This is a genomic window from Halomonas bluephagenesis, from assembly GCF_054790765.1.
Genome location: NZ_CP133631.1, coordinates 1,037,323 through 1,094,644 on the forward strand (window position 1 = coordinate 1,037,323; position 57,322 = coordinate 1,094,644).

Consider the following 57,322-nt stretch of genomic DNA (forward strand, 5'->3'; position numbering starts at 1 on the left):
TCGAAACCTTCGATCTCCCAACGATAACCAAGGTTCACTACGTGACCGGCGGGATGACGATAACGTGCATCAACGCTAGAGCGCTCGGTCTGTTCACGCTGGTCGTCGTATAACCATTCATAGCCTGCGCTCCACCGATCATTAATCTGCCAATCGAGCCTTGTAACCAACGGAGAACGGTCGCGGGTAGCCTGGTAGCGGCTTAGAGGGTTCACGTTAGGATCATCTTCTGGATGAGCAGGTAGCGTATCTGGATCGCCCTCGCTATCGATGCGACGTTCGGAAAAATAAACACTTTGCCCAACCCCTAGGGTCAACCGATCCCGTCCAGAGGCGTCTTCAATAAAGCGAGATTGTACGCCCAGCGACACGCGATTAAGGTCACCTAAGCGATCTGCGCCTGAGAAGCGATGAGGAGACCATAGCTGATCCCACGAGAATGCTCGCTCGCGGCTGTCAAAATCAGGCAGTTGCGTTTGATTAGTGCGCGGGACGTACGCATAGTTCAAACGTGGTTCAAGGGTCTGGCGATAGTCTTGACCACGCAGCTCAAGCTCACGTTCAAACACAAGGCCACTATCAATTGATGTGACCGCTGCGCTGCGGGTGGGAGACGTTCCCCGGTCAGTGACGCGATCGCCATAATCCAGCTCATAGGCGGTATGCCAAAGCTCGGTACGCGGCTCGATATAGCCCCAGGGCTGTTCAAAACGCCAACCGATTACCGGCGTGAGGTGCAGGCGCGTGCCGGTGGCAGCTTCGCGTTCTGGCACCTGTCGCTCGTCTACGTCACGCCAAAAATAAGTCGCGTTAGAGCGCCATTGTGTATAGAGACCGTTGCTCAACTGCCAGTCAGAGTTGGCTGTCAAACTTGGCAGACGGTAAAAGGGTTTGTCGGAATCACTTAACGGGTCTTCCAACCTCTGAAAGCCTTGGGCACGGGCATCTAACCGCCAACGCTCGCCGCGGTAATCTACCTGAGCTAACCGCTCCATACTAACGCGTTCATTATTGCCAAACTCACCACCAAAATCATCAAAATAGCGCCCATCACTGGCGGCACCATAACGTAATTGGTAATCACTGCGAGGCGTCAGTGTCCCTGCATGTTTAGCATCGATATACCAGCGGTCATTACCTTCAAAGCGATTATCACCATTGTTACTGCCGTCATCGCTCCTGATATATCCACCGTCTACCGTTCCTCGACTCTCTTCAAGCAAGTAGCGGTACTCACCATTGAGCAGCAGACCACGATCCGACATCCAGCGCGGCGTAATAGTGGCATCATGATTGGGCGCTATATTCCAGTAAAAGGGCTGAGCATAGTCAAACCCCTCATTGGAAAAGCTAACAGAAGGTGACAGCAACCCTGTATGGCGACGGTCATCAATGGGAAAACGCAGCCAGGGCCAATAGAAAATTGGCACGTCTTTAACTTCTAAACGTGCATGTCGCGCGGTGCCAAATCCTTCAGCTTGGTTCAGCTTTATATCGCTACTAACGAGTTGCCAGCTATTCGTGCCTGGATCACACGTCGTAAATGAAGCATTTCGCAGACGATATTGCTCTTCACCGGTTTGCTCTAACTGGCTGGCCTGGCCCCGTAAATGCTGTTGGTAAAGCACATAGTGGCTGTTGCGTAACGAGGCCCGATCATCGTTCAGCATTAGTGTAGCTTGCTCGCCACGCACCAACGCTTGGCCATCACGTATGGCTAGATTACCCTCTGCATCTACTCGCTGGCGGTCTGCAGGTAAGTACATCTGCGCCGCTTGCAGCTCCGTGTTTCCGCGACGTAGTACAACATCGCCGCGCAACAGCGCTTCACCATCTGCGGCGTAATCGACTTCCTGAGTCTCAACCGACAACGTTTCAGGGTTATCTTCCGCTGGCAAGCGGTAGCCAGGCATCACATAACGCCCTCGACACAGCTGGTGCGGTGCTTCATCTTGGCTCCAGGCCTGCCAGTCCAGCGCCTCAGCAGGCAGCGACTGGCCTTGTGCCAACGCTGAAAATGAGGCGCCAGCGAGCAAACTGCCCAACAGCGTGTGCGCAACCGGTACGGTACGCGAGATTCGCTTGCCCATGTTCGTTATCCTTGGCATCCAGAATCGGTATTATACAGCCCGCATGATGCCCGACCAGCAAGGAGCTTGCATGTCCTCTTCTAGGATTGACGCCCTCACCCAGTGGGCGGCTGAACAAAATGGCCTAAATAGCGCCGCTATTCGACTCTCTCCAGCCGGTGGTGACGCCAGTTTCCGGCGCTATTTCCGGCTAACACTGCCTCATGGCGGCACTCAAATAGTAATGGATGCGCCCCCCGCCCAGGAAGACTCAACGCCTTTCGTCGCTATCGGAAAACGCTGGTACGCGGCAAAACTGCCCGTTCCGAATATTTACGCCGCCGACCTCGACGCGGGTTTTTTGCTGCTTGATGACCTTGGGGATACCCCTTTACAGGCGCTATTCACTGATGAGGCGCGTATTCAACAAACCCATTTGGATGCGCTGACCTTGCTTGCCAAGTTACAAAACCACGCTAATCCCGCCACGCTACCGCCATACGATGCGGCGCTGCTGGGTCGAGAGCTAGACCTCTTTCCTGAGTGGTGTTTAGGTAGTTGGCTGTCGCTACCAACGCCTAGCAGTTGGGATGCACTGCGTGGATACCTCATTGAACAGGCACTTGAGCAACCCGTTGTCAGCGTACATCGCGATTATGATGCGATGAATATCATGGTGCACGATCAGCAGCTATACATGATTGACTTTCAAGACGCAGTTGCTGGGCCAATCAGTTACGACGTTATTTCCTTACTACGCGGACGTTACTGCCGTTTTTCTCAGGCGCAGTTTATGCAGTTCGTCGACTCCTTTTATCGCCAAGCGCGACAAGATGGGCGTCTCTCTCGCCATGTCAGTAACGATGAATTTCTGACCCAATGCCAAGCGATGGCCGCTCAACGCTGTCTAAAAGTACTTGGTATTTTTTGCCGCTTAACGCTTCGCGATGCAAAACAAGGCTATTTATCACGCCTGCCGCATTTTTTGGCGCATTTAGAAGATAGCCTAACTGCGCTTCCCCAGCACAGCGAGTTTGCTGAATGGGTAAGTGACACACTGCGTCCCGCCATTGCCCTACGTTTAGCGGAAAGCACGTTATGAAGGCGATGATTTTAGCCGCGGGCCTAGGCAAACGGATGCGGCCACTTACCGACCACTGCCCAAAACCACTGTTACCGGTAGGCGATAAGCCACTTATTGTGCACCATCTCGAACGGCTCAAGCGTGCTGGCATTGATGAAGTGGTCATCAACGTGAGCTATCGCGCAGAGCAGATCATGGCAGCGCTAGGTGATGGAAGCGACTATCAGTTACGGATTCTTTGGAGTCATGAAGAGACCCCCTTAGAAACCGGTGGTGGTATTCAAAAGGCACTGCCCCTTCTTGGCGATGCTCCGTTTCTTCTGGTCAATGGGGACGTCTGGTGCGATTACACTCCCTCAGAATCGTTGCTACGGGGAAGTGACCTAGCCCATCTTGTGCTAGTAGATAACCCTTCTCACCACCCCAGCGGCGATTTTTCCCTTATCGACGGGCGCGTTGAAGTGGAAGGCCGCCAGCGCCTCACCTTTGCAGGTATTAGCCTGCTACACCCTGAGCTACTTTCTGATCAGCCGCCAGGGGTGTTCGCCCTGGCACCGCTGCTTAAGCAGGCGATGGCTGGCAACCGCGTCAGTGGTGAACATTTTTCAGGCCACTGGGTCGATGTGGGAACCCCAGAGCGACTAGAGGTTCTTGAACGCCATCTTCTGGCGTAAACGGGCAGTAGCGACGAAGAAGTGCGTCTACCGCTAGAAATGTTATGCTTCGCGACCTACCTATAGGTGCCTAGATGAGGAGAGCGACGTGAAAGCACGGGTAAAATGGATAGATGGTCGCCAATTTGTAGCAGAGTCCGGCAGTGGGCACAGTGTCGTTATCGACGGCCCTCCTGACCACGGAGGCCGCAACACCGGCCCCCGCCCAATGGAAATGCTGTTGATGGGCATGGGCAGTTGTACCGCCTTTGATATCTTGAATATTCTTGATAAAGCCCGTGCCGATGTCACCGACTGTGTTGCGGAGCTTGACGCTGAGCGTGCCGATGAAGTGCCCGCTGTGTTTACCAAGATCCACGTGCACTTTGTGGTGACTGGCCGCAACTTAAAAGAAAAGCAGGTACAGCGGGCAGTTGAACTATCTGCAGAGAAGTACTGCAGCGCGTCTATCATGCTGGTACAAGGCGGCGTTGAGATAACCCACTCTTTTGAGATTGTCGACGCTTGAGCTACTCGGAGCGCCATCTTCCCTGTTTATTAAAAAAAATAGCGCGCCTGGATGCATACCATGCGCTTGGCGGGCATAATACGCTCGCTTGTTTTTACCCCTACTGCGTAGCAAACGGCCGCTTTGCAGAAAGCGACCACAGCATCACGGTGACAAGTTTTTATCGGTTCCGGCGCTGGCTCGTCGGGGTGTCTTCATCTGCCATAGGGAGGTTCGGACGTGTCAGATAATCTCCGACTCCACGGGTTTAATAACCTGACTAGCTCGTTGAGCTTTAACATTTACGACATCTGTTACGCCAAGACCGAAGAGCAGCGTGCGGCTTACATCGACTATATCGATGAGCTTTACAACGCCGAACGTTTGACGCAGATTCTAAAAGACGTCACCAATATTATCGGCGCTCATGTGCTCAATATTGCTCGTCAAGACTATGAGCCCCATGGGGCCAGCGTTACGATCCTGATCGCTGAGCACGAACTGGATGAATCCAATCCAGAGCAAACCGAACCAGGTCCTGGGCCGCTACCTGAAACAGTCGTGGCACATCTTGATAAAAGCCACGTGACGGTGCACAGCTACCCTGAGTCGCACCCTGATAACGGCATCAGCACCTTTCGATTAGACATTGACGTGTCTACCTGTGGCCACATCAGCCCGCTGAAGGCGCTGAACTACCTAATCCACAGTTTCGACTCTGACATTGTCACCATGGATTATCGGGTTCGCGGTTTTACCCGTGATGTCGATGGTAAAAAGCTGTTTATTGATCACGACATTACCTCGATTCAGGATTACTTGGCAGAAGATACCAAGCACGCCTACCAAATGATCGACGTGAACGTCTATCAAGAAAACATGTTCCACACCAAAATGCTGCTGAAAGACTTCGAACTTGATAACTATCTGTTCGGCACATCGCGTCGCGACATTACATTCGAAGAAGCACGGGACATTGAAAGCCGGCTGCGCAAAGAGATGCTAGAAATTTTCTACTCTCGAAATCTGGACTAACGCCTGCTTTCAACGTTAACGAAAAGCCGTTCTGCCACCCTAGCAGAACGGCTTTTTTTGTTTATCACTTCGCTAACGAATGCTACTAGTAAACGCCTGCCTCCCCTTCCGGGCGAGTTTTAAAGCGCCGATGAAGCCATAGGTACTGCTCAGGATGCTTGCGAATAGCCTGCTCGATAAATTCGTTGACCCTTGTTGCATCGGCCACTTCATCACCGCTTGGAAAGTTATCAAGCGCGGGCAAGCAAGTGATGGTATAGGTCTGGTTATCTGGGTTTCGGTGATACATCAGCGGCACTACCGGCGCGCCCGTTAAACGGGCAATTTTAGCCGTAAGGCGAATGGTCGCCGCTTGCTGACCAAATAATGGTGCAAATACGCTAACGTCGCGACCATAGTCCTGATCAGGGGAGTACCATACGGTTCGCCCAGCTTTGATGCGCCGCACCATGCCACGCAAATCATGCCGATCAATCGCTTGGCCGAAAACTTGCGAGCGAGCACGTGTCATAAATCGCTCAAACAAGGGATTATTATGCGGGCGATAAACCGCATCCGCGGAGAAAAACAGCGAATGCAGCGCACCGCCTAGATCCAACGTTGAGAAGTGCACCCCCACAATGAGCACACCTTTTCCCTGAGCTTGAGCGCGCGCTAAGTTTTCCTGACCATGGTAGGCCACACGGTGACGCAGACTCTCGGCATTACGGCACCAACCCGTAGCGGTCTCTACCAGCCCCATCCCATTGGCAATAAAAATCTCTTTTCCCAGCCGGTGCTGCTCATCGGCACTTTTTTCAGGGAAACAGAGTGCAATATTTGTCTCAGTGATATGCCGCCGACGCTTTATGAAACGCCATGCTAACAAACCAATTACTTTCCCAACCCATAGTTTAAGCCGCCAGGGAAGCCAGGCAACAACATGCATTGCGCCTATCGCAAGCCAGGTTGGCCAGTAGCGAGGGTGTGCAAATGACCGCGGATAAGAGGTTTTAGACATACTGATAACCGTTTAAGCGAAGGCCCCATGATAGCGACGCGGCGCTCTTGGCAGCACTCCCGTTAATAAGGTATAGCTGATGGTATCGCAGTAGCGTGCTACCTCATCAATTGGCAACACAGCACCGTCGCTGGCGGCTCCCCACAGCACGACTTCGCTACCGATGGCAGCTCCCAGCACGTCGGTGACATCGACGGTTAGCATATCCATTGAAACCTTGCCAGCAATCGCACAGCGCTGACCATTCACCAACACAGGGGTACCGTCGATGGCGTGGCGATCATAGCCATCGCCATAACCTGCCGCGACGACGGCAATGATAGAGCGCCGCGATGCACGCCAACGGCCACCGTAACCAACGGGTTCGCCTACCTCGAGTTCACGAAGGGCAATAATTTCGGAGCGTAAACTCATCACTGGGCGCAACTGACGGGTGATCTCGTTGGCTTCTTCCAGCGGGTCACTGCCATACAGCATGACACCTGGGCGATTCCAGTCACCGTGGGCGTCCGGCCATGCCAATGTTGCTGGAGAGTTTGCTAAGCAAAGAGGCGCATCAAGCGCTTCCGCCAATGTCGTTAAAGCGGCCATTTGCTGATTAAAGTAGCTTCCCTCACGTGCATCTGCTGTCGCAAAGTGGCTCATCAAATGCAGCGCTGTCACCTGTGGTGCGTTAACCAACCGCTGCCAAACGTCAGGCGCTTCGTCTAGGGAAAAGCCTAAGCGATGCATACCTGAATCAACTTTCATCCACACAGGGATAGGCTGACGGGGTGAAAAAGCTAATAAGGCAGCCCCCTGCCACTCACTGTGAACACTGATCCAGAAATTGTACTGGTCAACCAGCGCCAGCTCGTCAGCGGTAAAAATACCTTCAAGCAATACAATGGGTTTTTTAACCCCCCCTTCACGCAGGCTAATCGCTTCTTCTATACACGCGACAGCAAATGCGGGCACATCGGCTTCCAGGGCGCGCGCGCATTCAAGCGCACCATGACCATAAGCATCCGCTTTAATAACGGCTACCGAGCGACTTTGGGGCGCGCAGCGGCACGCTAGCTGATAGTTATGACGCAGCGCGTCTAAATCAATATGGGCCACTAAGGGGCGCATCACGTTTCTCACTTACACAGTCAATAGTTAACGGTTGATCAACCAAAGGGCGTCAGTTCTAAAAGCGTATTCCTAAAAGCACATTCTAAAAACGTACTACAAAAACGCATTATAAAAACAACGCACCGAGCGATTAACTCGGTGCGTTATGGTCTGCGTGACGCAATTGTTTACTGCGATTAACTCTCGAAAATAGCGTTGAGAGAAAGGCCCTGCTTTTCCAAAGAGCGGCGCAGTTTCTTGAGTGCTTCCACCTGAATTTGCCGAACACGCTCGCGGGTTAGACCAATTTCAGCGCCAACTTCCTCTAACGTGGCTGCTTCATGGCCTCGCAAACCAAAGCGGCGCACAACTACCTCACGCTGCTTATCGCTAAGCTCATCCAACCAGTGGTCTACATGTTCGCGCACATCGCCATCAACCAGACATGCTTCCGGCCCTAGCACTTCGTCATCAGTTAACGTGTCGATTAACGGCTTATCGCTTTCGCCCCCCATGGGGTAATCTACTGAAGAGACGCGTTCGTTGAGCCCAAGCATCTTCTTAACCGTTTCTACTGGTTTGTCGAGATGATCGGCGATCTCTTCTGCTGTGGCCTCATGGTCAAGCTTTTGGGTCAGCTCACGCGCTGCACGCAGGTAAATATTTAGCTCTTTAACCACGTGAATCGGCAAACGAATGGTGCGCGTTTGATTCATCAACGCACGCTCAATAGTTTGTCGAATCCACCAAGTGGCATAGGTAGAAAAGCGGAACCCCCGTTCAGGATCAAACTTTTCTACAGCCCGGATTAGCCCAAGGTTCCCCTCTTCAATCAAATCGAGCAGCGTTAGCCCGCGATTAAGATAGCGCCTGGCAATTTTAACAACCAGACGGAGGTTAGACTCGATCATCCTTGACCGTCCAAGCGGGTCGCCTTTACGCGCTAAACGGCCATAGTAGACTTCTTCTTCCGGCGTTAATAACGGCGAGAAACCAATTTCATTGAGATAGATTTGCGTCGCATCCAAGCTTTGAGTCGATTGACGCTCATCGCGGCCCAACGCTTTTTCAAAGGCGTCTTCCTCCGCGGTGACATCATCGGCACTATCCAGCGCTTCTTCAACAGCGTCCAGGTCAACCTCCTGTAAATCCTTCTCCAGCATACTCATGGTAGTATCCCCCGTTATTTCGCCTAACCGCCATTTAGAAAAGTAAAGGGTGGTCGCACTCCCTGTGCACTTGCACCATTATTGTTATATGACGCCCTACTCCAGCTATTCGGGTACCCCAAGCACATCAACTGAAAGGTTCGCTTGGCAATGGTTAACGAGACGGCAGATAGTCCAGCGGATTTTGAGGTTGTCCATCACGACGCACCTCAAAGTGCAATTTGACGCTGTCTGCATCGCTGTCACCCATAGAGGCAATAACTTCTCCCGCTTCAACGACATCATTTTCTTTAACGCTTAAGCTATCATTATGCGCGTAAGCACTTAGATACTGATCGTTGTGTTTAAGTAGTATTAAGTTACCGTACCCCCGTACGCCACTGCCTGCGTAGACCACTATTCCTGGCCCTGCCGCTTTAACAGGTTGCCCCTTTTGGCCTGCGATATCAATCCCGGCGGTAATTGAGCCACCCTGACCAAACTCCCCGGTCACCTGACCAGCCGTTGGCCATTGCCAGTTAACATTATCAACAGGCGTAAACGTGCGTGCGGAGCGGTCAACGCGTGCGGTTTGGCTCGGCTGTGCAGACTCAACTGGCGGCGCTTCCACTGCGGGTTCTGGCTCGGGTGCTGGTGGCGTTGGTTCAGGTTCGGGTTTTGGTTCTGGCTCAGGCTTCGGCTCTGGCTCTCTTGTGGGCTCTGGCTGAGCCACCTCAGGCGTTTCTACCTGGGGGGCGTCGACACTACCCGAACTCGCACTATCAGTCACTTGCTGCGCGGCTTCCACCGACGCTTGCTCAGCACGCTCCGCTCGCTCAGCCGTTAAACGCTGGTTACGCTCAATCGCACTTTCATCGGGTAGCAACCAGTCCAATTGCTGATCGTTGCTTGCCACGGAAGTCGCTTGAGGATTTAGCCCCGTTGCGACAGCGCCCGATGCAGGGCGCTCTGGGGCAGAGGAGCCTGCTGACTGATTAGTTGATGCTACCACCCCTTCCCGCAGCGCAATGGTTTGGCCTGGGTAAATTTGATAAGGCGCATCAATATTATTGATTTGCGCCAGTTGGCGGTAATCAAGATTATGCTGCCATGCGATACCATAAAGGGTATCGCCTGCCTTAACCGTATATTGTGGTGAGTCTGCTACCGCGCGGCGCGCCTCACTCAAATCACGCACTTGTGGGGTGTTTTGCTGCTGATTGGCGCAGCCGCTGACAGCCAACGCCAATACTGACATTATGAAAACCTTACGCATGAAAACCCTACTCCTTTTCAACGTCGCGCGCGTTTCCTATTGATCTATGCCCGGCATAGTGCACTGCGCGACGGTTTAATAACACCACCAATAGTGCGCCAACCACCATTAGTGCCACAACGCCTACCGCTTGTGCAGATGCACCAGACAGTACCGCATAGTCACTAGGCAACAGATAACGATGAGCCAACGGGATCATTTGTCCATCAGGGCCAAGCTGATAACGTAATAGCTCTTTCCACGGCCATAACACGGGTAACGAGCCAACAATAAAGCCTAACAAAAGCTGTAACGTAGAATCATGGTGGCGACGCAGGAGCCACGACAGTAGTCGCGAAAATAGCGCTAAACCAACAACACATCCCATGCCAAAGAGCATGATAATACCGATATCGAAGCTTCGAATAGCCCCTAAAATGGTGCCATAAAGTCCCATAGTAAGCAGTAAGAAACTACCAGACACTCCAGGCAACAGCATGGCGCTAATAGCAATACAGCCAGCTACCATAACTACCAGAGCTTCGTTACCGATAAGTAACACCAGCGGCATCATACCTGGCAGCGACTTAGCCAACAGCAGCCCCCCAACCATGGGTATTAGGTACCAAAACTTCCAACCTCGGCCCGCCTTGGCGACAACAAACCCCGATGCGGCCACCAAACCGAAGAAAAATCCCTCAATCAACAGCGGGTGCGCTTCCATTAGCCAAAGCGCTATATGAGCAACACTGAAAAGACTAACTGCGACGCCAAGCAACAGCGGCACTAAAAAGGTTAAATTCAAGTGCTGAGCAAGCGCTAGCCAGCCGCCACGACGCCATGCGGTAAAGGCACTGGGGCCAAACTGTTTGATGGTATTAATGAATTCCTCATAAATACCGGTAATAAATGCGATCGTCCCGCCTGAAACACCGGGCACCGCATCGGCCGCCCCCATTCCTGCGCCTTTTAAAAACAGCTCTACAAATCGACGCTTCAATCCACCACTCCTTGCAATAGGGGTACAAAGCGCACGGGTTCAAGCCGACGCTTTTCAAAGGCACTACCAATGCGTTTTATTTGGGTGAGCCATTGGCTGCCGTCAGGTTCTTCCAACGGAGCAATCAGCACACCGTCATGGCTAAGCTGCTCCAATAGAACTTCTGGCAGCGTTTGAGCACAAGCGGTTAACAGAATCACGTCAAAGGGCGCTGCTTCTTGCCATCCTTCACCACCATCAGCCACTGCCAGCGTCGCAGGCGCATCAAGCCGCCAAAGCCGCTCTGCGGCGCGCTGATGTAATGCATAAATGCGTTCGACCGAGTAAAGCATTGGCACCAGCCGGGACAGTATTAACGTTTGATAACCCGAGCCGGTTCCCACTTCAAGCACGCGCTTTGGATCAGCTCGCAGCACCAGCTCGGTCATACGGGCAACCGTTAGTGGTTGCGATAGTGTCTGACCAAAACCGATGGGCAGCGCGGTGTCTTCATACGCGCGATGAGCCAGCGCTTCATCAACGAACAAGTGCCTTGGCTCACCCGCCATAATATCGAGCACCCGCGCGTCTTGAATACCTTGCTGCTCAAGCCGCTCTACCATGCGATCCCGGGTGCGCTGAGAGGTCATGCCTCGTCCGCGCAGTTCGCTAGGCGAAAGCTCAGGCAAAAGCATCCAACCAGTCCTGCACGTCGCTGCGCGCGGGATGGCGCGTCAAGTCTGTTTGTAGCGGGGTAATTGATACATACCCCGCCTCGATAGCAGAAAAGTCGGTATCTTCACCATCGTCCGCATTGGCCGCAACGGGTGCTATCCAGAAGCGCGTACGACCACGTGGATCTTTTACTGGAACTGGTTTCTCTGCTGGTCCGCGATAGCCTAAGCGGGTCACTCTGACGCCTTTAATCTCTTCCCACGGAACATCTGGCACGTTGACATTCAAGAGTGTGCGAGGTGGCAGCGATAGCTGATCAGCAGCACCGATCAAACTGGCCGCTACTTTGGCTGCCGTCGTGAAATAGCGTTCACCACACAGCGACATTGCAATGGCGGTCATGCCCAAATTGCGCCCTTCCATGGCAGCCGCCACGGTGCCTGAATAGAGCACATCATCACCAAGATTACTGCCGTGATTAATCCCCGAAATCACCAAGTCAGGACGCTCATCCCAAACCCCGTTGACGCCCAAATAGACACAGTCGGCGGGCGCCCCGTCCACACTGTAAAAGCCGTTATCTAACGCGGTTAAAGAGAGCGGACGGGAGAGTGTCAGCGAGTTACTGGCGCCGCTGCGGTCTCGATCAGGAGCAACCACACGTAAATTCGCATGGGCGACTAGCGCATCATGAAGTGCCCGTAAGCCCGGCGCATGGACACCATCGTCATTGGAAAGCAGCAGTCGCCGCATCAGCGTCTCCTTTATAGATGCCTAGTAAAGATAACCGCACGCGGGGCGCATTAAGCAAAATCTGGATGAGCAATTAACTCACTCACCACCGCCGTCGCAAAACTTCCCCGTGGTAAGGAAAATGAGAGTACCACGGCATTAGGTAATGTCTCGATACTAGGCGAAATTAACCTTGCTCGCAGCGCCCGATGAGAGCGTTTCACACCGCTTTTCACCAACCCCTCGCACAGCATTGGATGACACGCCAACAGCCGTTTTTCGTAGTCTGCCACCTGATATTCGGCAAGTTCCCCGACACCCCACAGGGCACCGGTCGGATGGATATCAAGCGCTGCGGCACGACCGATCAAGTCGTCGTCCACTGAGTCAACGGTAAAGACACTGTGTGTGCCATCCAGCATGAGCATATCGCCCGCTAGAGGCTGGCACCACGAGCCATCCGCTAGGCGCTCACTCAACAGCTCGTTAAACAAGAAACTGCGCGCGGTAGAAAGCATCATTCCCTGGCGGTCATCCCGCTTGCGCCAACCTTTAGCTAAAAGGGCTTCTGCACGCTGTAAATTTCGTCCACCAGGCCCAAAACGCTGGGGACCAAAATAGTTAGGAACACCTTGGTGACAAAGCGCCTGCCAACGATCAAAGAAATGATTTTCCTCAAGCGCCTCACCGCTAAGCCGCAAAGTGAAGTGGTTTGTGCGATGGACACCGCGTTTGAGTTTTCGGGGGTGCCTCGCCTGCGCCAATACCGTAATACCCAATGCCGCTAATGAGGCGCTCAAATCACTTGGTGCCTCGCGGCCAGGCAAATGCACGCTTAACCATTGCCGGGTCACTGCAACACGATCCTTCATCCCGGAGTAGCCCACATCCCGAAGTGTTACACCACAAAGACGGCTGACGCTTTTTACCACATCTAACGTGGTTTGATGTCGCTTTTCAAGACGCAACCACAAATGCTCGCCATGATTTTCAGGCGTAAAATCCAGCTGCTCGTCGACAACAAAATCTTCTGGCTGAGCACGATAATGGCCTGGCCTGGGAGCACCGAACTCGGCATCTAAGCAGCGCTGCCAAGCGGGTAAGTTAAGCATTCAGCGCCTCTTGGTGCTCAATCAGCACCACTGCCTCAGCGGCGATACCTTCACCTCGTCCGGTAAATCCAAGCCGTTCGGTCGTCGTGGCCTTAACATTGACCTGCCCGAGGCTAATACCTAAATCTTCAGCGATGACAGCGCGCATTGTATCAATGTGCGGCGCCATTTTAGGCGCCTGTGCCATTAACGTGGCATCTAGATTAACCACAGAGAAACCCTCTGCGTGAACCAGTTGAACCACGTGACGCAATAAATGGCGGCTATCTGCACCAGCCCACGCTGGATCGGTATCGGGGAAGTGCCGCCCAATATCACCGAGCGCACAGGCACCCAGTAGTGCGTCACTGACAGCATGCAGCAACACATCGCCATCCGAGTGGGCAACAAAACCATGTTCGAAAGGCAGCTTTACGCCACCAATCATCAAATGGTCGCCAACGCCAAATCGGTGCACGTCAAATCCGTGTCCAATTCGCATTAACAACTCCTTTCAGATTCAGAGGATTGGGCGACTTGCGACGCCATGATGGCGGCAGCAAGGGCAAGGTCATCAGGATGGGTGATTTTGAGATTGTCGCGACGCCCACTAATCAGTTTGGGGGCTTGCCCAAGTGCTTCAACAGCCGAGGCCTCATCCGTTACCACACAATGGTTAGCGACAGCGTATTCAAGGGCACGGTGCAAAAGCGCATAGCGAAAACTTTGGGGTGTTAACGCATGCCATAGCCGCTCCCGGGGCTCTGTCACGGCACTTAGCTGTTCGGCATTGGCCCGCTTCATAGTGTCGGCAACCGGCATCGCCAAGAGCGCGCCGCTTGGGTGTTGCTGTGCGGCGTGATAAAGCGTTAGCAAATCAGACGATGTAATGCAGGGGCGCGCGACATCATGCACCATCACCATATCGTTTTCTTGCGCGTTAATAGCGTGCAGCGCATTTAAAACGCTATCCATTCGCTCAGCACCACCCGCCACTCGTTGCCACTGGGAAAAGGGTACCCATTCAGGATTGAACCAACGATCATCACTGTCCAGGCATAGCACAAGATGCGCAGCGGGGAAGGCTCTGTGCAGTCGGCTAAGTGTATGGGCAAGGATAGGCTTTTCACCCAGCGACAGGTACTGCTTAGGCTTATCAGCACCCATTCGCTTGCCTTGCCCTGCTGCGGGTACAATTAGCCACAGCGAATGACTCATTCGTTAGTGTCCTCGCTAGGCAAGCCTGGCTGGGTAACTAGCCCCGCATTGATGCCCACGAGCTCTGCTTCAATCGCCACACCAGGCACCCAAAAGAACTGTTCATCGCTACGCACCATGCCCATGTCGCTACGAGCACGTTCTTCAATCGCATCCAGGCCGGTTTTTAGATCGGTGACTTCAGCCGCTAACCGAGCGTTACGCTCTCGCATCGGCACATTGGCAGCCTCTTGAACGGCAACGCGCTCTTCGACCAGCTGTAAATCTTCCCAGCCACCATTACCTAGCCAGAGCTGGTATTGGAAAAACCCCAATACCGCAAGCAGCGCAACCGTTAGCCATTTATGCATCACCGCATTCCTTTGTTTAGGCCTAAACGAGGCGCATTATGCCATTAAGGGCTATTTCCAGCGAGTCACGCCTTACCTAAATGGTGTTTCATTTAAACGGTAATGCGTCGTTCGCCGCCTCACGATAGGCGCTGATATGGGCACCCTCTTCGTGGCAAAACTGGGCGACACCAGCCGCTAAACCAGGGTGAACAAGATAGTGCAACGAACGCACCCGCTCGGGAGCAAAACCGCGCACCAGCTTATGCTCCCCCTGGGTGCCGGGGTCAAACAAAGAGAGCCCTTTTTCCAGACAAAATTCAATGCCTTGGTAGTAGCAGACTTCGAAATGAAGACAGTCAGCAACCACCTCGCTCCCCCAATAACGGCCATACAATGTGTTCTCGCCACGAAAATAGAGGGCGGCGGCGACGGGCTGGTCATTCAACAGCGCCTGAACCAAAACAAGCGCCTCAGGCATCGCATGGCGCAAATGCTCAAAAAACGCGTCATTTAAGTAAGGAGGACGTCCCCGCTCATGATACGTGATCGTGTAACAGCGGAAAAAGTGGGCCATTGCTTCCTGAGAAATGGCCTCGCCCTCTAAACACCGTAACGTAAAGCCTTGCTCGGCGACCAAACGACGCTCACGCTTAATCATTTTGCGGCGTTTTGACGTAAGGCTAGCTAGAAAACCATTAAAATCACCAAATCCGCGATCCCGCCACTGGAACTGAACGCCTTCTCGAGCAATTAGCTCGGGAAACTGGCGCTGCCAAGCATCCACTTCATCATCCTGCGCAAACAGGAGGTGCCAACTCGATAGCGCTTGCTCTTCGCAATGGGCTTGCCATGTCGTTGCTAATAACCCGCGTACATCATCGCCGTTGGCGTCATCGGCGATTAAAGTACGCGTACCTGGAACCGGGGTGAACGGAATGGCACTTAATGCCTTAGGGTAATAATGGCCGCCTGCACGCTCCAGCGCATCGGCCCACCCCCAATCAAACACATACTCACCGTAGGAGTGGTGTTTGCGATACATGGGCAATGCGCCCACTAAGCGGCTATCTTGCCATACGCAGAGGTGGCAAGGCTCCCATCCGGTAGCCTCGCAGACAGAGCCACTGCTCTCTAACGCATGCAAGAACGCATGTCGCAGGAAAGGCTGCTCGTTACTGACTAGTGCGTCCCATTGGGCGGCGTCTACGGCGTCGATAGTGGGTAGCATAATGCATGACAGTGAGCGCGAAAGCATGATGCCTCCCGTGGCATATCGGTAAAATAGTGAATGAGTGACCTTACCACCAACTAGGCTGTCAGTGCCTTTGTTGAAGCTGTCATTTCTGTTCGGAGTGCGGTATTCAAGTAGCAGTGACAACCGTCTATTGTTATTAAGAATTGACCCAGGAGCCGCCATGAAACGTGATTTAACGCGCCTGTTGCACGCTCAGCGTCATGCGGCTGGCCAAGCGCCCTTCCCCTCACTAAGTACACGACGAGAGCGTTTAGCCCGCCTTGCACGAATGACCAAGCATCACCAGCGGGACATTATCCACGCCATTCAAACTGACTTCGGCAAACGCAGCGGGACAGAAATACGCCTAGCGGAAATTAGCGCGGTGCTGCAAGCCACTCGTCATACTCGGCGACACCTCTGGCACTGGATGCGTCCATACGCTGCCAACATGCCGTGGCGCTTGTGGCCCGCCCGCGCCCGCATTGCTCCTCAGCCACTTGGCGTGGTCGGCGTTATGTCGCCTTGGAACTACCCGTGGAGCTTAGCACTGATGCCTGCTATCGATGCTTTCGCAGCGGGCAATAGCGTCATGATTAAGCCAAGTGAATATGCCCCTAATACCAGCGCCCTTCTGGCCAAGCTGGTACCGCAGTACTTTACCGATGAAGAACTGTGCGTTGTGGAAGGCGGCCCCGAGATAGCAAAAGCGTTTAGCGCACTACCCTTTGATCACTTGGTTTTCACCGGCTCCACGCAGGTGGGCCGCCAAGTCGCGCTTGCCGCTGCCGAGCAGTTAACCCCAGTGACGCTTGAACTGGGTGGTAAATCACCCGCCATCGTGGCGAGTGACGCGAACCTAGATCGTGCCGCCGCATCAATTATTTTCGGCAAGGGGATGAACGCTGGTCAGACCTGCATTGCACCAGATTATGTACTGGTGGAAAGCCGCCACCTGGAAGCACTTATCCAGGCACTTAGCCGAGCTATCGAACAGCAGCGCCCAAGTGATAAAGAGTCCACTGGCTTTGTCAGCCCGAACCACCAGCAACGCAGTGAACGGCTGATAGCGCAAGCAAGAGATCACGGCTGTCGAATCATTGATGTCGGGCATCATGCACCAGCACTCGTTATCGATCCAACCCAAAACCTCGAGCTGATGCGTGAGGAAATTTTTGGCCGTGCGTTACCGCTTATCAGCGTTAAAAGCATCGACGACGCGATTGCCTTTGTTAATGCCCGGCCTCACCCATTGGCACTCTATGCCTTCACTGACAATAAATCGCTGCAAACAACCTTGCGTCACGCCACTCGCTCTGGCGCGCTGGTATTTAACGAAACACTGCTCCATCACGCAGTTCCATCGTTGCCCTTTGGTGGCGTTGGGGAAAGCGGTACGGGGGCTTATCACGGTCGCCACGGTTTTGAACGATTCAGTCATTTACGGGGCATTTTTTATCAATCAAAGCGAGCCACAAGTTCACTGATAAGGCCGCCCTATAAACGCTGGCTATTAAAATTACTGAGGATTGGCTAAAGCTTATCAATTAATACCCGATAATTATTACTATTCGCCAATTAATTATCTAGTTGAGCGCACTTTTTTGAACGAACTATTTTTTTGGACGCACAATGCAAGCCGCAGATTTTCCTGAGAATGAATACCAGCGCTTGGCGGCATTGCATGCTCTCCAGGTACTTGATACACCCGCTGATAAAGCGTTTGACCGAATCACTCAGCTTGCTTGCGACCTCTTTGACTTACCTATTGCGCTAGTTTCTCTCGTTGATGCTGAACGACAGTGGTTTAAATCCCACCAAGGACTGGCTGCCAGTGAAACCTGCCGAGACCTATCGTTTTGTGCCCACGCGGTGGCGCTTAACGACATTCTGGTCATCGAAGATACACTTGAAGATCTGCGCTTTGCGGACAACCCTCTGGTCACGGGGTCGCCGCACATTCGCTTTTATGCCGGGCAGCCACTTCAGCTGGCCGATGACCTGCCCGTGGGTACGCTGTGTTTAATTGATCGTCAGCCGCGCTCGTTTAGCCAGCGTGACCGAGCCATCCTAAAAAGCTTAGCGGGGCAAGTAGAAGAGCTGCTTCGCCAACATCAAATACGTAGAGCCTTGGCTCAAACCACGCGTCGCTACGAGGCACTGTTTAACGAAAGTGCCACTGGCATCGTTCGTATTGACCGCTCTGGTAGCGTGTTGAGCATCAACCCCTTTGCGCTAACAATGCTGGGCTACCAACAACATGAAGTGGTCGGTAACAATGTGGCGATGTTTACGCCTGAAACGATCAGTGCCCACCATGACAGCTTTCTTGCCAATTTTTTGGCGGGCAGCGAACCCAAGGTTATCGGCCGAGGCCGAGAAGTAGAGGCGCTCCATAAAGACGGTCATTTGATACCCGTCCACCTTGCTGTCAACGCCATCCATAATGAGCAAGGAGATGTTGCTGAGTTTTTGGGCATTTTGACCAATTTAACCGAGGTTTATAACGCCACCCAGCGAATTCATAAAGAGCAAAGCCTGCTTAAAGTGCTCCACCAAGGCATCACGGACTATCAGGCACTAATGTCGGTTGAGCAGCTGTGGACGTTTTTAATGGAAGCGCTGCGAGAGCTCACCGACAGTGATTACGCCCTTATTGGAGAAGTGCTGCCAACCGACACCACCAATGCACTCAAAATACACGCTATCACCGACCTCTCATGGAGCCATGAGTCCAGGCATCTGATGGAACGTCTACGCAGCGGTGATATGACGCTTACCAACCCTAATTCACTTTTAGGGCGCGTCTTTGCCCATGGCGATGTCATTATGACTAACGACATTTATCGCCATACTAAGCGTGGTGGTTTCCCACCAGGTCACCCACGTTTAGATAACTATTTAGGCGTGCCGATTTTCAGCGGTGACAGCCTTATTGGTATGTTTGCCATCGCGAACAGTAACCAGCCATTAAACCAGACCCTTTTAGACTGGCTTCAGCCTTTTACTGACACCTGTGCGCTGCTCATTAACCTCTATCGCCAAATGGCCGAGCGCGAACAAGTCACCTGCGATTTGGCAACCGCTCGGGATCAAGCAGAACAAGCCAACAAGGCGAAAAGTGAGTTTCTCTCTTCAATGAGCCACGAGTTGCGCACGCCGCTTAATGCGATTATCGGCTTTGCTCAGCTGCTGGCAAAAGGCCGACGTGATCCACTGAGTGAAAAGCAGCAGCGCCAGGTGGGGCAAATCGAGAAAAGCGGTCAACACCTGTTAAGCCTGATTAATGAAGTGCTGGATTTAGCAAAAATCGAAGCGGGCTACATGACGCTTTCATTAGAGCCTATGCTAATCGAAAACGTATTAGACGATGCCTGCACAACGCTGGAAGCCAACATTGGAGCGGCCAATATCACCCTAACGCGTGATTCATTATCGCCAGCCTGCATGGTGATGGCAGATTACACGCGGGTAAAACAAATACTGCTCAATTTGCTTTCTAATGCGATTAAATACAATCGAGAAAACGGCACAATCCACGTAAATATTGAGCCGATGGGTAACGAACTAAAAGTGAGCGTTATCGACTCTGGGCATGGCATTGCGCCAGAACGCCAGCAAGAGCTTTTTGAACCGTTTAACCGCTTGGATGCAGAGCACGGCCCGATCGAAGGAACAGGTATTGGCTTAGCCATTACGCGTGAACTGGTAGAACGAATGAAGGGGCAACTCGGTGTTGATAGCCAGCCGAGCAAAGGTTCTACCTTTTGGTTTACGCTACCCATTACCGAGCACCTTGGCGAGCACGAACCACCGCCGCTGAGCAGTACCATTGACACCTCCGGAGATTCTCAGCGCGCATTTAGTCTGCTTTATATTGAAGATAATCCTGCTAACCAGCGGCTTATGGAAGATATCATTGACGATTTTTCTGCTGTACAGCTGCGCGTCGTGGCGAGCGCAGAACTCGGCTTGGAAATCATGCGCCACTCGCTGCCTGATCTCGTCTTAATGGATATCCATCTACCCGGAATGAATGGCTTTCAAGCGCTCGACATTATGCAGAACGACCCAATGCTAAAGCAGATCGATGTCATTGCGCTGTCTGCCAATGCGATGGAACGTGACTTACATTATGGACTGGCGGCAGGGTTTGCGGACTATCTTACAAAACCTATTGATATCGATAAATTGACCGCATCACTTAATCGATTTATCACTATTGCACCAAGGACGGCGCCATGAGCCTGACCCATAAACACCTCCTCGTGGTGGATGACAACAGCATCAACGTAGAGCTGTTATTAGACCTGCTGGACGACCATGGCTTTGAAAATGCGCATGGCCTAAGCGACCCGCGCCAAGTACTGGCGCATTGCAAGCAAACGTTGCCAGACCTGATACTGCTTGATATTCGCATGCCTTACATGGATGGGTACGCGGTTATCAACCAGTTGCAAACACAGTTTGGTCATCACACCCCACCGATCATCATACTCACCGCACAGATTGATGATGAAACACGTCACCGTTCGCTTAGCATGGGCGTACGTGACTTCGTCACGAAACCGTTCAAACATGATGAGGTGTTACAGCGCATCCGTAATACGTTAAGCGTTGAGCACCGCTACCAAGTCCGCAATCAACAGGCAGACACGCTCGAGCGCATGGTGGCAAAGCGCACCAAAGAGTTAGATCGCCAGTCTCGTACCGACCCCATCACCCAATTGGCGAATCGCCGCGCACTCACTCAAATGCTTCGTGAAGCAGCATTGCGAGGCACGGGAACAGGGCTTCTCTTCATTGCCCTGGATCACTTAGACGACGTCATTAAGCTGCATGGCTATGGCGTCGCTGATAAATTGATGGTTCATATCAGCCGTCAGCTTTCGGCTAAACTCAGTCAGCAATGCCAAATAGGTTTGTGGGGAGGTAGCGAGATACTGGTCATTACCGCTCACGCCGATCTCGAAGCGTTACGGCACTCCGCTGCGCAGCTATTGAGTTGTTTCGATCAAGACCAGGCACTGGGTGACCTGCTACTGCCCCTGAATGCGCGTATTGGCATTAGCTGGGCGAATGCCCATTTCGAAATTGAACGCCTTGTGCATATGGCTGGCTTGGCGTTGCCGCAAAACGGCACGCTGCGCGTTCAATGCTACAACGAAACCTTAGAAGCGCAACAACGCCAACGACTGAACCTTCAGCAAGCTATCCGCGGCGCGACCGAGCGCGGAGAGATGTCCCTGGCATTTCAACCTAAAGTGTCTCTGGCAACACAGCGTGTCATCGGGGCTGAAGCTCTTTTACGCTGGCACCATCCTGAATTAGGCCATATTTCCCCTGGGGACTTTATTCCCCTCGCAGAAGCAAGTGGTGATATCCTCTCTATTGGTGAGTGGGTGCTTGAAAAAGCAATGCAGCATATTGTCGAATGGCGACTAAAAGGCTTGTTGGATGATCACTTCCACATTGCGGTAAACGTTGCAGCCCGCCAGTTGGCGCGCAAAGACTTTGCTCAAACGCTGCTTTCCAAGCTGGCTGAGTACGAGATCCCTGCACGTTTTTTCGCGTTGGAAGTTACCGAGTCAGGCTTATTAAGCGATATGCACAACGCACGCACGCAACTGGCTCAACTTGCTGAGGTGAACATTGCCGTCGCGATTGACGATTTTGGCACTGGGCACTCTTCGCTTGCTTATGTTAAAACGCTGCCTTTCTCCACCCTGAAAATAGATCGTGCCTTCGTTATGGATCTAGAGCACGACGCGGTAGATCGTCATTTAGCTCTTACGATTACCCAGCTTGCCCATGCCGTTGGGTGCGACGTAGTGGCAGAAGGTATTGAAACACTTGCCCAGGCGGACTACTTACGTTCTATTGGCTGTGAAGCGGCGCAGGGGTATTACTATGCCCGTCCGCTAACCGCCGACGCTTTTTTTACGTGGTGCAACGAATGGGCACCCAACGCTCAAAAAAATATTGCCATGGAGTCTGTTGATGGCGCATGACCTGCTTGACCGCTTACGCGAACGCTTAGAAGAACTAAACCGCTCAGAACGCAAAGTTGCCAATGTCATCCTGGAGGATCCAGCGGTAGCCACCAGTCTGAGCATTGCAAGTCTTGCTCAAGCGGCCAGCGTCAGTGAGCCTACGGTCAATCGGTTCTGCCGTAACTTCGGTGCCAAAGGCTACCCGGATTTTAAAATCAAACTTGCTCAAAGCTTGGCGGGCGGCACGCCCTATGTCACGCGGGCTGTCGAGCCGGGCGATAGCGCTTCGCAATACACCCAGAAAATCTTTGGCGCGACGATTGCCGCCTTAGATGAAGCACAGCGGGAAGTTGATATGGCCGCTGTGGAGCGCATGGTTGATTATCTCACCCAGGCGAAACAGATCCATTTCTTTGGCTTAGGCGCCTCAGGTGCCGTCGCCCAGGACGCCCAGCACAAGTTTTTCCGTTTCAACTTGCCCGTCATGGCCTATGTGGATGTGCTGATGCAGCGTATGGTGGCCGCCGCCTGTCATACGGGAGATGTGGTGGTGATTATCTCGTACACAGGCCGCACCAGAGAATTGGTCGATATCGCACGCGTTGCTCGCGAAGCAGGCGCCGTGGTGTTGGGTATTACCGCTCCGAATTCCCCGCTTTCGTTGGAATGTACCGCGACTCTCGAAGTGGCCACCCCCGAGGACACCGACCACTATATGCCCATGACCTCGCGGATGATTCAATTAACGCTGATTGATGCCCTAGCCACTGGGGTTACCCTGAGGCGCGGCGAAGACTTCTTACCGCACCTAAAGAAAATCAAAGATAGCCTGCGCGATACCCGCTTTCCCGTGGAAAAGGCAGGTAAGTAATCAACATATGACTTAGCTGCTGACGGCAGTGGTAACCGTAATTTCTACTTTTAACTCATCAGCAGGCAGCGGCGCGCATACACAGGTGCGTGCCGGTGCATAGCCTTCAGGTACCCACGCATCCCACACTTCATTCATGGCGGCAAAATCATTGCCGTCTTTGAGATAAATCGTCGCGCTCAATAACTGTTCGCGGCTAGAACCAATCTCTTTTAACAGCGCATCAACCCGCGCCAGCATACTTTCGGTTTGCGCTTTAATGCCTTCATGGCGGGCCTCGGGGCCAGTTACCTGGCCACACAAATAGGCCACGCCTTGATGAATAACGGCACGGCTCATACGGGCTTTTGTATCATGACGCTGAATTGTCACGGTTCAATCTCCTAAGTAAGACAAAAAAAGCAGTGTAACCCGCCATTGACTCGTTGCCTATGCCTTCTTAATCAAGCGTTCTCCGTGGGCACAGGGCGATGCTCGAAAACTCGCCGCAAAACAAAGCTGGTGTGGGCGCCAGTAACCCCTTCAATACGGTTGATTACGTGCAGCAAAAGGTGCTGATAGTCGTCCATATCACGTACCAGTATCTTGAGCTGAAAATCCGCCGCTTGGCCGGTGATAATCAAACACTCAATCACGTTAGGAATTTTACGAATATGGCGTTCGAAGTTATCAAACCGCTCAGGGGTATGTTGATCCATGGAAATATGCAGCAGCACCATCAGTTGATAGCCTAACTGTCGTGCATCAACATCGGCCCGGTATTGAGTAATTAACCCGTGCTCTTCTAGCGCACGCACTCGGCGCAAGCAGGGGGATGGGGAAAGCCCTATACGCTCGGCTAACTCCTGATTACTAATCCGTCCCTCCTGCTGTAACACATTCAGAATATGGCGATCAAAACGATCAAGCTCAAGCGGCACGACTGGCATAACAAGCAGCTCCTACCAATAAAAACAAAATAATCGATATTTACTGCCAATTATTAGCGATATAACCACACTTTCGCAATAACCTTTCGCCTAACTTCAAGTAAACTGTATTGACTGTCACAAGCAGCCCCTACACGGTGCCTTACCCAGGCACCTGTTAACGCGGCTTACGCCACAAGCGGCCGCCCAAATAATTCACCGCCCTCAGGAAACTCACCATGTCTGCTTTTAATCATCGCAAATACCGCCCTGCTCCGCGTGTTCCCGCATTCAACCGCCAATGGCCTGACCGCGACCTAACTCAAGCGCCCATTTGGCTAAGTGAAGACCTACGCGATGGCAATCAGGCGCTATTAGAGCCGATGACGGTGGAGCAAAAGCAGCGCTTTTGGCACCAAATTATTAAAGTAGGCATTAAAGAAGTGATGGTGGGCTTTCCCTCGGCTAGCCAACCAGACTACGACTTTGTCCGCTGGCTAATTGAAGAAGACCAAATTCCAGACGATGTCACTATTGCGGTACTCGTTCAGTGCCGTGAACACTTAATCGAGAAAACCTTTGCATCGCTGGTGGGCGTCAAGCGCGCCATTATTCACCTTTATAACTCCACCTCTACCATCCAGCGCGAGCGGGTGTTTGAGATGGACCGTGACGGCATTACCGATATTGCTGTGCAAGGCGCTACCTGGGTGAAGACCTATGCTGCCCAGCACCCAGATGCTGATTGGCGTTTCCAATATTCACCGGAAAGCTTTTCTAGCACTGAAATCGATTTTTCACTGGCCATCTGCGAGGCCGTGATGGATGTTTGGCAGCCAACACCAGACAACAAATGCATCCTCAACTTGCCCACCACGGTAGAAGTTGCGGGGCCGCACCATCATGCTGACCAGATTGAATACTTTTGCCAGCACATTAGCCGTCGCGACAGCGTGATTATATCGGTACACACCCACAACGACCGCGGTGGCGCCGTTGCTTCAGCGGAGTTGGCATTGTTAGCGGGAGCCGACCGTGTCGAAGGCACGCTACTGGGTAACGGCGAGCGTACCGGCAATATGGATATTGTTACCCTGGCGATGAACCTATACAGCCAGGGTATTGATCCGAAGCTGGATCTTTCCAACCCGGACGAGATCGTTCAGGTGGTGCATGAGTGTACCGGTATCACTATGCACCCGCGCCACCCCTGGGTCGGCGAGATGGTGTATACCGCGTTTTCTGGCAGCCACCAGGATGCTATTCGTAAATCACTCAAGCATCAAAAGCCCGACGAGCCGTGGCAAGTGGCCTACTTACCCATTGACCCACATGATATTGGCCGCGACTACAAAGCCGTTATCCGGGTGAATAGCCAGTCTGGCAAAGGCGGCATGGCCTTTTTGTTGGAGCGAGACTACGGCATTAATTTACCGCGTTGGATGATGCTGGCACTTGCTCCTTACGTACAACAAGAGAGCGAGCGCCGTAACGGCGAGCTTTCCAGTGAAATTATTCGCCAAGTAATGTTTGATAATTTCACTCAGAATGCGCCACTGGCATTGGCCGATTACCGGCTATCTAAAGGGCAGTACGAGGGAATAGAAATAACCCTTTGGCAAGGCTCTGAAACACTGCGCCTGTCAGGTACCGGCAACGGCGCCATGTCATCCTTCACTGATGCTTGGAAGAAGCATTCGGGCAGCAACGTCGCAATTATTGACTACAGCGAGCATTCACTTGGCGGTGACAGTGAAGCCAACGCGATTGCCTTTGTGCAGCTGAATATTGATGGGCAACGACTTTGTGCCGTGGCCGAAGATAGTGACACCGTTAGCGCATCGCTGAAGGCGCTGCTGTCAGGCATTAATATGGCGCAGGCCACCAAGCAGCATCAGCAGGAAGCCACTGCTATTGAGGTCTAAGCGCTCACTCAGCACACTCGATACATTTCAGCACTAACGGGTCCCAGGTGAGGCGTTTGGCACCAATCCATTCGCCACACTCAATGCATTCGCCAAAGTTCTGCTGTTCAATACGCTGCAAGGCGCCGCTAATACGCTTAAGCGACATTTGGCGGCGCTGCTCTTCTGCCTTTGCCATTGCTTGGCCCTGCAGCGCATCCATACGTGACAGACGCCCCACCGACGTTTGGTCAAGCACCACCGTCTCTCTTGAAGACGCGCTTTCAATGCTTTCTTTTCGCAAAGAAACCTCTAGCGCCAACAGCTTTTGGCGTATCGCGGCGATGTCTACCTCAGGGTGATTCATCTGCCTCTCCTAATGACTTCAGCGCAGAATTAGCACCGGCAAATGGGCATTGCGTAACATGGCGGTCGTCGTGCTGCCAACCAGCAAGTGACGAATACGCGAATGGCCATAGGCACCCATGACCAACAAATCGATGCCGTGCTCTTGCTTGTAAGCGCGCAACGTTTCTTCCACTTCACCAGCGCGTATTGCTCCTTCAGCGTGGTGGCCAGCAGACTCAAGAACATCGATTGCCCACTCAAGCTGTGATCGGTTTTCTGCCGTCTCAGCGCCCACGATCACGACATGGCAGGCAGCACCTTCAAAGAGCGGGCTTTTGGCCAGCATCTCAACGCCTTTGCGGGCCGTTTTGCTTCCATCAAACGCCATCATCACGTTTTTAGGTTGCGTAAACTGCTTAGGCACCATCAATAGAGGGCGATGCATCTCGCGCACGACGCGTTCAAGATTGGAGCCTAGATGGCCGCTAGCTTGATGCGCGGTTTCGCCACGCTTGCCTAACACCAGTAAGCGCATCTCTTTTTCGTTTTCAACCAAGGTTTCTACCAGCGTACCGTTACGCTGAAGGCAGAGTGGATCCGTAATACCGGCTTTCATTGCGCGTACTTTTGCCGCATCGAGCATATAACGCCCCTGCTCACGGGCAACTTTCGCGCGCTGTTCTTCAATATCAGATAGCTTTTCTAGCAAATGCTCTCGAGTCCCTAAGCCTAAATTCCCGGTTAGATCAGGCTCTGTCACCTGAGAGTGGTTATCCAGGGTATGAATAAAGCTTAATGGCGCATCAAGTGCCTTGGCGGCCCAGACAGCATAATCACAGATACTTTCCGAATACTGAGATCCATCAATAGCGGCGAACACGCGATCAGACATAAAAGCGACTCCTTGAGCGGGTGCGTTAAGATTTTTATTATTCTCACTCTTTTTTACACGAACTTATTGACCAGCGACACCTTAACGCGTTCTTTCCGTTCATCCCTATCGTTATAGGGTGGGTGGTACACTTAGCGGCCTATTAACGCGTTCAGTTAAAGGAGTCACGATGGGGCATGGTATCGCGAGCATGCTACTGGTAGCACTTGGCGGCGCGTTGGGCGGCATGAGTCGCTATGCCGTGTCTAACCTTATGGCCCACCTGCTGGGCAAAACCTTCCCATGGGGCACCTTACTGGTGAATGCCAGCGGTGCGTTTATAGCGGGCGGGCTACTCGGATACTACGGCGTGCCAACCACACAGCCGCTGTGGCTATTTGCTATTGCAGGCCTGTTAGGTGGCTACACCACTGTTTCTTCATTTAGCTTACAAACTATTGAGCTATGGCAAAGCGGCCAAGCGCTGCGTGCCGCCTTAAATATTGCCGCTACTTTACTGCTGGGCATGGTGATGGTCACGCTCGGTTGGCTATTGGCTATGGGGTTGCTGCTATGAGCTGGCAAGCTTACCTAGCCGTCGGGATTGGCAGCGGGATTGGCAGTGCACTTCGCTACGGGGTATCTCTCGTGTCTTTGGCAGCGTTTGGCGGCTATTTCCCCTGGGGCACGCTATTAGTTAACGTGCTGGGCTCTGGGGTCATCGGTTGGGTTGCCGCTACCGCCTCGCGTTTTCCTAACGCCAAGCTGGCGCACTGGCAGGCGCTGTTAGTCGCCGGCTTTTGTGGCGGCTTTACCACGTTTTCACTTTTTAGCCTGGAAACCTTGCACCTTATTCAGCAAGGACTCTCTGGGCTAGCGCTGCTTTATATATTCGTCAGCCTACCGCTTTGGTTACTGGCGGCCTGGCTAGGAGAACGTATAGCGCTTTCTCGTCTATAACCGTAGGTATTTTATGCGCGAGCAGTTAGAGCGGCAGCAGTCCTGGGTTTACCTGGGGTTTATCTGCCTAGGGCTTATGCTGGGCCTAATAGCCCCCATACTCGTGTCATCGTTTGAACAGCTGCTATGGCCGCTGCTCGGTGTTCTGCTCTACGCCACCTTTACTCAAATACCGCTATTAGATATCAAGCAAAGCGTTGCCGATACACGCTTTATGGCAGGGCTGCTGATGGGCAACTTTATAATCATCCCTGCGCTACTCGGGGTGTTGGTGCTAGGTCTTTTAGTACTGGGGCTGCCACTTCCCCCACCGGTGATAGCTGGGGTTTTGCTAGTGCTGCTGGTGCCTTGCACCGATTGGTTTATTACCTTCACGCACTTAGGCAAAGGCGATGCCGCCCGCGCTGTCGCGGCAACGCCGCTACTGCTGGTCATCCAAATGGTCGCGTTGCCCGTTTATCTTTGGCTATTTTTAGGCGGCGAGTGGTTTCAGCTAACTTTTTCTACCGACTTTCTCAGCGCCTTTGCTGGCTTAATTATGCTGCCCTTGGGATTGGCATGGCTGACGAAATTAGCGGCCCAGCGCTATCACGCCATTGAGCACGTCACTGAACAGCTTGGTTACTTGCCAGTGCCGCTGCTGGCATTGGTAGTATTGGTCATTGCGGCAACACAGGTTAATAGCGTGCTAGCGCTTACCCATGTATTGGTACAGGTAGTGTTTATTTTTGTGGGCTATTTAGTAGTGGCGGCATTTATAGGTAAAGTGCTGGGCAGGCTATTTAAGCTTCCCGCCACTAGCGCCCGAACACTTGCCTTTAGTTTTAGTACGCGCAATTCGTTTGTCATGTTGCCTATTGCGCTTACTCTGCCCAATGGATGGCAAGCTGCAGCAGTTGTTATTGTTTTTCAATCGCTAGTGGAGCTATTTGGCATGGTAGTGTTGATACGCTGGGTACCCGGCAAGCTAATTCCAAGCCACCTATAAAAAAACGCCGGCCCCTTAGCGTGGTGACCGGCGTTAAAGCGTGCGTATTGTTTAACGCAATATCAGCACCGGTATTCGGCTACCGCGTAACATCGCCGTTGTAGTACTACCAACCAGCAAGTGGCGAATACGCGAGTGGCCATAGGCGCCCATCACTAGAAGGTCGATAGCATGCTCCTTCTCGTACGCTTGCAAGGTGTCGTCTACCTCACCGGAGCGGATGGCGCCTTCGGCTTGGTGGCCAGCGTCGCGTAGCGTAGTCAGCGCCCACTCAAGTTCGCTGCGGTGCTCTGCAGTTTCAGCACCCACAATCAGCACATGGCATTCGGCACCTGCAAATAACGGCGAGCGCGCCAGCATCTCCACCCCTTTCCGGGCAGTTTTGCTACCGTCAAACGCAATCAGTACCTTTTCAGGTTGCTTAAAGGCTTTAGGCACCATGAGAATTGGGCGGTGCATTTCACGCACCACACGCTCAAGGTTAGAACCTAGGTGGCCGCTGGCATGGTGAGCCGTTTCGCCACGCTTGCCTACCACCAATAAACGAATGTCTTTCTCTAGCTCTACCAAGGTTTCGACCAGCGTGCCGTTAAGCTGGCGAACAATGGGATCAACGACCCCATCTTCCACTGCCCGTGCCTTAGCAGCTTCCAACATGAGCTTGCCTTGCTCACGGTTCACCTTGGCGCGCTGCTCATCAAGCTCGGAAAGCTCTTTCATCAAGCGCTCGCGGGCACCAAACCTTAGGTTACCTGACAAATTTTGTTCTTCTGGTACAACAGAATGATTATCCACCACATGCACAAAGCTAAGCGGGGCATTTAATGCCAAGCTTGCCCAGGCGGCGTAGTCACAGACGCTTTCTGCATATTGGGAGCCGTCAATCGCGGCGAGTACATGTTCAGTCATATCGCTCTCCTTGCGGTAGTTAGTGGCCGCCCATCAGCTTTTCAACCGCTTCAGGATCGTTGTGTACCGCGTAACGATCTACCACGGTGGCACTGGCTTCACTCAAGCCCACTAGTTCGACCTCGGTACCTTCACGGCGGAACTTAATCACCACGCGGTCCAGGGCCTGAACAGCGGTAATATCCCAGAAGTGGGCACGGGAAAGGTTGATGGTGACCTTATCGATGCTCTCTTTAAAATCGAAGGCGGCAATAAAACGCTCAGAAGAGGCAAAGAACACTTGGCCAACCACTTGGTATTCACGCTCTTTACCGGGCTCTACTTCTTTCGAGCCGATATACATGATGTTGCCGACTTTGTTAGCAAAGAACATCGCCGCCAACAGCACACCAACAAACACGCCAATAGCCAAGTTGTGTGTGCCTACTGTTACGACAACGGTAGCTACCATCACAACGTTGGTGCTCATCGGGTGTTTTTTCAGATCGCGAATCGATTCCCAACTGAAGGTACCAATCGACACCATGATCATGACTGCCACCAACGCTGCCATGGGAATCTGCGAGACCCAATCAGCAAGGAAGACCACCATCATTAATAGCGCAATACCAGCGATTAACGTTGAAGTACGGCGACGGCCACCCGATTTAATGTTGATCACTGATTGGCCAATCATCGCACACCCCGCCATACCACCGATCAAACCAGCACCGATATTAGCGATACCTTGACCTTTACACTCGCGGTTTTTATCACTTTTGGTGTCGGTTAAATCGTCAATAATGGTGGCTGTCATCATGGATTCCAGCAGTCCCACCACGGCCAACATTAGCGAGTAGGGCAATACGATCATTAATGTTTCGAAATTCAGCGGCACATCAGGCCACAAAAACATTGGCAAGCTATCCGGCAGTTCACCCATGTCACCTACACTGCGAATTTCCATGCCAGTCACCATGTAAACAACAGTGAGGACGACAATACATACCAACGGCGATGGAATGGCTTTGCCAACCACAGGCACATAGGGAAAACCGTAAATGATGGCTAAGCCTGCAATCGTCATGACATATACATGCCAAGTAACGCCGGTTAACTCAGGCAATTGGGCCATAAAGATAAGAATTGCTAGCGCGTTTACAAACCCGGTAACCACCGAACGAGACACAAAACGCATTAGCTCAGCAAGCTTTAAGTAGCCTGCAATAATCTGTAGTACACCAGTAAGCAGCGTGGCCGCCAACAGGTACTCCAAACCGTGCTCTTTTACCAGCGTAATCATCAACAACGCCATGGCACCGGTTGCAGCAGAGATCATACCCGAGCGCCCACCAGTGAAGGCAATGATGACGCAGATCGCAAAGGAAGCATAAAGGCCCACTTTGGGGTCTACGCCCGCAATAATTGAGAATGCAATGGCTTCAGGAATCAGCGCAAGCGCAACGACAATCCCCGCAAGGGTGTCGCCCTTGAGGTTAGAAAGCCAAGATTGTTTAAACTTTTCGTACATGCGAAGGGTCCATGGTTAAGGTTTGAAGATTGGCCAAAAGCGGGCAGACAACGCCACCAAGCATTGGCACGCTGAGGATGTACCACTTTTTATTGTGAAGATAAGCTGGCGTTTGATACTGAGACGACCACGCACTACATGATATGAGCGCGGCTAAATTTAAGTACCAGAAAGCAATGACAGCGCGATGAATGCGCAGCCATTGCCTTAAGAAAGGCAGGGAGCTAGGGCGGAGTCATCAGCCCAGAATAGATGTGAGTAAATGCGGTCATTAGTAATATTCTGTACGGTTGCAAATAAGCAAGGTGCGACAAAGCGCAATATTCTAACAGCATCATAGCCGCATTGCATCTCACGCCACTCTCGTAGTCCTCACTGAGACACACAAACACGCCCTCACCTCTACTTAGGCAGGGTGACCTCGCGCCTGATTGTGGCGTACCATTGCGCCACCAAAAACGATGACAGTTGCCAACGTTTTATGTTGAAGCGGCACACACATTCACGTGCCGAATATGCCCGCCAAAGAGGAGAAAGAGATGATGAGCCAGTCAATTGCGGTGATTAAAGGCGACGGTATCGGCCCCGAAATTATGGATGCAACCCTGCGCGTGCTTGATGCGCTGGAGTGTGGTCTGAATTATGAGTTTATCGATGCTGGCCTGGCGGCGCTCGAAAAACACGGCACGCTAATTCCTCAGGAATCGCTTGATGCCATTGAGAAATACGGCATTGCCCTGAAAGGCCCGCTGACCACACCCATTGGCAAAGGCTTCTCCTCCATCAACGTGCAGCTACGTCGTCACTTTGACCTATACGCCAACGTGCGCCCTGCTATCAGTTTCCCCGGCACGCGCTCGCGCTACAACGACATCGATATGATTACCGTGCGGGAAAACACCGAAGGCGCCTACCTCTCTGATGGCCAGGAAATGATTGATGACGGCAATACCGGCATTTCAGTCATTAAGGTGACCCGCCATGGTTCCGAACGTATTGTTCGCTATGCGTTTGAACTAGCAAAAAAGAACGGCCGTAAAAAAGTGACCGCCGTACACAAAGCTAACATCATTAAAACCAGCTCTGGCCTATTTTTGGATGTCGCTCGGGAAATCGCTAAAGAGTATCCAGAGATCGAATTCCAGGAAATGATTGTGGATAACGCCTGCATGCAGCTGGTGATGAACCCCCACCAGTTTGATGTAGTCGTCACTACCAACCTGTTTGGCGATATTCTTTCCGACCTCTGTGCCGGGTTAGTCGGCGGTTTAGGCTTGGCACCAGGCGCTAACATCGGCGAAAAAGCCGCTATTTTTGAAGCGGTTCACGGCTCAGCACCGGATATTGCCGGACAAAAAATTGCCAACCCTTGCGCCTTACTGCTGGCAGCCGCCCCAATGCTCGAACACTTGGGCATGAACGAAAAAGGCGACGCTATTCGTCACGGAATTCGTGCAGTGTTGGAAACGCGCCGCGACATGGTGACACCCGACATGGGCGGCACCGGCACCACCGATACGTTTGCCCAAGCGCTCGTAGAGCACTTAACCGCTTAACTGTTCAAGCGCTTCTCCCCCATCACCGCAGCGTATTTTACGCGGTGATGGGATCTTTGAGCTTTAAGCCTGACTTTTATTAGCTTAGGGAAGCTCACATTGCCTATCTCCTCTCATCAAACTGCAGAACACTTCAGTCTTATCCGTCCTCGCCTGCTTGCATTTGCACGCTTGCAGCTTAGGGAGAATGCTGCCGCCGAAGATGCCGTTCAGGAAACGTTACTCACCGCGTTTGAAAAAACCGGTTCATTTGAAGGGCGCTCAGAATTTGAAACCTGGGTATTTGGCATCTTAAAATTTAAGCTTCTTGACCATTTGCGTCAGCAAAAAAAACAGGGACGCTGGCAGCCGCTAAATGACTCAATAGACGAGGACACGTTAGATCGGCTATTCAAATCAAACGGGCATTGGCAGCCCAGTGCCCGTCCTCATGACTGGGGAGAACCTGAACATATTTTAGAGAATCAGCACTTCTGGCAAGTGTTCGATGCCTGTTTAATAGCGCTACCCGACAGTATCGCGCGAGTATTTACCTTACGAGAACTGATGGGATTATCGACACAGGATATTTGTAAGGAACTCGACATAACAGAAACTAACTGCTGGGTTATCTTACACCGAGCACGGTTAAGGTTAAGAGCGTGCTTGGATAACGGCTGGGGTCAGTAGGAGCCAACAACGATGCTAATGTGCCGTGAAGCAACACGTTTGATGTCATTTAAACAAGATAGAGCACTCACTTTTCGCGAACGTGCTGCACTCCGCATCCATCTCTCTATGTGCAGCGCCTGCCGCGCCTGTGCCCGCCAGTTTGACCTGCTTCATACAATAGGCAGCCACCACCCCACTACGTTAAACCAATCAACCGATAACGAGGGGCCTCATGAACCCCGCTAACGTTTTCCATAAACAGAGAACTGCGCAGAGAGCAGTAGTAACATGCCTGGTTTCCGCGCCATTCTTGTTTTCTGTGGCCAATGGTCAAGAGATACGCTTTACACCCAACCAAATCATGACTTGGCCCACTCGTAGCTTTGAAGGCGAAACACGCTATTCAATTGTTGAAAAATCAGGCCAACGGGTGCTTGAAGTCAATGCTCAGGGGCAGGCCTCGGCACGCTACCTCGAGCGCGATATTGATTTAAATGAAACGCCCTATCTTCACTGGTGCTGGCAAGTAGACTCAACCTATCCGGGCGTTGATGAAACGACCAAAGCGGGCGATGACTATCCCGCACGGGTTTACGTAGCTCACAAGACGGGCATTCTGCCTTGGCAGATCGAATCGGTTAACTATGTCTGGGCCTCTACTCAACCCCAGGGTGCTTCGTGGCCAAATGCATTTACTGACCGAGCGCAACTGATGGCCTTGCAAAGTGGCAATAGCGCGGTTGGGGAATGGGTGGCAGAAGTACGCGATGTCCGTGCTGACTACCAAGCACTTTTTGGCAGTGCCCCTAGCCAAATCAGCGGCATAGCCTTAATGAGCGATGGTGATAATACAGGCGGCAACGCCACCGCGTGGTTTACCCAACTAGGCTTTTCTAGCCTTCACACTCCCCCGGCATGCCCAAATAGTTAGACAACGCTGGCACCCTATCTCTCTTTATTTTTATACAAATCCATTACAAGTAAGTGCCTTTTATTAAGATCTGATCTATTATCAACCTATTCACGGATAACAACAGACCAGATTTAAGGGACTACCAATGCTCGCATATTTTACTTCTGACGCCTTACGTAGCGCCCTAAACCAACATACTGCTTGTATCTACTTTTCATCGGAAGGCATTATCCAAGAGGCTAGTGAGCAATTTTTAGCCTCTATGGGTTACTCATTAGCTGACATTAAGGGACATCATCACCGTATTTTTTGTTTTCCTGAAGAAACGTCCAACCGTCAATATGATGATTTTTGGAAATCACTTGCAGCCGGTGAAAGCCAACAGGGGCGCTTTCGGCGCGTGAATGCACTTGGCGAAGAAGTATGGCTTGAGGCTACCTATTTACCGATTAAGAATCGACGTGGCAAGGTTGTGCAGATTTTTAAAGTAGCCAACGACGTGACCAAAGAGCACCAAAACGCCGCTAGCGAACGCTCCATTCTTCAAGCTCTAAATAGCTCAATGGCAGTGATTGAATTCACAACCGACGGCTATATTCTGGATGCCAACACTAATTTTGAACAAGCAATGGGGTACCCACTGCACAAAATTCGTGGCGAGCATCACCGACTTTTCTGCGATAGTGATTTTTACCGAAAACACCCAGACTTCTGGCAACGCTTAAGCCAAGGGGAGTATAAACAGGGTAAGTTTTTACGCCTAAATGCCAAAGGAGACACCGTTTGGCTGGAAGCTACTTATAACCCTATCTTTGATGACGAAGGTAACGTGGTAAAGGTGGTTAAATTTGCTACCGATATCACCCAAGCAATGCTGGCAACAGAAGCTGCTAAAGCCACGGTAAGCAGCGCCCAAGCATCGTCTAGCCAGACCGAGCGAATTGCCCAAAATGGGTTAACCCATCTGCAAACTGTGCTTTCTGACTCACAACATGTCGCCCATACGCTCAACGAAGCACAGCAGCTAATCACTGCGCTAAACCAACAAGCGGAGCAGATTAACAAAATTACTGCATCAATCGCGCAAATTGCCAGCCAAACAAACTTGCTTTCATTAAATGCAGCGGTGGAGGCAGCAAGAGCGGGTGAACAGGGTCGTGGATTTGCTGTTGTAGCAAACGAAGTACGCCAGTTAGCCAAAGGGTCAAGTGAAGCGGTGAGCGAAATCACTCGAGTTCTAAAAGAAAATAATGCACTTGTCGCACGCACCACCCAGGCAATGCAGCAAGTGGTCAAGCAGGGTGAAACCAGTCAAACGAGTGTTAAAGAAATAGCGTCAATTGTGAGTGAAATTTTACAAGGCGCGCAGAATGTATCTCACTCTATCGAACGGCTCGCTTTAGCACCTTCATAAGAAAAAACTCGCCATTTTCATGGCGAGTTTTTCAGTCTTAAACGAGACAGCGTTAACTAATTAACGCAATTTCGTTTTACGCAGGTACGGCAGAACTGCCTCGAACTCACCGAATTTCTGCTTGGCATCTTCATCTGACACGCTCGGCGGAATGATAACATCCTGACCAATCGTCCAATCAGCAGGCGTGGCAACACCATGTTGTGCCGTGGTTTGCAGGGCATCTAGTGCACGCAAAATTTCGGCAAAATTACGCCCTACTGTCATGGGATAGGTCATGGATAGTTTCAGTTGCTTATCTGGCCCGATAATAAACACCGAGCGAACAGTGGCACTGTCGGCTGGTGTGCGGCCATCAGGTAGATAAGCTTCTTCTGGCAGCATGTCGTAAAGCTTCGATACGGTTAGCCCGTCATCAGCGATGATCGGAAAGTCGACTTCACTGCCGCTAACGGATTGGATGTCGTCCCCCCAGCGTTTGTGGTCTTCTACGCCATCCACAGAAACGCCAATGACCTTGGTGCCGCGCTTTTTCCATTCTGCGCTGAGGGTAGCAACAGCACCAAATTCGGTGGTACATACTGGGGTAAAATCTTTAGGGTGAGAAAACAGGATTGCCCAACTATCGCCAATCCAGTCATGAAAACGAATCGGGCCTTGGCTAGTTTCTGCTTCGAAATCTGGCACTACCGAATTGATACGTAATGACATCGTTCCTCCTCATTAGGGTCAAGTGACCTTAATACCTTATATGACTTTCAACGCCTTCACTATAGAACGTTTTGTACTATAGCAATGATACACACGCTGTATTCAATCAAGCGACTTGTCGTCTTTCTCTTCCCGCTTAATGCGTTTTACCCAGCGCTGTTTTGCATAATGGCGCAAGTTCGCCACACTGTCGGTTTCATCGACAATATCTTGACCTAATATAGTCTCAATAATGTCTTCCAGGGTGATAAGGCCCACAAAAGTGCCGTGTTCATCATAGACCACCCGCATATGCAGATGGTCTTTTAACATCGACGTAAACACCTGCTCGACATTGTTCGAAACGTCTACACTGCCAATCGGATGCATCAGTTCACGCATGGTTTTGGCGTCATCAGCGTGATACATATCAGCCTTATGCACATAACCAAATGCCTGCTCGCCGTTATCCATCACGGGGAAACGAGTGAATGGCGTTTTGCCATACTGCTCGTCAAACTCCTTAACCGTCATATTAGGTAACACCGTTTCACAGACAGTACGGGGCGTCATCGCTTTATTGACCGCAATTTCATGCAAATTCAGCATGTTAATAATGGTGCGTGACTCATCCGCATCCAATACTTTCTCTTCCAAACCTACCCGCGCCAGCACTTTAATTTCATCGCGCAAATCAACGTCATGTTCTGACTTTCCTAAACGGCGCGTAATCTGTTCGGACATCCAGATAAACGGTAGCAATCCAATGATCATAGGGTTCAGTAGCCGTGGCAACACGGGGGATAAACCTCGCCAATAGGTAGCACCAATCGTTTTCGGAATAATTTCGGAAAGAACTAAAATCAGCATGGTCATGACGGCAGACACAATGGCAATAGATGCTTCGCCAAACACGACCGCGGCCTGCGCCCCCCCTGCCGTTGCACCGACGGTATGCGCAATGGTGTTGAGAGTTAAGATCGCGGCCAACGGCCGATCAATATGCGTTTTTAGCTTGGTCAGCGCTGCATGAAGTTTGGGATTATCTTCTTTTTGCTTGGCGATATAGCTTGGCGTAATAGACAGCAGCGCCGCTTCAAGGATAGAACACAGAAAGGAGAGCGCGATTGAAATGGTAGCAATCGTGATGAGAAGGAACATGAGAGCTCATAGTGATGGATGATGCGTCGTATATAAGGCCACGGGAGCCTAGTGTCAATGAGCAAACACACCTTTTGACATCTTTATTTTCATTCAACCTGCTAACGACATTTCTCACCACTGCCATTCGCATCTCGCTACCGCATCGTGGGCGTGCAAACTTTCAGCATGAACCACCTTTAGCTGGAAGCCTGAAATATCAGCCATCTTTCTCAGCGCTCGATCTAGGCGCTTTGCCGCATCTTCACAGAACATCAGATTCTGGCCATTGGCAAGGGCAAATGCCTGCTCATCGATACGTTTAACCGCTGTCTGTAACGCTGTCCCCAGGGCGTTTTCAATACGCTCAATAAGCTCAGCAAGCGGTATTTCACCGTTCCCCGCCAGCCGTATGGAACAGTGAGCGACGCTGCGCTGGCTATGCGGCGTCGCGAGAACGCCCTCTTCACTCCCCAACCACGCAAGTACGGCCTGCTTGGTTAACGGTATCTCTTCAAAATCTTCCGCAAACGCTTGCTGAATTAGCTGCCGCGCTAATGCAGCGGAACAGGGGCATGTTGAGGAGTAACCAACGCATACGTCTAGCTCTACCTTGAAACCTGACGGTGTGAGCTGGCTGCGCAGTGTAAACGGGTAGCCTTTCCAACCTGACAAAGGGCTGATGAGCGCATCACGCTTAAGCAACACGTCCCCACTAAACGTTAGGTAAGCGCTCTCAGATAACGCCTGGTGGCTCTCCAAAAAGGTGCCAAGAACGCGATGAAGTAACGTAGGCGTTAGTGGCTGGTATTCTAATGCATCCAATGCGGTATACAGCCGTGACATATGGATACCACGAGCATCAGCTTCTTCAAGGCTAACGCCGGCTGACACATTGGCGTTTACCTGGCTTCCCGCCAGCTGTACTGGCAAAGCAATGCCTTCCATACCTACCCAGGAAAGCGTGCCCGGGAAAGGGGCCGGTTGTTGGGCAATATCAGGTAAGGTAAAAGCCGTCATTAAATTGCCTCGTTAGTGGGTGAGATCGTTGATGAGATCGTTGGTGCGACAGAGGGTGTGAAAAAACTATAAAGCTCGCCCACAGTGGCAGGGGCGACGTTTTGAGTAATGAAAACAAACCGAGAAATGCGGTCACTAACACAATGCATAGGCAGGGGCGTCGGCGGATGAAAAATGTGCTGGACGCCATGCAACGCCAACGGTTCCTCTCGATCGGTAAGGTGCACAATTGCTTTAATGCGTAGCATTTTCTCGCCCATCAGCAACATCAACAGATCTAGCCAATTTTCTAGAGCCTCTGGCGTAATTAGCGCCTCGACGCAAAAACAAAACGCATTGATATTCTCTCCATGACGAGTCAACGTTGGCTGACTAGTGGGCTGCATAAAAGCAGCGCTATTGACACTCTGCTGACTCTTCTCATGCTCGACATCTGTGGCATAGAGAACGCTATAACGTGCTGATTTAAGCCACTGGTCTACCTGGTATCGTTGAGAATCGCGACGCAAAAGCCCTGCGCCTACCAACAACTCAGGCGAAAGATTACCGTTCACTCCCTGCCACTGCTCTGCTGCCGGATTGATGGACGCCAGTTGGTTAGCCAGTGGTGTTAGGCGGACTTCGTCGACCAGGTCAGTTTTGGTGATGAGTAATCGGTCTGCTATCGCTACCTGACGCTGTGACTCACGATGCGCTTGCAACGTTGACTCACCGTTCGCGGCGTCTACACAGCACACCACGCTATCCAACTGGAAACGGTGAGAAAGCCAATGATCGGTCATTAACAGCTGTAAAATCGGTGCGGGATCGGCAAGACCTGTGGTTTCAATGACAACACGGGCAGGTGCTGGCTTTCCTTCTGCCAGAAGCGCGTCAATGGCCTGCTGTAACGTGCGGCTCAAGTCTCCTCGCAATGTGCAGCACAAACAGCCGCTACTCATCTCCACCACCGCTTGCTCATCACTTTGCGTAATCAACTGATGATCAAGACCAATATCACCAAACTCATTAATCACGATTAGCGTGTTTCGCATTGACGCTTGGCGTACCCAGCGATTGAGTAGCGTTGTCTTGCCACTACCTAAAAAACCGGTCAGCACGTTAACCGGTGTCAGCGTGGAGAACTGCATCACTCCCCCCTTGCCTTGCGGAAATGGTGCTCTTTACGCTCCTGGCGCTCCTTTGCTTCAATGCAAAGTTTTGCCGTTGGACGAAAAAGTAGGCGTTGAATACCAATGGGCTCGCCAGTTTCTTCACAGAAGCCGTACTCACCATTTTCGATACGCTGTAATGCTGCATCAATATTATTGATCAACCGACTTTCGCGATCTGCTTGGCGAAGTGACAACCGTAGCTCCTCCTCAAACGACGCCTGGTCAGCCTCGTCGCTATCTCTCTCATGGGAGGCGATAGCCGTTTTCACCTCGTTTAAATGCGCCTCAAGCTCCGCACGTTCGTTCAAAAGCCGCTGACGGAAAAACGCAAGCTGTGCGGCATTCATGTACTCGTCTGCTGATGAGGTCAACAGCAAAGCTTCCTCAGCTTTTTTTGCATCTAGGAATTCAGCGCCACTATCTGTTCTGGCAGTTATTGACTGATTGATATCGGGTTGCAATGTATGGCCTCCTATTGATAAAAACGTTATAACATAACAAATAGAGCTCTGCGACCTAACCTCTCAATGCTAATGCACTGCTAAACGTAACAGGAGACCTACATGCCCACCCCACACTCTTACCAGGCTGCATCTTGGGTACTACCACAACACGCCGCACTGGATACTGACATCAGCGTACTGCCACGTATTTTTGAAGAGCAGATTAATATCGCCATTCTGCAACGCGCCCTGCCCGCTGATGTAGCGCTAAGCGCAAACGCACAGTGTCAGACCTCGCGGGACTGGCAATACGCATGGCTTGGCAGCCCTACAGAGGACTTTAAAAATGATTTACGCCGTAAGCTACCTGACCCAGCAGCAGGAGAGCCGCTGGTTGACGATGTTGCAACCGTCGCTGAAGCCATCGCGTTCCTGTTTGATACCGATACTGTGGGCATTCGACTACGCTTATTAACGGCGGCGATGTGTCCACGTTTTCATTGCGACAACTTGCCAGTACGTTTAGTGACCACCTATGTTGGCCCAGGCAGCGAGTGGTTGCCTGAAAATGCGATTAACCGCGCAGGGCTGGGTGCCCCAACGCCTAGTCGCCCCGAGATTATCAACGACCCAACTGCCATTCAGCGTTTGCAGGCTGGTGACATCGCGTTAATAAAAGGCAGTGGCTGGGTAGGCTGTGAAGAACATGGCCTAGTACACCGCAGCCCTTCTTTGGATGAAGGACAAAAGCGGCTACTGCTAACCATTGATCCCGCTTAACGCCTTGAACTTGTCACTAATCCGTCATTCCCCCCTGATAAGGTTTGATAAATTAAATCGCTCATGGGAATGATCATGCATAACAAACTATTACTTGCAGGTGTCATAAGCATCTCAATGTTAACGTCCGCAGCGCATGCAGAGTCATTAGGCAATTTAGCTTTTTCTGAAACAACGCCTTATACCTCAAACATGACCCTGAAAGATGATTTCAACATTGTGGGCAATCACGATTTAATGGCGATGGATGCCATTAATAGCAATGGTTTTGCTAACGCCATTATCGAGATACCAACAGGCACATCTGCCAAATGGGAAGTTAGCAAAGAAGACCCAAACGCGGTTTATTGGGAGTATAAAGACGGCGAGCCGCGCGTCGTGAATTACTTGGGTTACCCCGGAAATTACGGCGCCATTCCTGGTACTGCCCTGCCCAAAGAACTTGGGGGTGATGGTGACCCATTGGATGTCATCGTATTAGGTCAGGCGATACCGCGCGGTGCAGTCGTTGATGTCCGCGTCATTGGCGTTTTAAAAATGCTAGATGACGGTGAACAAGACGACAAACTGGTGGCAGTACTTACCCAGGATTCACCGTTTGCTCATATTGAAAGTATGCAGCAACTCGATAGTGAGTTCCCTGGTGTTAGCCAGATTGAATCGCCCCGGATATTTTAGACACCCGTTAGGCTCTTAAAGTAACGCCTTTCATAATCAACCGGTGACAAGTTATCACTTGTGCCGTGTCGGCGCTTTGGGTTGTAAAACATTTCAATGTAATTGAACACGTCACGTCTAGCCGCTTCGCGTGTTGAATAAATCTGTCGCTTGATTCGCTCCCGCTTGAGAAGTTGAAAGAAGCTTTCAGCAACGGCGTTGTCATGACAGTTACCACGTCGGCTCATACTGCCTACCAAGCAATTCGCTTTCAGAAAGCTTTGCCAGTCTCCACTGCTAAACTGGCTCCCTTGATCCGAATGCACCATCACCGTTCCTTGTGGCTTGCGTCGCCAGACTGCTGATAACAAAGCATCCAGTGCCAACTCCGTAGTCATGCGAGACTTCATCGACCAGCCAATCACTTGACGGGAAAACAGGTCGATAACTACCGATAGGTAAAGCCAGCCTTCGTAAGTGCGGATGTACGTGATGTCCGTCACCCAAGCAATATTTGGCGCTGTTACTTCAAACTGACGGTCTAAATGGTTAGGGGATACGGCAGTCGGTTTCCCATCGCCATAGCCGCCAGGGCGTCGTCGATAGCCCGTCTGAGAGCGTAAACCTTCCCTATTCATAAGACGCGCCACACGGTGCTTCCCACAAGCTTCGCCAGCTTCACGCAAGTCCTGGTAGACCTTGCGATAGCCATATACACCGCCGCTTTCAAGCCAGGAGTGCTTGATCAATCCCAGCAAGCGCTCATCTTCCCGCGCTCGATTAGAGAGCGCTTTTTTACACCATGCGTAGTAACCGCTGGGGTGCACTGCCATCATCTGACACAAGCGACGTACCGAATATTGGCTCGAATAATTTTGAATAAACGCGTACCTCAGTCGGACTCCCTGGCGAAGTACGCGGTGGCCTTTTTTAATATGTCTCGCTCTTCTAATACGCGTTTGAGTTCGGCCTTCAAACGACGGTTTTCAGCTTGGAGATCATCATCCTCTTGCCGTTGTTCTACCGGCTTATCGTATCGCTTAATCCAGTTGTACAGGCTGTGACCTGACACGCCTAGCCGCTCAGCGACCTCGGCCACGCGATGGCCGCGCTCTACCACTTGTTTGACGGCTTCGATTTTGAATTCTTCAGTGTAGCGGGGATGGCTCATGGTTCCTCCTAGATACCTTTAGTATAGGGCCTGGAGGTGTCTATGAAACCTGGGGCGATTCAGATTGTTGATATCTGGTTTGCAAATTACAAAGGCCCTGATGGTGGTATGGAAGGTCTAGGGTTTGAAGATGCCGAATCAGCGTTAGCCGTACTAGAAGCAGCTGCTGAGAATTTTCAAGCCACGCAATAACCTGATCAAATAACACCGTCGTGGTTTAAATCGCTTAAACATCACTGCTCTACTGATAGAGCAGTGATGTTCTATGCCTTACCTTCTATGCCTTCCCCCATGTTTAACCATTAGCAATAGCGGCACTTTTACACTTCACGCTCTTAACGGAAGCGCCGCACCAATGGCGATGAAAATTCCACCACAAGTGCGATTAAAGCCGCGGCCTACGTGCTTCAACCAGTGGCGAATCCGGTTAGCCATATTGGCAAGCAGGCCTTCAACTATGCATTCAATAGCCACAAAGGTGCCTGCCAGCACAAAAAACTGCAGGATTAAACTACCTTGCGGGTCGATAAACTGGGGCAGAAACGCACTGAAAAACAGCAGTACTTTAGGGTTGGTAATCGAGGATAACGTACCTTGACGATACAGATGCCACCCGCTTGCGCGACTAGCCGTTACATCAATTTCCCCATTAATGGGCGGTGAGCGCCATAGCTGAATACCCAACCAAACAAGGTAAGCCCCGCCTACCCATTTCAATACGGTTAGCCAAATTACTGATGACTTGAGCAGTGCACCAATGCCAAATAGGCACAAGGCAATAATCAGGATGAACCCAGTAGCACCACCGGCGATGGTAAAGAGCGTTTTACGGCTGGCATGCAATGCACCATGAGTAAGCGCAAGCAGACCGTTCGGCCCTGGCGAAAGCGATAAGCCTATGCAGGCGACTAGGTATAACAGCCACGTATCCAATAGCATTTCAATGCCCCGCCAGCCAGTGAGTGTGCTTGTGGTGCCAGCATGTCACCGTTATTCGGCGTTTTCCATTGGTTAATGGACTAACACTAAAACGCCCCCAATAAGGAGGCGTATTACCGATATTACGTGCTTACATTGACCGTTTAAGCAAATACTTCGGTCCACTCACTGCGCTTAGCCAGCAAGCCTTTGGCTAGCTTTTGGGCACCTTCCAGGCTGTGGCTAACGGCCCAGCCACACTGCATCTCATTGCAGGCGGGCACTTCTGTGGCGGTCAGCACGTCGTTGAGTGTTTGCTCGATAATGCTTAGCACGCCGTCATAATCATCGTGGTTAATCATCGCGATGTAAAAACCGGTTTGGCAACCCATCGGACTGATATCAACCACTTTGTCGGTGTGATTACGCGACATCTCAGCCATCAAGTGCTCCAGGGAGTGCAGCGCGGGCATCTCCATGTGCTCTTTGTTGGGCTGGCAAATACGCAGATCATACTTGTGAATACGGTCGCCATTTTGGCCTTCTTTAATATCGGCCAAACGCACGTAAGGTGCTTTTACCTTGGTATGATCCAAGTTAAAGCTTTCAACGTTCATTTTCTTTTCAGTCATGTTGGCTCCGTCATCTTGGTACAACGCTTACTTATTCTACACCTTTAGTGCTTTTTACACCTTGGGAGCATCAAAATTCCACGGTTCGTCGGTATAAACACACACATTGGCATCTTCAATATCGCCGTCGGGTGATTCGACGTGCTTAGCGAAAAAATCTTGAATCTCTTTGCGCTGACAGTGGGCTTCAAACTCTTCACGGCTAGCCCAAATTTCATGAAACACGATTGGGTAGCTGGTGCCCTGGGCAAACGGGTTATCGATTTGCCGAGTCACAGTGTAGTGAATACAAGCGTCTTCGCGATGGGTGTTTGGCTCTAATGATTGCAGCGCTTTAAATACCGCTTCTTCTTTTCCAGCTTTGGGCTTAAAGCTGGCGATACAATAAATTTTTTCCGACATGCTAGCTTCCTAACTGATTAAAAGGCCATCATTATGCGCGGCCATTGGGCATATTGACAGCCTTTACGCTGCTGCGTTCACGATACTACTGAGCCGCACTTTCGGCCACATCGCGCAATACATTAGCCACATTATCGAGCGGTAAATCGCACTCCTCCAGGCGGTGGCGCTCGGCGAGATAATGCGGGTCATTCCATTCGATACGCACGCCATCATCTGTTTCGCGCACGACCATTTTTTGCGGCAAATCTAACGCGACCCTGCCATTACACTGCATCATCGGGGTGCCAACGTTAGGATTACCGAAAATAAACGTCGTGGTGGCAGGCAGCGACAGCTCGTTGTTGGCAGCATTTTTAGCATGATCAATACTTGCCACCAACATAAGCCCTTTTTCCTCAAGTGCTGAGCTAAGCTGGCCGGTTACCTGCTCAAATGAGCTCTCACTATCAACATGCTCAATTCCCATTGAAGAGGATGCTAATGCAGGTTGAGCCATGATTGATAGGGCAGCTACTGCGGCATAGTAAGCAAAACGCATACAATCTCCTTAATATGTGGGATACCGTTATTTAAGTAAGCGGTAGGCGAAGGATTCAAGATCAGCGATAGTCATGTCTGGCTCTCCACCCCAGGGGTCGAACGGCGCATCAGGGTGGCGGCGCACCCAGGCGCTGTGTAAGCCTGCATGCGTTGCTCCAATCACATCAAAAGGATTGCTGGAAATTAGCCATGTATGTTCAGGGCGCGCTTCTAAACGTGTGCGCAAATAAGCATATACCGCGGGGTCGGGCTTGAAGCGTTTTACATCATCGACACTCACCACTGCATCCATATGGCTCTCCACGCCTGCGCGGGCCAACAGCTTAGTAACAGCTTCTTGGGTGCCGTTAGAAAATGCCACACAGCGAATTCCTGCATCACGCAGTTGGTCTAGGGCAGGCACCACGTCGGGGAATGCAGGTAACTCCGCATAAACCGCCATCAAGTGGTCATGATCGTTATCAGTGAGACCGCTCTGCATTGCGCGATCAGTGAAAACTAATGCCTCGCGGGTGCACTCTGAAAACGGTACATAGGCTCCCATCAAGCCATGGCGAAAGCTGTATTCCAGCTGTTTTTCCCGCCAGCGTTTAGCGAATTCCTCAGCTTTGGAGACATCACTAAGGCGTCGTTCTAGCTCAACCGTTACCCCTTGGGTATCAATGAGCGTGCCGTATACATCAAAAGCGAGTACCGGTTGCATGATAGCTCCTAGTCTAATGGGTCGAATAATGATGGGAGATAAGTGATCTCATGCATTTAGCATAGCTGCCCTTATCAAAAACAAAAACGCCGCTGCGATATAGGCAACGGCGTTTGGAGAGCGTTAAGCGCTATTAAATCGTAAAGGCGGCTTCTTGCTCACCGGTTTTAAGATCACCTGAACGCACCAGCTCATCGGTAACGCGGTCAATGGCACGCTTGGCGCGACCAATCATCTCGTCAACTTCACCACGGTTAATGGTCAATGGCGGTGCAAAGCCCAGAATATCGCCCTGTGGCATCGCACGAGCAATCAAGTTTTCTTCCATTGCCGCTGCGGCAACACGCGGGCCAACTTTCAACGCCGGGTCGAAATGCAGACGCTGTTTGGCGTCTGGTGAGAACTCGAGAGCGGCCATTAGGCCAACACCGCGTACGTCGCCCAGCAATGGGTGGCCTTCAAAGGTGGCCTTGAGCTGCTGCTGAAAGTAACCGCCAGTTTCAGCAGAGTTACCCACTAGATTTTCGCGTTCGATAATATCCAAGTTAGCAAGACCAGCGGCACACCCTAGTGCGTGACCTGAATAGGTCCAACCATGACCGATGGGGCCAAACTCTCCGGTACCCTGTTCCAGCACTTTCCATACTTTGTCGCCAACAATCACGCCAGAAAGTGGCTGGTACGCACTGGTTAGCCCTTTAGCGATGGTGACCAAGTCAGGCTTCATGTTGTAGTGGTGGCTACCAAAGTCAGAGCCGGTACGGCCAAAGCCACACACGACCTCGTCGGCAATCAATAGTACGTCATACTTGTTTAGCACTGCTTGAATTGCATCCCAATAGCCTTCTGGCGGGGGCACGATACCACCCGTTCCCAGAACAGGCTCACCGATAAATGCCGCAACGGTGTCGGGGCCTTCTTCCAGAATCATCGCTTCCAGCTTATCGGCACAGTAGGCAGAAAACTCGCGTTCTGTCATACCGTGCTGCTCTGCCGCGCGCAGATAGTAGTGCGGTGCTTCAGTGTGGCGAATGGTATCGATTGGCAGGTCAAAATGGTCGTGGAACGCTTTAAGACCGGTTAGTGAACCAGAAGCGATGCCGGAGCCGTGGTAACCGCGCATGCGCGAGATCACTTTTTTCTTCTGCGGACGACCTAGCACGTTGTTGTAGTAGCGCACAATTTTGAGCTGTGTTTCGTTCGCATCAGAGCCTGACATGCCGTAGTAAACTTTGGACATGTTCATGCCAGCGATTTTCAGAATACGCTCAGAAAGCTCGATCTGCGGCTCGTTCGAGTGACCCACATAGGTGTGGTAATAAGAAAGTTCTAGCGCTTGCTTATAGATCGCTTCGGCAACTTCAGTGCGCCCATAGCCGATATTAACGCAGTAAAGGCCCGCAAAACCGTCGATAAACTCACGGCCATCTTTGTCTACGATATTAATGCCTTTGCCGCCAGTGATAACACGACCAGGCAAGTCGCCTTGGGCGAAGTCGCGAAGGTGGGTAGAGGCGTGAAAAGTGACTTTACGGTCGCGTTCGATCAGATCCTGATGCAAGCTCATAACGTTCTCTCTATACAGTAAACCTCCCCACTGTGTGGGGAGGATGCTTTAAATTAGTGAAACTGATTGGATAACTGTGTGCTGTTAACTACCAGACACTGAGCCCAAGGCTCCCAGGCAGTAGTACTTTGTTTCTAAATACTCATCGATACCTGTAGCGCCGCCTTCACGGCCAAGGCCGGACTGTTTCACGCCACCAAAAGGCACCGGCGGACCTGTCATTTTCACCGAGTTGACGCTAACCATGCCGTATTCCAGCGCACGCATTAGCTTCCAGATACGGCGAATATCATGGGTATAGATATAAGCCGCTAAGCCGTATTCAGTGTCATTGGCCATTTCAATGACTTCGTCGTCGGTACTATAAGCGGTAATACCGGCCACAGGTGCAAAGTTCTCTTCGCGCCAAACTTTCATTTGCGGTGTCACATTGGTCAACAGCACCGGCATAAAGAAGTTTTCGCCGGGCGCTTGGCTTTGGTCACCCGCTATCATAGTGGCGCCTTTGGAAATCGCATCATCGACAATCGATGCTGCTTTTTCGACAGCCTGACGGTGAATCAGCGGACCAAGGTCAACTTCTCCATGCAAGCCATTCCCCACGGTAAGTGCGGCCATACGCTCGGTAAATTGCTCAACAAATTCATCGTGGATGGATTCGTGAACCAGAATGCGGTTGGCTGCTAGACAGTCTTCCCCAGCCGTTTGAAATTTGGCCGACACTGCGGCATAGGCTGCCTCTTTGGGGTCCATATCCGGACCAACGATAAACGGCGCGTTGCCACCTAGTTCCAGCGATAGACGTTTGACCGTATTTGCGCTCTGCTCAATCAACAAACGGCCGACACGGGTGGAGCCTGTGAAAGACAGCGCTCGGATACGCGGCTCGCTGCACAGAATTTTAGAAACTTCTGCAGGATCGCCCAGCACGACATTAAAAATACCTTCTGGAATCCCAGCTCGCTCGGCAAGTTCTGCCAGTGCCAGCGCAGAGAACGGCGTCTCATTGGCAGGCTTGATGATCACCGGGCAGCCTCCAGCGAGTGCCGCCGCTGCTTTGCGGGTAATCATGGCCAGCGGGAAGTTCCACGGTGTAATCATCGCCGCAATACCTACCGGCTCCTTAATGGTGCCCAGTGATGCGTTGGGAATATGGCTGGGAATGGTTTCGCCGTAGGTGCGTTTACCTTCTTCAGCGAACCAACGCACGAAGCTTGCACCGTACTCTACTTCACCACGGGCATCGGGCAAGGGCTTACCCTGCTCCAACGTCATGATGGTGGCTAAATCTTCACGGTTGGCTTGAATCAAATCGTACCAAGCCAGCAAACGTTCGCAGCGTTCGTCGGCGCGAAGGGCGCGCCACTGTACAAAAGCGGCTTCAGCGGCATCTACGGCGGCAGTAATTTGTTCGGCTTCTAGCAACGGAATATGGCCAATGGCTTCATTTGTCGCGGGGTCATACACCGCTTCTTCGCGGCCGCCATCACCGTGGGTCCATTTACCGTCTACGTAGGCGTACTGCCGGAACAGACGCGGATCTTCCAAGCGCTTAGTGAGCGTGGTCGATAGTGTGGTCATGGGCACCTCCCCAGGTTGCAGCCAGTTACGGTGAAGCCAATCGTGGGCGACAAACCGTTGCACATAAAATATTGCAATAAATATAGGTAAGCAGCCCAACGTCTCGTTAGGCTGTTTCAGTGTGTCTAGCGTAAGGGAGATACCGCACGAAGTGTTTTTGAAAGGGCCGGAGAATTCCGGCACTTTTTTTGTGAAAGCCTACTTTATGGCGTTTTTTTCTGGCGGCGTCGTTTTTTTCACGCCTCTGCGGGGTTCAGCAGCGCTTCCTCGGTAAACACCACCAGCCCTAACTCCGGCCGATAGCCATGAATCTCAGTGACATCTAACGCCTGAAGAAAGTACAAAATTTCTTCACTAATCACCTGCCCCGGCACTAATACCGGAAATCCTGGCGGATAAGGGATGACAAAACTAGCCGACACAACATCACGTCCAGCACGCATCTGCGCCTGCAACTTGCCATTATCGAAACGTAGGTACTCGGTATTTTCTTCGTCGTAACTCAGAAAATAGGCGCAACGAATATCGCCCTGGGGCGTATCGGGATTCGGCCGGAAGGCATCGTGAAAGCGACTGAAGTCAGGCAACGGCGGCAGATCATGATTCAGCGAATGCACCTGATTTTCGATGATCTTGCGCTCGGGGCGGCTGCTGTCCTCCAAGCGATATTCAAACTCTTTGGCCAGCTTGATCAGTACATCCAGCAAGTAGGCAATCGACCCTCGCGTGGTGCCAATATTGGTCATGAACAGCACGGTGTTGCGTGAGGTCTTGTTAATTTGAATACCGTACTTATTCATCAGGTATTCGTTTTTGAACGTATCGCCATCAACCCCTGTATTGCCGATGGCAATAGTCACGCGGGAAGGGTCAACGACAAACTCGTCACGCGCCCAGGCTTCCTCCATTTTATTCCAACCCGTCACTGGGTCAAAATAGGACTCGACTCCCGACTCACGGTAAGCTTCGGGCACCATGTCGCTATTCTTCAATACGCGGAAATACTTCTGCAGCAATGGGTGAGTATAGAGTTGTTCGCGTAGCGAAAGAGCCGTCTCTACCTGCGCATGCACCAGTTCAAAACCTTCCATTTCCGCCTGCATTCGTCCCACATCCAGCGACGCGACAATCTGGTAATTGGGCGAGGTTGAGGTGTGGGTCATGTAGGCTTCATGGAAAGAAGCCTCCACTTTCTGGCGAAAATCCTGATCCCAAACGTGAATCATCGAACCTTGGCGCAACGAGGTAAGCGTTTTGTGGGTCGAATGAGTCGCATAGGTACGAATGCGCACCTCGTCTGGGTCGGGCATCAGCCGCTGGTCAAGCCAGGTCGCGTCGTCTTCTGGATCAAGCTTATCAAACTCAGCTTTCCAAGCCGCATACTCTTCTCGGTAACTCTCGCTGCGATAACGATCTCTCAGCGTACGTGCTGCATTCATGGCGGTACGTGGCCGGTAAGTCGGATTAAAACCAGCAAAGGCAAACCATGCTTCATCCCACAAAAACACTAGATCTGGTTTAATTGCCAAGCACTCTTCCATCACTCGACGCACGTTATACACAATGCCGTCGAAGGTGCAGTTGGTCAGCAACAACATCTTAACTTTGTGCAATTGTCCGGAACGCTTGTAGGACAGCAGCGTTTTCTTGATTTCATGCAGCGGCACCGCACCGTACATGGAATAATCGTCGAGTGGATAGGAGTCCAGGTAACTAACATGGGCACCAGCTAACACCATGCCGTAATGATGCGACTTGTGACAGTCACGGTCGATCAACACGATGTCTCGCGGCTTGATCAATGCCTGCACGACAATCTTGTTGGCGGGGGAAGTACCGTTGGTTACAAAGAAACTACGACGCGCCCCAAACGCCCGGGCGGCATACTCTTGCGCCTTTTTAATCGGCCCAAAGGGTTGCAACAGTGAGTCGAGCCCGCCTGACGTTGCCGACGTTTCAGCCAGAAAAATATTAATGCCGTAAAAATCGATCATATGCCCTGCCCAATGAGAGCGGGTTACCGACTTGCCCCTGGAAATGGGCATGGCATGAAACACCCCCGTGGGTTTTCTACTATATTCACGCAGGGCATCGAAAAACGGCGTGCGATAGCGATTATCAATGGCACGTAGAATCGTATGATGCTGCTCGATGTAATCCGTTTCACGGTAGAAGATACGGTTGAAGTGCTTAATATCTCGGCTCGCCGTGGCTTCGACATCGCCACTGGTAACCAGAAATTGATCAATTTCTGGACGCAGTTCATGAATCATCGAACTCAGCAGAATACTGCGTTCAGCTTCGCTATGGTGTTCCAGCTCATTTTCTGAGAGGCCTTCCAGATAATTACGCAAAGCGCTGAGGTTGTACTTTGATTTATACGGAAACTCGTAGCGGATCAGGCACGCCTGAATATTTGGGTTGACCAGTACAGCAATCAACGCATCTTCAAAGCTTTTTACCGTCACTACATCGTAGACAAAGCGATCTTCAGGACGGCGCATATTGTGGAACGCTTCACGCACCACGTCTTCTTCCTGGTTAGAAAGATTGTCCACTATTAACAGTTCAAAATAGGGCTGTGCCGAACTGTTAGACGCCGGGTGCCCACGGCGTAGCTGGTTAAGGGCATCAAGTGCCTCCATGTCTTCAGCACCAGCATCAGTCTCAGAAAGATCCACCTGCCGACGACGGTAGGACTCACTGATCAATGCTCTTACCAAACGCTTAACTACTTTATCCAACAGTGCATATTCACCACGATTGAATAGCGTCCAAAGGTGGCGAAAATCCTCTTTAGACGGGAATGCGTGGTAATCCTCAATGATTTCTAAACGTGTCAACTTGATGTCGATAGCTTTGATCAAGTTTTTGGCGCGACCTTCCTCTTTAAGGCGCGTCAAAATACCCAAATCACGTTTAAGCTCATTCCAGGTATCAGCACGAAGTTGGGAAATTTTGTGATAAAAACCCAGGGCGGTGTAGGAAGTTTCGGTTGGATTATTCTCTTGCATGACGACACCCATCCTTTGTAGGTATTTATCTGGAAAAGACGCTTGCCTGAGCAGCAGTGCTAAACCAGCCATACAGCCCGCGGGAGCCATAGCGCACGGTAATTTGTTCTTCGGGAAACACATCGAAGTTCAAATCCAGCACTCTGCCAGGCCAACGGAACTGAGTAAGTCTTTCCTTGGTGCGATATACCGCGGTATACACTGTACCCAGGCCACGCCGATAGTCGTGGCGAAATAGAGGGGGAGCGGAAAATGCCGAAATTAGTCGCTCGTCAGTGGTCGCATCGTCGTCCACCAGAATCGAGAGCTGACGCTCGCGAATCAAGGTTTCTGAGGCCAGCGCATGGGCATACCATTCGATTTTCTTTTGGTGATTGGTAGCCACGGCCACCCGCCGGATGCTGGCGCGGCGATCTGGCGCAATCATCGCTGTGACATAACGCCCACAGGCATCCGCGACGGTAATGTTATAGGCCATGTGAGTAGGCACTCTTTCAAGCACCTTCGCCGCTTCGGGCACCGTATCGCAGAATTCGAGAATATAGCGAAGAATAATCGGAGCGCCGAAGCCATCCCCCACCACTTTGCGCCCACCGAACGCTAGCGAAACAGCAAGTCCCGAATCATTCATCCCATCTAGCACGCCCCACAGGCAGTCAGACATGGCGATGACACGACGCTGATTCCAGCGCGTATAGAGAATAGTGCCCTCGCACAATTCCGGCGGATAATCATAGTTGCGTGCCAACACAGTGGATGTCGGCCTTGTCAGCACCGCCTGTGAGCAACCGGTAATATACGGCGGCGGTCGGTACAAACTCAGTAGCCGTGACGAAAGATCCCCTCCACCGGCTACTTCACATAACGTGCGGTAAGTAGCCAGCAGTTCGGGCATGTGCTTGCGTAAGGCGTTGTGACACTCCAAATAAGAGGGACGCTCACGCTCGCCTTCGGCTAGGTACCAGGGCTCATAGGCAGGCCAGTGGTAATGGAACAAAGACTGCCACTTCGGCCCCGCCACCTCTTCATGGACGGTGCGAAACGTCAAGGCCTTGTCTAGCTCCACACCAGGCGCCCGGCCTGCAGCAAATTTGCCGTCCATGATTAAAGAATTTTGAAGTTGCCACCGCCGATAGCATGGCTGACGGCAACTTCCTCCACCACTGGGTCTTGCAAAGCCTGCCCTGTGTACTGATTACGGATGCCGTCTATCCAAGCTTTGGCCCGCTCATTTAACTGGAAGTCATCATCCATCAATCGGCCTCGGGTAATCAGAATACCCAGATCGGCCCCTTCATAGCGGAAGTCTCCTGCACCACTAATACGCAGGAAAAAAGCCTCATGCTCGTTCTCTGCCGCATGGGGGTGGTAGCTGTAATGATCATAAGCAATCTCACCTTGATCATTCATGCGCCACACACCAGTAGTAGGCGCCTGGGTTAACAGGTCAACACTTTCATCGGTATGTTTGATAACCAGCTGGCTCCAGCTATCGACACTTTCAGGATGCGCCCAACGCTCATTGATATCATTGATATCCAAGTCAAAGTCGACGTCTGAAAACTCGAGCAAGTGGAACAGGAACAACGGAATATCGGAGTGGGCAAAAGCCGCCACATTCGTTAGGGAACTCGCCCCAGTCACACGTGGGTTAAGCTCGCCTAAATACACTTCATTGGTATCCATATCGATCAGGAAATCGAGTTCGAAATATCCTCGATACCCTTCTTCGCGCAGTGCCTCACCAAACTTAAAGGTGTATTCACGCGCTAAGTCGCGCACTTCCTGACTAAAGGCGCCGGCGAACATTTCGTTGCCGCACCAACCACCCTTATAGGGCGTTAATGTTTTAAAGCCTACAAGCTCTGTCATCAACGGGCCAACGACCGTACCGCAACGCGTGGCGCAAGCTTCTATCGCCGAGCCACGACAGTTGATGCGCTTCATGATCTTAACCTCAGGTTCGGCTTCGATCTCTTCGGCATGCTTGTAATAGTCTTCTTCACTGGCAATAAAGAAGGTGGTGTGACCGGAATCCCCAAAAGCGGTCTGTACAACCAAATCGTTACCGAGCGCCTGGCTGACCTCGATGAGCTCTTGGTAACTGCCTCCCCTGGCCAGCACGTTAGGCACGCTGGGTACGCCTGCCTTATTGCCAATGCGCACCGTTTCAATTTTGTTATCCATCCGCTTACGCAGCTCGGCTGGGGGGAAGGCAACCCGCAGACCTAACTGCTCACAAATTTCTTCGGTGTGCTCATCGAACATTAAAAACGACGCTACCCCAGCGCTTTCGCCATTGGCTCGTGATTGAATGAAATCAATGACTTCTTTATGCTCAAGCAGGTAGTTATTAATGTCTTCAATGCTCTCGAAATCGCGAGGAAACTTCTGCTTGGGCACAAAGACATTACGCTGCTTACCTTCAAAGCAGTCGATATAATTAATATGGCGGAAGCTGCCTACCCAATCACCAATACCCAGAAGATTGAAGTTCGTCGCAGAAATGAAGTAGACCGGTTCTTTATTATTTAGAAAATGTCTACGAACATCCGCAATGGAAGTGATTTTAGTCATTATTTTCGCTCCTTGTATGACAGATACTGAAGGCTGTGTGTAATTAGTGCTGCCTAGGAGTTTCGCTAAATATCGCGATATCCGCCTAAATTGATCATCCAATTTGGCGCGAAATCCGTTCTTCTCGTGATGATGGGTCAAGCCAAATAGACTCCTAAAAAATGTCTTGGTCAGTACGTACCGGTTTAGCAAGTGGTCCTAAGGTGTCTAGGAAAGGAGAGGATCCGTTTTCGCTACGGTATATCGAGAAATCGACCTCACGGTCACGGAAACTTTTAAGCGGCTGGCCCAATCCGCGCAACCCGGTTTCGCGTTCTCGACGGACGCGGTTGAGGTCAATTTCGATCGGAATGACCTCCTCACCAATACCAGCTTGATGAATCACGTCGCCTGAAGGACCAACCACGATGGAGCGACCATTACCCAGTGCGCCAGCACCATTAATATCGAAGAAGTAGCACTGGTTGATCGCCGCATTGGTACGGGCAATCGACAGCTCGATATCCCGGTCAATGGTATCGGTCATGGTGGGATGAAGAATGACTTCAGCACCCATGGAAGCCAAGGTACGGGTCGTTTCGGGGAACCACATGTCATAACAGATAGAAACGCCAAAGCGACCTATCGTGGGAACATCGAAGACCACAAATTCATTACCGCTTTCAACACCCGCTTCATAAGGGCGAAACGGGAACATTTTGCGATAACGCGTCACAACTTGGCCCAGTGGGTTAATCACCACCAAGGTATTGTAAATATGCTCGCCTACTTGCTCGAACATTGAGCCAGGAATTAACCAGATACGGTGTTGTGCGGCCATTTGGCAAAACAGTGCCTCAGTATCACTGGGCAGCGTCTGGGCATGGAGCGGTGAAGCCCCCATCGGCATTAATTCGCTGAACAGCACCATCTGCACCTGAGGAAAACGGTTCATTAGCGCATCGATCCGATGGCGCATAGCCTCGGTATTGTCGCCATGGTGCAGGGCATGCATTTGAACACCGGCAATGGTGAAATATGACATTAGCTTCTCTCTGCGTCAGGCGATCTGACTGTTTTAGCTTAGCGAATTAACTTTTATGGATATCTTTCACTAAGCTAGTGGTGAGTGGCATTAATTTTCATACTAAGCCAACGGAACGCTGAAATGGCGTTGATCAAACACCTGGATAAATTGTTAAATTCGATTTACACAGGCCGATATTACAAAAAGTCGATTGAGCCGATATCCGGCTCGGTTCGTTTGACCGATTTGGTCACGATATAGGTGAAATAGCGCTCTATTCCCACATCCGAGACCAACCAACTATCGATCAAACGTTGATAACTGTCGATGGAAAACACCTCAAACTTCACTAGGTAGTCAACGCCACCGCCTACCGCCACGCACTCGGTAGCGTCTGGTGTTTGCATAACTAAAGCTTCAAAGCGGGCGAAGCTCTCAGCATTGTGCTGTTTGAGTTCGATCTGCACCCACACGGAGTTGCGCGGCATTAACACATCGGCATTAATACGCGCCGTATATCCTTCGATAACGCCCGCGTTTTCAAGTCGTTTTACTCGCTCCCAGCAGGGGCTTACCGAGAGATTGATGGCTTCCGCCAGCTTCGACTTGGTGATCCGCCCATCCCGGGAGAGGATATCGAGAATTTTTAAATCATAACGGTCCAGTTTCATCATGCCGGATGTCACGCCTCCAGGCGTTCAACAACATCGGCAATCACCGCCAGGGTGTCCCCCATATTGATTAACGATGGCGCACGGCGAGCCATCAAGATGCCGTCACGCTCCGCTTTGTACGCCACAGGAGCGGTACCGCTACGGGTCATATCGTAGACATAGGCAATGGTTTGGCCTTTTTTCACCTCATCACCCAACGCCACTAACAGCTCTAACACCCCAGAGTGCTGGCTTTGCACGTAGCAGCTGGCATCTGGCATATCGAGATACATTTGCCCTTCTTCAGGCATTTCTACCGAGCCTTCCACAAAGCCGTAATGAATCAAAAAGTTGCGTACACCACGCTCAGCAATCGCAATACTTTGAGGAGTGGACGTGCCGCCGCCGCCAAGTTCGTTGGCCACAAACACTTTACCCTGGCGCTCACAGGCAGTGTCGAACAGTTTTTCTGCATCTAGCTCGAACATCACCATGGCATAAGGAGCACCGAACGCTTTAGCCCCTTCCAACGCCGCCTGCTGTTGAGTCTTGTCGTCTAAAACGTGGGAGGCGCCGAACGGTAAAATATCCAGCGTACGACCGCCCGAGTGCAGATCGAGCACAACATCGCTAATGGGGACCAACACGCGGGTAAAATAATCAGCGATTTGCGTCGTTACTGTGCCGTTTGGATCACCTGGGAAACTACGATTTAAATTGCCTTTATCCATCGGTGACGTGCGCTTTCCGGCCATGACAGCAGGGGT

Annotated in this window: 58 protein-coding genes (2 of these 58 running past the window's edge); 20 read left to right on the top strand and 38 right to left on the bottom strand. The window is 51.6% G+C overall.

All coding sequences use genetic code 11. The features are described from left to right. Window positions 1–2,090: the 5' portion of an LPS-assembly protein LptD gene (locus tag REH51_RS04665; RefSeq protein WP_009721423.1), read on the bottom strand. It extends 358 nt beyond the left edge of the window; 2,090 of the gene's 2,448 nt are visible here — the first part of the coding sequence; it begins with the start codon at window positions 2,088–2,090; the stop codon falls past the left edge of the window. Window positions 2,091–2,160: 70 nt separating this feature from the next. Here REH51_RS04665 and REH51_RS04670 point away from each other — a divergent pair, with 70 nt between their 5' ends. The 4 genes from REH51_RS04670 (at window position 2,161) to speD (ending at window position 5,349) form a co-directional block, all read left to right on the top strand. Further along, window positions 2,161–3,171, top strand: coding sequence for an aminoglycoside phosphotransferase family protein (locus REH51_RS04670; RefSeq protein WP_009721422.1), 1,011 nt, complete (start codon window positions 2,161–2,163; stop codon window positions 3,169–3,171). Next, window positions 3,168–3,827: an N-acetylmuramate alpha-1-phosphate uridylyltransferase MurU gene (gene murU, locus REH51_RS04675; protein WP_009721421.1), complete on the top strand. Its 660-nt coding sequence runs from the start codon at window positions 3,168–3,170 to the stop codon at window positions 3,825–3,827. Before REH51_RS04670 ends, murU begins: the two co-directional genes overlap by 4 nt. A gap of 88 nt (window positions 3,828–3,915) precedes the next feature. Next, the gene (locus tag REH51_RS04680; RefSeq protein WP_009721420.1) at window positions 3,916–4,335 is read left to right on the top strand and encodes an OsmC family protein; all 420 of its coding nucleotides are present in this window, start codon (window positions 3,916–3,918) and stop codon (window positions 4,333–4,335) included. Window positions 4,336–4,554: 219 nt separating this feature from the next. Further along, window positions 4,555–5,349 carry an adenosylmethionine decarboxylase gene (gene speD / locus REH51_RS04685; RefSeq protein ID WP_009721419.1) on the top strand — a complete coding sequence of 265 codons (795 nt, stop codon included), beginning with the start codon at window positions 4,555–4,557 and terminating at the stop codon, window positions 5,347–5,349. Between the two features lie 85 nt (window positions 5,350–5,434). Here speD and lpxL read toward each other — a convergent pair whose 3' ends face one another. The 12 genes from lpxL to REH51_RS04745 form a co-directional block, all read right to left on the bottom strand. Next, entirely contained in the window at window positions 5,435–6,349 is a 915-nt protein-coding gene (gene lpxL / locus REH51_RS04690) for an LpxL/LpxP family Kdo(2)-lipid IV(A) lauroyl/palmitoleoyl acyltransferase (RefSeq protein WP_498936981.1), read from the bottom strand. Between the two features lie 12 nt (window positions 6,350–6,361). Continuing rightward, window positions 6,362–7,462 carry an alanine racemase gene (gene alr / locus REH51_RS04695; RefSeq protein WP_498936983.1) on the bottom strand — a complete coding sequence of 367 codons (1,101 nt, stop codon included), beginning with the start codon at window positions 7,460–7,462 and terminating at the stop codon, window positions 6,362–6,364. Between the two features lie 179 nt (window positions 7,463–7,641). Beyond that, a complete protein-coding gene (rpoS, locus tag REH51_RS04700; protein ID WP_009721416.1) occupies window positions 7,642–8,613 on the bottom strand; it encodes an RNA polymerase sigma factor RpoS in 972 nt (323 codons plus the stop codon). Between the two features lie 154 nt (window positions 8,614–8,767). Further along, window positions 8,768–9,868, bottom strand: a complete 1,101-nt coding sequence (locus REH51_RS04705) for a peptidoglycan DD-metalloendopeptidase family protein (RefSeq protein WP_009721415.1) — start codon at window positions 9,866–9,868, stop codon at window positions 8,768–8,770. A 7-nt stretch (window positions 9,869–9,875) separates the two neighbouring features. After that, window positions 9,876–10,847 (bottom strand): DUF368 domain-containing protein, encoded by a 972-nt coding sequence (locus REH51_RS04710; protein ID WP_009721414.1) that lies wholly within the window; start codon window positions 10,845–10,847, stop codon window positions 9,876–9,878. Continuing rightward, window positions 10,844–11,521, bottom strand: a complete 678-nt coding sequence (locus tag REH51_RS04715; protein ID WP_009721413.1) for a protein-L-isoaspartate(D-aspartate) O-methyltransferase — start codon at window positions 11,519–11,521, stop codon at window positions 10,844–10,846. Before REH51_RS04715 ends, REH51_RS04710 begins: the two co-directional genes overlap by 4 nt. After that, window positions 11,508–12,254 carry a 5'/3'-nucleotidase SurE gene (gene surE / locus REH51_RS04720; protein WP_498936985.1) on the bottom strand — a complete coding sequence of 249 codons (747 nt, stop codon included), beginning with the start codon at window positions 12,252–12,254 and terminating at the stop codon, window positions 11,508–11,510. The genes REH51_RS04715 and surE overlap by 14 nt, the downstream gene beginning before the upstream one ends. 50 nt (window positions 12,255–12,304) lie before the next feature. Next, the gene (truD, locus tag REH51_RS04725) at window positions 12,305–13,345 is read right to left on the bottom strand and encodes a tRNA pseudouridine(13) synthase TruD (protein ID WP_009721411.1); all 1,041 of its coding nucleotides are present in this window, start codon (window positions 13,343–13,345) and stop codon (window positions 12,305–12,307) included. Further along, window positions 13,338–13,826: a 2-C-methyl-D-erythritol 2,4-cyclodiphosphate synthase gene (ispF, locus tag REH51_RS04730; protein ID WP_009721410.1), complete on the bottom strand. Its 489-nt coding sequence runs from the start codon at window positions 13,824–13,826 to the stop codon at window positions 13,338–13,340. The genes truD and ispF overlap by 8 nt, the downstream gene beginning before the upstream one ends. Beyond that, window positions 13,826–14,542 (bottom strand): 2-C-methyl-D-erythritol 4-phosphate cytidylyltransferase, encoded by a 717-nt coding sequence (gene ispD, locus REH51_RS04735; RefSeq protein ID WP_009721409.1) that lies wholly within the window; start codon window positions 14,540–14,542, stop codon window positions 13,826–13,828. Before ispD ends, ispF begins: the two co-directional genes overlap by 1 nt. After that, complete coding sequence (ftsB, locus tag REH51_RS04740) at window positions 14,539–14,892, bottom strand: cell division protein FtsB (RefSeq protein ID WP_009721408.1); 354 nt, start codon at window positions 14,890–14,892, stop codon at window positions 14,539–14,541. Before ftsB ends, ispD begins: the two co-directional genes overlap by 4 nt. Window positions 14,893–14,980: 88 nt before the next feature. Then, the gene (locus REH51_RS04745; protein ID WP_009721407.1) at window positions 14,981–16,129 is read right to left on the bottom strand and encodes a GNAT family N-acetyltransferase; all 1,149 of its coding nucleotides are present in this window, start codon (window positions 16,127–16,129) and stop codon (window positions 14,981–14,983) included. Window positions 16,130–16,289: 160 nt separating this feature from the next. Between REH51_RS04745 and REH51_RS04750 the strand changes: the two genes are divergently transcribed. The 4 genes from REH51_RS04750 to REH51_RS04765 all read left to right on the top strand — a co-directional run bounded on the left by REH51_RS04750 (window position 16,290) and on the right by REH51_RS04765 (window position 22,972). Continuing rightward, window positions 16,290–17,645 (top strand): aldehyde dehydrogenase family protein, encoded by a 1,356-nt coding sequence (locus REH51_RS04750; RefSeq protein ID WP_009721406.1) that lies wholly within the window; start codon window positions 16,290–16,292, stop codon window positions 17,643–17,645. 95 nt (window positions 17,646–17,740) lie between these two features. Continuing rightward, on the top strand, window positions 17,741–20,353 hold the full coding sequence (locus REH51_RS04755; RefSeq protein ID WP_498936987.1) for an ATP-binding protein: 2,613 nt from the start codon (window positions 17,741–17,743) through the stop codon (window positions 20,351–20,353). After that, window positions 20,350–22,119: an EAL domain-containing response regulator gene (locus REH51_RS04760; RefSeq protein WP_498936989.1), complete on the top strand. Its 1,770-nt coding sequence runs from the start codon at window positions 20,350–20,352 to the stop codon at window positions 22,117–22,119. Before REH51_RS04755 ends, REH51_RS04760 begins: the two co-directional genes overlap by 4 nt. Continuing rightward, a complete protein-coding gene (locus REH51_RS04765) occupies window positions 22,109–22,972 on the top strand; it encodes a MurR/RpiR family transcriptional regulator (protein ID WP_009721403.1) in 864 nt (287 codons plus the stop codon). Before REH51_RS04760 ends, REH51_RS04765 begins: the two co-directional genes overlap by 11 nt. Window positions 22,973–22,984: 12 nt before the next feature. Here REH51_RS04765 and REH51_RS04770 read toward each other — a convergent pair whose 3' ends face one another. Both REH51_RS04770 and REH51_RS04775 read right to left on the bottom strand, forming a co-directional pair. Beyond that, window positions 22,985–23,344 (bottom strand): RidA family protein, encoded by a 360-nt coding sequence (locus REH51_RS04770; protein WP_009721402.1) that lies wholly within the window; start codon window positions 23,342–23,344, stop codon window positions 22,985–22,987. Window positions 23,345–23,415: 71 nt separating this feature from the next. Further along, window positions 23,416–23,901 carry an Lrp/AsnC family transcriptional regulator gene (locus REH51_RS04775; protein WP_009721401.1) on the bottom strand — a complete coding sequence of 162 codons (486 nt, stop codon included), beginning with the start codon at window positions 23,899–23,901 and terminating at the stop codon, window positions 23,416–23,418. Window positions 23,902–24,119: 218 nt separating this feature from the next. Here REH51_RS04775 and REH51_RS04780 point away from each other — a divergent pair, with 218 nt between their 5' ends. Next, entirely contained in the window at window positions 24,120–25,805 is a 1,686-nt protein-coding gene (locus REH51_RS04780) for a 2-isopropylmalate synthase (protein WP_498936991.1), read from the top strand. A gap of 4 nt (window positions 25,806–25,809) precedes the next feature. Here the strand turns inward: REH51_RS04780 and REH51_RS04785 are convergent, their stop codons facing one another. Both REH51_RS04785 and REH51_RS04790 read right to left on the bottom strand, forming a co-directional pair. Then, entirely contained in the window at window positions 25,810–26,151 is a 342-nt protein-coding gene (locus REH51_RS04785) for a TraR/DksA family transcriptional regulator (RefSeq protein WP_009721399.1), read from the bottom strand. 18 nt (window positions 26,152–26,169) lie between these two features. Further along, on the bottom strand, window positions 26,170–27,024 hold the full coding sequence (locus REH51_RS04790) for a universal stress protein (protein ID WP_009721398.1): 855 nt from the start codon (window positions 27,022–27,024) through the stop codon (window positions 26,170–26,172). Between the two features lie 169 nt (window positions 27,025–27,193). On the opposite strand from REH51_RS04790, the gene crcB (REH51_RS04795) reads away from it, so the two are divergent. From crcB (REH51_RS04795) to REH51_RS04805, 3 genes are read left to right on the top strand one after another with little or no spacing between them, the layout of a single operon-like run. Further along, on the top strand, window positions 27,194–27,580 hold the full coding sequence (gene crcB / locus REH51_RS04795; RefSeq protein ID WP_009721397.1) for a fluoride efflux transporter CrcB: 387 nt from the start codon (window positions 27,194–27,196) through the stop codon (window positions 27,578–27,580). Continuing rightward, window positions 27,577–27,963 carry a fluoride efflux transporter CrcB gene (crcB, locus tag REH51_RS04800; protein WP_498936993.1) on the top strand — a complete coding sequence of 129 codons (387 nt, stop codon included), beginning with the start codon at window positions 27,577–27,579 and terminating at the stop codon, window positions 27,961–27,963. Before crcB (REH51_RS04795) ends, crcB (REH51_RS04800) begins: the two co-directional genes overlap by 4 nt. Window positions 27,964–27,976: 13 nt before the next feature. Further along, window positions 27,977–28,951 carry an arsenic resistance protein gene (locus tag REH51_RS04805; protein WP_498936994.1) on the top strand — a complete coding sequence of 325 codons (975 nt, stop codon included), beginning with the start codon at window positions 27,977–27,979 and terminating at the stop codon, window positions 28,949–28,951. Between the two features lie 51 nt (window positions 28,952–29,002). On the opposite strand, the gene REH51_RS04810 is transcribed toward REH51_RS04805, so the two are convergent. Continuing rightward, window positions 29,003–29,860: a universal stress protein gene (locus REH51_RS04810; RefSeq protein WP_009721394.1), complete on the bottom strand. Its 858-nt coding sequence runs from the start codon at window positions 29,858–29,860 to the stop codon at window positions 29,003–29,005. Window positions 29,861–29,879: 19 nt separating this feature from the next. Continuing rightward, a complete protein-coding gene (locus tag REH51_RS04815; protein WP_009721393.1) occupies window positions 29,880–31,370 on the bottom strand; it encodes a SulP family inorganic anion transporter in 1,491 nt (496 codons plus the stop codon). Window positions 31,371–31,912: 542 nt separating this feature from the next. Between REH51_RS04815 and REH51_RS04820 the strand changes: the two genes are divergently transcribed. The 5 genes from REH51_RS04820 to REH51_RS04840 all read left to right on the top strand — a co-directional run bounded on the left by REH51_RS04820 (window position 31,913) and on the right by REH51_RS04840 (window position 35,904). Then, window positions 31,913–32,926 (top strand): isocitrate dehydrogenase, encoded by a 1,014-nt coding sequence (locus REH51_RS04820; RefSeq protein WP_498937709.1) that lies wholly within the window; start codon window positions 31,913–31,915, stop codon window positions 32,924–32,926. Between the two features lie 99 nt (window positions 32,927–33,025). After that, window positions 33,026–33,595: a sigma-70 family RNA polymerase sigma factor gene (locus tag REH51_RS04825; protein ID WP_498936996.1), complete on the top strand. Its 570-nt coding sequence runs from the start codon at window positions 33,026–33,028 to the stop codon at window positions 33,593–33,595. An 18-nt stretch (window positions 33,596–33,613) separates the two neighbouring features. Next, the gene (locus REH51_RS04830; RefSeq protein ID WP_260648575.1) at window positions 33,614–33,823 is read left to right on the top strand and encodes a zf-HC2 domain-containing protein; all 210 of its coding nucleotides are present in this window, start codon (window positions 33,614–33,616) and stop codon (window positions 33,821–33,823) included. 115 nt (window positions 33,824–33,938) lie between these two features. Beyond that, window positions 33,939–34,508 (top strand): DUF3047 domain-containing protein, encoded by a 570-nt coding sequence (locus tag REH51_RS04835; protein WP_234667701.1) that lies wholly within the window; start codon window positions 33,939–33,941, stop codon window positions 34,506–34,508. A gap of 127 nt (window positions 34,509–34,635) precedes the next feature. Next, window positions 34,636–35,904, top strand: coding sequence for a methyl-accepting chemotaxis protein (locus REH51_RS04840; protein ID WP_009721388.1), 1,269 nt, complete (start codon window positions 34,636–34,638; stop codon window positions 35,902–35,904). Between the two features lie 60 nt (window positions 35,905–35,964). Here the strand turns inward: REH51_RS04840 and REH51_RS04845 are convergent, their stop codons facing one another. The 5 genes from REH51_RS04845 to dksA form a co-directional block, all read right to left on the bottom strand. Next, a complete protein-coding gene (locus REH51_RS04845; RefSeq protein ID WP_009721387.1) occupies window positions 35,965–36,615 on the bottom strand; it encodes a peroxiredoxin in 651 nt (216 codons plus the stop codon). Window positions 36,616–36,717: 102 nt separating this feature from the next. After that, a complete protein-coding gene (locus REH51_RS04850) occupies window positions 36,718–37,755 on the bottom strand; it encodes a CNNM domain-containing protein (protein WP_498936998.1) in 1,038 nt (345 codons plus the stop codon). Window positions 37,756–37,869: 114 nt separating this feature from the next. After that, window positions 37,870–38,754: a GTP cyclohydrolase FolE2 gene (gene folE2, locus REH51_RS04855; protein WP_498937000.1), complete on the bottom strand. Its 885-nt coding sequence runs from the start codon at window positions 38,752–38,754 to the stop codon at window positions 37,870–37,872. Next, complete coding sequence (locus REH51_RS04860) at window positions 38,754–39,884, bottom strand: CobW family GTP-binding protein (protein ID WP_498937002.1); 1,131 nt, start codon at window positions 39,882–39,884, stop codon at window positions 38,754–38,756. Before REH51_RS04860 ends, folE2 begins: the two co-directional genes overlap by 1 nt. Beyond that, window positions 39,884–40,369 carry an RNA polymerase-binding protein DksA gene (gene dksA / locus REH51_RS04865; RefSeq protein WP_009721383.1) on the bottom strand — a complete coding sequence of 162 codons (486 nt, stop codon included), beginning with the start codon at window positions 40,367–40,369 and terminating at the stop codon, window positions 39,884–39,886. Before dksA ends, REH51_RS04860 begins: the two co-directional genes overlap by 1 nt. A gap of 102 nt (window positions 40,370–40,471) precedes the next feature. Here dksA and REH51_RS04870 point away from each other — a divergent pair, with 102 nt between their 5' ends. Continuing rightward, the gene (locus tag REH51_RS04870; protein ID WP_498937004.1) at window positions 40,472–41,131 is read left to right on the top strand and encodes a DUF1826 domain-containing protein; all 660 of its coding nucleotides are present in this window, start codon (window positions 40,472–40,474) and stop codon (window positions 41,129–41,131) included. A 75-nt stretch (window positions 41,132–41,206) separates the two neighbouring features. Then, window positions 41,207–41,809 carry an inorganic diphosphatase gene (locus REH51_RS04875; protein ID WP_009721381.1) on the top strand — a complete coding sequence of 201 codons (603 nt, stop codon included), beginning with the start codon at window positions 41,207–41,209 and terminating at the stop codon, window positions 41,807–41,809. Here the strand turns inward: REH51_RS04875 and REH51_RS04880 are convergent. Continuing rightward, window positions 41,806–42,959 (bottom strand): IS3 family transposase gene (locus REH51_RS04880; protein WP_143759676.1). Its coding sequence is split into 2 segments (ribosomal slippage): window positions 41,806–42,716 and window positions 42,716–42,959, totalling 1,155 coding nucleotides; the frame shifts between segments, so codons are not numbered across the junction. The genes REH51_RS04875 and REH51_RS04880 overlap by 4 nt on opposite strands. Before the next feature lie 42 nt (window positions 42,960–43,001). Here REH51_RS04880 and REH51_RS04885 point away from each other — a divergent pair. After that, window positions 43,002–43,151 carry a hypothetical protein gene (locus REH51_RS04885; RefSeq protein WP_009721378.1) on the top strand — a complete coding sequence of 50 codons (150 nt, stop codon included), beginning with the start codon at window positions 43,002–43,004 and terminating at the stop codon, window positions 43,149–43,151. A 135-nt stretch (window positions 43,152–43,286) separates the two neighbouring features. On the opposite strand, the gene REH51_RS04890 is transcribed toward REH51_RS04885, so the two are convergent. The 13 genes from REH51_RS04890 to doeB all read right to left on the bottom strand — a co-directional run. Then, on the bottom strand, window positions 43,287–43,898 hold the full coding sequence (locus tag REH51_RS04890; RefSeq protein ID WP_498937006.1) for a LysE family translocator: 612 nt from the start codon (window positions 43,896–43,898) through the stop codon (window positions 43,287–43,289). Window positions 43,899–44,041: 143 nt separating this feature from the next. After that, window positions 44,042–44,509, bottom strand: coding sequence for an S-ribosylhomocysteine lyase (locus REH51_RS04895; protein WP_498937008.1), 468 nt, complete (start codon window positions 44,507–44,509; stop codon window positions 44,042–44,044). A 54-nt stretch (window positions 44,510–44,563) separates the two neighbouring features. Further along, window positions 44,564–44,911 carry a putative quinol monooxygenase gene (locus tag REH51_RS04900; protein ID WP_009721375.1) on the bottom strand — a complete coding sequence of 116 codons (348 nt, stop codon included), beginning with the start codon at window positions 44,909–44,911 and terminating at the stop codon, window positions 44,564–44,566. A gap of 85 nt (window positions 44,912–44,996) precedes the next feature. Beyond that, entirely contained in the window at window positions 44,997–45,452 is a 456-nt protein-coding gene (locus REH51_RS04905; RefSeq protein ID WP_498937010.1) for a DUF302 domain-containing protein, read from the bottom strand. A gap of 27 nt (window positions 45,453–45,479) precedes the next feature. Beyond that, complete coding sequence (locus REH51_RS04910; protein WP_009721373.1) at window positions 45,480–46,157, bottom strand: haloacid dehalogenase type II; 678 nt, start codon at window positions 46,155–46,157, stop codon at window positions 45,480–45,482. A gap of 133 nt (window positions 46,158–46,290) precedes the next feature. Further along, window positions 46,291–47,724 carry an aspartate aminotransferase family protein gene (locus REH51_RS04915; RefSeq protein ID WP_009721372.1) on the bottom strand — a complete coding sequence of 478 codons (1,434 nt, stop codon included), beginning with the start codon at window positions 47,722–47,724 and terminating at the stop codon, window positions 46,291–46,293. 84 nt (window positions 47,725–47,808) lie between these two features. Continuing rightward, on the bottom strand, window positions 47,809–49,305 hold the full coding sequence (locus REH51_RS04920; protein ID WP_498937012.1) for an NAD-dependent succinate-semialdehyde dehydrogenase: 1,497 nt from the start codon (window positions 49,303–49,305) through the stop codon (window positions 47,809–47,811). Window positions 49,306–49,541: 236 nt separating this feature from the next. Next, complete coding sequence (locus REH51_RS04925) at window positions 49,542–52,319, bottom strand: aminotransferase class I/II-fold pyridoxal phosphate-dependent enzyme (protein WP_498937013.1); 2,778 nt, start codon at window positions 52,317–52,319, stop codon at window positions 49,542–49,544. A 25-nt stretch (window positions 52,320–52,344) separates the two neighbouring features. Continuing rightward, complete coding sequence (locus tag REH51_RS04930; protein WP_498937015.1) at window positions 52,345–53,367, bottom strand: C45 family autoproteolytic acyltransferase/hydrolase; 1,023 nt, start codon at window positions 53,365–53,367, stop codon at window positions 52,345–52,347. A gap of 56 nt (window positions 53,368–53,423) precedes the next feature. After that, a complete protein-coding gene (locus tag REH51_RS04935) occupies window positions 53,424–54,896 on the bottom strand; it encodes a biotin carboxylase (protein ID WP_498937016.1) in 1,473 nt (490 codons plus the stop codon). Between the two features lie 154 nt (window positions 54,897–55,050). Continuing rightward, the gene (locus REH51_RS04940) at window positions 55,051–55,920 is read right to left on the bottom strand and encodes a carbon-nitrogen hydrolase family protein (RefSeq protein ID WP_009721367.1); all 870 of its coding nucleotides are present in this window, start codon (window positions 55,918–55,920) and stop codon (window positions 55,051–55,053) included. A gap of 179 nt (window positions 55,921–56,099) precedes the next feature. Beyond that, window positions 56,100–56,576, bottom strand: a complete 477-nt coding sequence (locus REH51_RS04945) for an Lrp/AsnC family transcriptional regulator (protein WP_009721366.1) — start codon at window positions 56,574–56,576, stop codon at window positions 56,100–56,102. Between the two features lie 8 nt (window positions 56,577–56,584). Further along, a protein-coding gene (doeB, locus tag REH51_RS04950; protein WP_498937018.1) for a N(2)-acetyl-L-2,4-diaminobutanoate deacetylase DoeB crosses the window boundary here: on the bottom strand, window positions 56,585–57,322 show its 3' portion. 294 nt of this gene lie beyond the right edge of the window; only the last 738 of its 1,032 coding nucleotides appear in the window; its start codon lies beyond the right edge, outside the window; it ends in the stop codon at window positions 56,585–56,587.

Bases quoted from the DNA above. Each gene is read 5' to 3' on its own strand.
- REH51_RS04670 (WP_009721422.1), top strand. From the start codon at position 2,161: ATGTCCTCTTCTAGGATTGACGCCCTCACCCAGTGGGCGGCTGAACAA.
- murU (WP_009721421.1), top strand. From the start codon at position 3,168: ATGAAGGCGATGATTTTAGCCGCGGGCCTAGGCAAACGGATGCGGCCA.
- lpxL (WP_498936981.1), bottom strand. From the start codon at position 6,349: ATGTCTAAAACCTCTTATCCGCGGTCATTTGCACACCCTCGCTACTGG.
- alr (WP_498936983.1), bottom strand. From the start codon at position 7,462: ATGCGCCCCTTAGTGGCCCATATTGATTTAGACGCGCTGCGTCATAAC.
- rpoS (WP_009721416.1), bottom strand. From the start codon at position 8,613: ATGAGTATGCTGGAGAAGGATTTACAGGAGGTTGACCTGGACGCTGTT.
- REH51_RS04705 (WP_009721415.1), bottom strand. From the start codon at position 9,868: ATGCGTAAGGTTTTCATAATGTCAGTATTGGCGTTGGCTGTCAGCGGC.
- REH51_RS04715 (WP_009721413.1), bottom strand. From the start codon at position 11,521: ATGCTTTTGCCTGAGCTTTCGCCTAGCGAACTGCGCGGACGAGGCATG.
- surE (WP_498936985.1), bottom strand. From the start codon at position 12,254: ATGCGGCGACTGCTGCTTTCCAATGACGATGGTGTCCATGCGCCGGGC.
- truD (WP_009721411.1), bottom strand. From the start codon at position 13,345: ATGCTTAACTTACCCGCTTGGCAGCGCTGCTTAGATGCCGAGTTCGGT.
- ispF (WP_009721410.1), bottom strand. From the start codon at position 13,826: ATGCGAATTGGACACGGATTTGACGTGCACCGATTTGGCGTTGGCGAC.
- ispD (WP_009721409.1), bottom strand. From the start codon at position 14,542: ATGAGTCATTCGCTGTGGCTAATTGTACCCGCAGCAGGGCAAGGCAAG.
- ftsB (WP_009721408.1), bottom strand. From the start codon at position 14,892: ATGCATAAATGGCTAACGGTTGCGCTGCTTGCGGTATTGGGGTTTTTC.
- REH51_RS04745 (WP_009721407.1), bottom strand. From the start codon at position 16,129: ATGCTTTCGCGCTCACTGTCATGCATTATGCTACCCACTATCGACGCC.
- REH51_RS04750 (WP_009721406.1), top strand. From the start codon at position 16,290: ATGAAACGTGATTTAACGCGCCTGTTGCACGCTCAGCGTCATGCGGCT.
- REH51_RS04755 (WP_498936987.1), top strand. From the start codon at position 17,741: ATGCAAGCCGCAGATTTTCCTGAGAATGAATACCAGCGCTTGGCGGCA.
- REH51_RS04760 (WP_498936989.1), top strand. From the start codon at position 20,350: ATGAGCCTGACCCATAAACACCTCCTCGTGGTGGATGACAACAGCATC.
- REH51_RS04765 (WP_009721403.1), top strand. From the start codon at position 22,109: ATGGCGCATGACCTGCTTGACCGCTTACGCGAACGCTTAGAAGAACTA.
- REH51_RS04775 (WP_009721401.1), bottom strand. From the start codon at position 23,901: ATGCCAGTCGTGCCGCTTGAGCTTGATCGTTTTGATCGCCATATTCTG.
- REH51_RS04780 (WP_498936991.1), top strand. From the start codon at position 24,120: ATGTCTGCTTTTAATCATCGCAAATACCGCCCTGCTCCGCGTGTTCCC.
- REH51_RS04785 (WP_009721399.1), bottom strand. From the start codon at position 26,151: ATGAATCACCCTGAGGTAGACATCGCCGCGATACGCCAAAAGCTGTTG.
- REH51_RS04790 (WP_009721398.1), bottom strand. From the start codon at position 27,024: ATGTCTGATCGCGTGTTCGCCGCTATTGATGGATCTCAGTATTCGGAA.
- crcB (WP_009721397.1), top strand. From the start codon at position 27,194: ATGGGGCATGGTATCGCGAGCATGCTACTGGTAGCACTTGGCGGCGCG.
- crcB (WP_498936993.1), top strand. From the start codon at position 27,577: ATGAGCTGGCAAGCTTACCTAGCCGTCGGGATTGGCAGCGGGATTGGC.
- REH51_RS04805 (WP_498936994.1), top strand. From the start codon at position 27,977: ATGCGCGAGCAGTTAGAGCGGCAGCAGTCCTGGGTTTACCTGGGGTTT.
- REH51_RS04810 (WP_009721394.1), bottom strand. From the start codon at position 29,860: ATGACTGAACATGTACTCGCCGCGATTGACGGCTCCCAATATGCAGAA.
- REH51_RS04815 (WP_009721393.1), bottom strand. From the start codon at position 31,370: ATGTACGAAAAGTTTAAACAATCTTGGCTTTCTAACCTCAAGGGCGAC.
- REH51_RS04820 (WP_498937709.1), top strand. From the start codon at position 31,913: ATGAGCCAGTCAATTGCGGTGATTAAAGGCGACGGTATCGGCCCCGAA.
- REH51_RS04830 (WP_260648575.1), top strand. From the start codon at position 33,614: ATGTGCCGTGAAGCAACACGTTTGATGTCATTTAAACAAGATAGAGCA.
- REH51_RS04835 (WP_234667701.1), top strand. From the start codon at position 33,939: ATGACTTGGCCCACTCGTAGCTTTGAAGGCGAAACACGCTATTCAATT.
- REH51_RS04840 (WP_009721388.1), top strand. From the start codon at position 34,636: ATGCTCGCATATTTTACTTCTGACGCCTTACGTAGCGCCCTAAACCAA.
- REH51_RS04845 (WP_009721387.1), bottom strand. From the start codon at position 36,615: ATGTCATTACGTATCAATTCGGTAGTGCCAGATTTCGAAGCAGAAACT.
- REH51_RS04850 (WP_498936998.1), bottom strand. From the start codon at position 37,755: ATGTTCCTTCTCATCACGATTGCTACCATTTCAATCGCGCTCTCCTTT.
- folE2 (WP_498937000.1), bottom strand. From the start codon at position 38,754: ATGACGGCTTTTACCTTACCTGATATTGCCCAACAACCGGCCCCTTTC.
- REH51_RS04860 (WP_498937002.1), bottom strand. From the start codon at position 39,884: ATGCAGTTCTCCACGCTGACACCGGTTAACGTGCTGACCGGTTTTTTA.
- REH51_RS04870 (WP_498937004.1), top strand. From the start codon at position 40,472: ATGCCCACCCCACACTCTTACCAGGCTGCATCTTGGGTACTACCACAA.
- REH51_RS04875 (WP_009721381.1), top strand. From the start codon at position 41,207: ATGCATAACAAACTATTACTTGCAGGTGTCATAAGCATCTCAATGTTA.
- REH51_RS04885 (WP_009721378.1), top strand. From the start codon at position 43,002: ATGAAACCTGGGGCGATTCAGATTGTTGATATCTGGTTTGCAAATTAC.
- REH51_RS04890 (WP_498937006.1), bottom strand. From the start codon at position 43,898: ATGCTATTGGATACGTGGCTGTTATACCTAGTCGCCTGCATAGGCTTA.
- REH51_RS04895 (WP_498937008.1), bottom strand. From the start codon at position 44,509: ATGACTGAAAAGAAAATGAACGTTGAAAGCTTTAACTTGGATCATACC.
- REH51_RS04900 (WP_009721375.1), bottom strand. From the start codon at position 44,911: ATGTCGGAAAAAATTTATTGTATCGCCAGCTTTAAGCCCAAAGCTGGA.
- REH51_RS04905 (WP_498937010.1), bottom strand. From the start codon at position 45,452: ATGCGTTTTGCTTACTATGCCGCAGTAGCTGCCCTATCAATCATGGCT.
- REH51_RS04910 (WP_009721373.1), bottom strand. From the start codon at position 46,157: ATGCAACCGGTACTCGCTTTTGATGTATACGGCACGCTCATTGATACC.
- REH51_RS04915 (WP_009721372.1), bottom strand. From the start codon at position 47,724: ATGAGCTTGCATCAGGATCTGATCGAACGCGACCGTAAAGTCACTTTT.
- REH51_RS04920 (WP_498937012.1), bottom strand. From the start codon at position 49,305: ATGACCACACTATCGACCACGCTCACTAAGCGCTTGGAAGATCCGCGT.
- REH51_RS04925 (WP_498937013.1), bottom strand. From the start codon at position 52,319: ATGCAAGAGAATAATCCAACCGAAACTTCCTACACCGCCCTGGGTTTT.
- REH51_RS04935 (WP_498937016.1), bottom strand. From the start codon at position 54,896: ATGACTAAAATCACTTCCATTGCGGATGTTCGTAGACATTTTCTAAAT.
- REH51_RS04940 (WP_009721367.1), bottom strand. From the start codon at position 55,920: ATGTCATATTTCACCATTGCCGGTGTTCAAATGCATGCCCTGCACCAT.
- REH51_RS04945 (WP_009721366.1), bottom strand. From the start codon at position 56,576: ATGATGAAACTGGACCGTTATGATTTAAAAATTCTCGATATCCTCTCC.